Consider the following 55,012-nt stretch of genomic DNA (forward strand, 5'->3'; position numbering starts at 1 on the left):
ATGAGGGGGCAGGCGGAAGTGATTATAGCCAAACAACGCCATGGACCCACAGGAACTGTCCCTCTTGCTTTCCAATCTGATTTTACACGTTTTAGTGATCTATGAAGAAAAGCATGCATAAAGGGGGCAATAAATGGCCTTTGAAAGGTCTTTGAAGACCCTTTGAGAGCCCTTTGAAAAAATGAAAATCCTTTGAAAATGAGGTCATTTTTACAAAATATCATGCAAATGATACAAAATTTACGGGTATTTGCATGCATATTTTAGAGATTTTAGGTGTCAAATAATGGGATTGTTGGAAAAGATGAATCGCCTCAAATTGCGATTCTGATCCAATAAAAACAAGACTCATGAAAGCGACTCTAAACACCTCTTAAAGCTTCTCTGAGAACCGCCAAAAAGACCTTTGAAAAAAAATGAATTGCTGCAAAACCTAGTGGCAAATTATGCAAAACCTAGTGGCAAGCTACACAAGCTACATACATACAACTTGGCTGGGGAACTTGGATTCGAACCAAGATTGACGGAGTCAGAGTCCGCTGTTCTACCATTAAACTATTCCCCAGTAGATGAATGTCGCCACTTTTAGCAGATTTTATAGTGTAGGCAAGCGCAAAAAGGATCTTTATGGTTCTTGATTAAGAGAGAGCCGTTTACCGATAATAAAGGGCAATGGGTATGTCGTCGATTGTTTCAATTTTAATATTCATATCATAAATGTCTTTAAGAATTTCTGGTTGCATGATTTCTTTTGGTGTTCCACAATAAGCCGCTTTTCCATTTTTGAGTGCAACGATCATATCTGAATAAGATGATGCGAAATTAATATCATGCATAACGATAAGAACAGTTTTTTTGAGTTCATCGGCTGTGCGGCGTAATTGTTTCATCATGGAAAAGGAATGCTTCATATCTAAATTGTTTAATGGTTCATCTAATAGGAGATAATCAGTATCTTGACAAATGACCATTGCGATAAAAGCTCGTTGGCGTTGTCCACCGGAAAGCTCATCCAAAAAGCAGTCTTTTAGATCCTGTAAGTCAAGATATCGGAGCGCACTGTCAATGAATTGTTTATCTTCGTTATTATACCAGCCCTTTGAGTAAGGATAACGTCCGAAACTTACTAAGTCATAGACGGTTAAACGAAAGGATAAAGGATTATCTTGACGCAGGATTGAGAGTTTCTGCGCCAAACTATCGTGAGGCATTTTATCAATATCAAAGCCATCAATGTAAATTGATCCTTTATGGTGCGGTAAAAGACGTCTTATCAGCATCAAAAGAGTTGATTTCCCTGAACCATTGGGACCAATGAGAGAAATAATTCCTCCTTTGGGGAGACGAAGACATAAATCATCGATAATCAACCTCGCTCCATAAGTCTTGGAAAGATGATTGATTTCAATCATTTTAGTTTTCCCTTCATTAGTAATATTAAGAAGACAGTTCCACCACAAAATTCAATAATAAAACTCAAACGTCCTGCCATATTGAAAATTTGTTCTAAAATAAATTGTCCACCAACCAAACAAATTATAGCCAATAATATTGCAATTGGCACAATGAAAGCATGTTTTGCTTGAGGGGAAAGTTCATAGGAAAGGTTGGCAACTAACAGCCCAAAAAAGGTAACAGGTCCTACCAATGCTGTGGAAATGGAGACGAGAATAGAAACCAATATAAGAATAGCTGTAGCGCTTTTGTGATAATCAACTCCAAGGTTGATTGCGTTTTCGCGTCCTAAAGCAAGAATATCAAGAAGATGACGTGAACGCCATCCAATCAGACTTACAATGAAGATAATGATTGTGGCAAAGCTTAGCAAGGATGTATTAAATTTGTTAAAATTTGCAAACATAATGTCAGTTAAATACATCATTTGGTCCGGATTTAACTGTAATTGCATGAACATGCGTAAACTGAAAAAAAATCCTCCTAAAATAACACCAATCAAAAGAGTTAAATGAAGACTTTTTATGTTGTCTGAAAAGAGCCAGCGAAAAAGGCTTATTGAAAAAAAAATGAGAATGAGAGCTTCAAAAACGAACTGTCCTTCGTGGCTCAAAAAAGGCAAAGAAAGAGAGCCTAAAAAATACATTATGATAGTTTTTATTAAAATATAAAGTTGATCAAATCCCATAATAGAAGGTGTAAGAAGACGATTGTTAACAATTGTTTGAAATAAAACAGTAGAAACGGTAATTGCATAGGCAATAACAACAAGAGAGACAAGTTTTGTGAGACGAAATGTCCACGTATAGATGTTTATATTCCATGTCATATAAAGAATGGTTACAGTACACGCCATTACGATAAGCGTTGCGAGGATAATTGTTGTTGCCTTCTTTTTATCCAAGACGCTTTCTCCATCGTAAAAGCAATATAATAAAAATAAAGCTACCAATAATCCCCATCATGGTGCTAATGGGAATTTCAAGAGAAGAATGAATTATCCGCCCTAAGAGATCACAGATCAAAACCAATCCTGCACCACTGATTGCAACCCAAGGAGCAGTATGGCGCATATTGTCACCCCTGAAATTTGAAACAAGATTTGGAATAATTAGTCCAACAAAGGGAATTCGACCGACTGTACAGACGATAACAGCGGTGATCGATGCGACAATAAAAAGGCCAAAGAACATGACAGTACGATAATTCAGTCCAAGATTGTTGGCTAAATCTTCTCCTAGACCAGCTACTGTAAAGCGGTCAGCGGTAAAATAAGCAAGAATGCAGAGAGGAAGAGAGAACCATAAAATTTCATATTTTCCCTCAAGAATCATCGCAAAGCTGCCAAATAAATAGGCTTGAAGAGAAGGGAGCAGCATTTCATGATCAGCAATAGCATTGGTTAAGGAGCCAATAACATATCCTAGCATAATTCCTGTCAGTGGCACAATGAGGGCAGATTTTAAAGGAATTTGGCGCAATAAAAACATAAAAAGTAACGTACCAATCATGGCAAAAATTGTAGCAACAATCATTTTTCCAAGCACAGGGATGTCAGGGTGAAAAATCATAACAAAAAGAATGCCGAGAGAAGCAGATTCAACAGTTCCAGCAGTCGACGGTTCGACAAAGCGATTGCGTGCAAGGAGTTGCATAATCATACCTGAAAGGGCGAGTGCTGCCCCTACCAAAAGTACCGCAATTGTACGAGGGATGCGTGTTTGCCAAAAAATAAGCCAAGCATGTGGATCATTTGATAACAAATCAGAAGGCGTTACATCTGAATAACCAACAAAAATACTAAGAACAGACAGTAGAATAAGAACTATGATGGCTATCGAGTAATTTTTCACGTTAAATTATTTTCCAACAAAGAAAGCAAAGGCCCTTTATAAACAGCCTTTGCTCCTAAATTTTATTTTCATGACAAGCTAATTATTTTTGGCAAGTCATTTTGGTGTTTATTTGCCTTTTGTAAAGGCTTCTCTAATTTGTTGTGCCGTTTCGTTAAGTCCAGTTAGACCGCCACTTGCTCGGTACCAGCTCCAAGAATCCAGATAAATAATCTGGTCCTTTTTGCCAGCTGTTGTGCGTTTAACAAGTTCATTATTGAGCAATTGTTCTGCAGATTGTCCTTCTCGTCCGATCGCTGCATCTCGATCTATAACCAACAACCAATCAGGATTGGTTTCAAGAATAAATTCAGGGGAAATGAGTTGTCCATGTTTTTGCACAGTAAGTTTATCGGTTGCAGGGGCTATGCCAAATGATGAATGGAAAATATCAAAACGTGACTTTGGACCCAAAGCACTGATCTTTCCACCAGAGGTCATAAGAACGAGTCCTGTACCTTTTCCTTTGGTACTCTCACGAACCTTTGCTAAATTTTCATCGAGTTTCACAATTTCTTCTTTTGCTTCCTTTTCTTTCCCAAAGATTTTTCCAAGAATAGTCACATTCCTTTTAATATCGTCAAGAGAGCTTTCATTGCTTACTGTGAGATCAATCGTTGGAGCGATTTTAGATAAATCTTGATACTTGGCTTGAGTCCGCGAGGAAATAATGATTAAGCCAGGTTGAAGAGTAGCAATTTTTTCGTAATCTGGCTCAAAGAGAGTGCCAATTTTTTCATATTTTGCATCATTAAACTGCTGCAGATATGCAGGTTTCTTTCCTTCGGGAATACCCACAACTGCCTTGATACCGAGGCGATTCATGTTATCAAGCGTTGCAAGATCAAAGACAACAACCTTTTGAGGAGAGGTGGAAACGGAGGTCGTTCCTGAAACATGATCGATTGTTATCTTAGCATCAATGTTTGTCTTTGCCTGTGAAAATGTTGTAAAGCTTATTACAACAATCAAGGTGGCAACTGCCCATTTTAGATATTTTGTTATCATTATCTCATCCTTTTCTCAAAATTATAAAGGGTTTCCTTAAAAAGCTTAACTGAGGCATTTTTATGTACAAGATTATACACAAAACGATAAATTAATTTATTGCATTATGTTGTAAAATAGATTGATATATGTTACAAATTGGATATTTAACTATTTTCGCTCAATTCTAGTACTTTTGCAAACAATATTTGGAAAGTTTGACATATGATTAACGTATTTAAAAATCGCACGCGTTTGTGCGCTGTTACAACAAGCGTTTTCTTCTTTTTACAAGGTGTGGATGCTTCTATGGGGTATAGTTCTTATCCTTCAACGTCCTCATTTCCCACATCTCCATTTCAATTTGGCTCGTCACTTGTGCCTTCAGGTGGAGGCTCCCTTGGGTATGGTGGATATCCGTACGGGTATGGTGGATATCCGTCTGGGACTGGTGAAAATGTAGGTTACATGACATCTCAAACACCACATCAACCACCACTTAGAGTAGAGAATGGTGGAAGAGCACAGGCGCGTGTGTCTGTTCCAAAGCAATCTACGTTTGTTTGTCGTGCTCTTAATAAGAATAGTGCTTTTAGTGCTCCTGGCACTATACGTACTGTTGTGGGCGGGAATGGTTTTTCGGTGCCAAACGGTGGATTGCGTGTAAGTGCGCCAGCCGGTGTGGCAGGTCCCGCTATACCAAATGGTGCAGCGGCGCTAGATGGTGGGTTAAGCTCGAATGAGGCAAGTGTAGGGGTGCCAGGTACAGTTGGGGTGCCGGGTGTAGGCGGGGTGCCGGGTGTAGGCGGGGTGCCAGGTGTAGGCGGGGTGCCAGGTGTAGGCGGGGTGCCAGGTGTAGGCGGGGTGCCAGGTGGTGCGATAAGAACGCCAAGGGCAGGAAAAGCAGAAGGGAGTTTATTAGCAGCTGTTCCAGGTGTTCCAGGTGGAGCAAATTGGGGTGCTTTGGCTACAGAGCGAGATACAGCAACAACGAGTGGGCCCGGAGTAAATTTGCCAGATTCGGGAATTCCTCCGGTTCCAGGTTCTCCAGGTAACATACCTACTGGAGATTTACCAGATCTAACAGATGCATTTAGAAATAGCAGAGCTGATGCATCTTCTATTGCAGGGGTTCCAGGTTCTGTGCTGAATACTATATTAGGTGCTGATGCATCAGATAATAAGATGCCTGGTATAGCTAGAAATCTTGTACCAGGTGATGCAGCTATGGGTGGTGCAGCTATGCTTGTATCAGGTCGAGGATTGTCTGAATCTTTCAATGGTATAGATAATGAGGGAGTACTCTATGGTGATCAGCTGGTATATGGATCTATTTCCTGTAGGCAAAGTGGAGTATATACACTAACGAATAGTGCTATTATGGCGGATGATGGTGGAACTGCTGTATATGTAAGTCCGGTTATTGAGAATCGAGGACGAGGTAAAGGAAGAAAAAACCAAAAGTCACCACTATCGCCTGAAGATCGAATAGTTGTTAATTTGGAAGATGTGTTGATTGGGAACGCAGAGGGGATATTAGATCTTTCTGACGACATGAAGATGCAAAATGTTGTTAATTTAGCTCTTATGGATTCAAGTTCTATTGATCCGAATGGTCAGGATAATAATGTTGCTGTGTGGGTAAATGGTGCAGGTGGAACAAAAGCAGAAGTTAATTTAAGGAACTCAAATATTAAGGGTTTTTTTATTGGGCTTGAAGCTGAAAACACTGGATTGATCCGTATGACAGGAGGGGATATCAGTAGGGTTCATGTTGGCGCTGTTTCTAGAAATGGTGGGGATATTTTCTTGGAGAATGTAAATATTGATGCTCGAAAAATAGGTCTGTTGAGTTTTGCAAACTCTATTATAGGGATGAAGTCTGGAGCAATTACTGTAGCGGAAGGAGGAATGGCGGTAAAGGCTGCAGAAGGAGGAATGGTTCAATTAAATCGGGTTTCTATTAAGATTGCTGAGAAAAAACAATCTGGGGATAATAATGCTGATTCTAAGGAAGGAAGTGTGGCTTTATTGACGCGTGGAGGTGTTGTTTCCTTTAAAAATGGGGGGGTTGAAGGTTCCGATACTGTTGTATTGTGGGTAAGTGATGATTTTAAAAATCCTTTTCCTGGGATTTTGGATCTTGGGCAGTTCGAAGTTATTGATTATGGTGATTACAGTGATTTGATCAAGGCAACAGGAGAGCAGTTAAGTGTTGGTCGTGTTACGCGACAGACTGGTGTTAGTTATGAAGGGCAGGACAACACTCTTGATGGTGATTCTGATCTCGATAGTGATGATAGTGGTTCTGCTGATGATTTTTTTACTATTGAGACTCGTTCCTTTGATGAATTCGAAAATGGTGAATTCGACAGTATATACCCTGATGGATTGTCTGATATTGCAGATGATCGTGGTGGATTGTTTGATGTTGCAGATGATGGGGACTATAATGATATTTTTTCCACGTATGCGGAGGTTTCATCTGCTATAAAGAATTTAGAGATTGATCCAGAATCTGAAGGTGTTAATGAAGCCTTTAGAGCTTCCAATTTAATGGTTTCTGATATTCAAAACTCAATTCTTAACGTGACAGGTAATTCTTATGGTATATACTTTGATAAAGATTTGCGTTCGCGTGGAGACAAAAAAAGTGAACAAAATGCACAGCGAGATGCAAAAAAGGGGAGAAAAAGAAATAATAAAAGTAGATCGCATGCAGTTCTTTTAAAAGAATCTACTCTCAGAGTTCCCGATGGTGTTGCCATTTATGGTGAAAATTTGAGAGGTTATGTCGTTGTAAAAGATGAATCAACTGTTTCGGGTGGGTTACTATTGAAAACTGAAGCAGGGGCAGATTTGTCGGTTGTTGTTGATGATTCTATAATTATGGGTGCTGCGCGTGTTGAGAAAAATTCTCATGCGAAGCTCTTTTTGTCTGGAGGATCGGAGTGGTATGTAACAAAGAGTTTATATAATGGTTTAGAAGATTCAGATCCGCAGTGTGTGGATTCATGTGTTTCATCTGTGAAACTTTCAAAGAGTAATATTAGATTTTTTACTTCTTCAAAGAGAAGTAATACTGAAAATGAGGACACTGAAGGAGGTGTTGAGTATCGAACTCTTCGTATTGGAAATGGAGAAGGCACAGTTTACAGTGCGGATGAGAATGGGGATTCGAGGATTTATTTCAATGCGAATCTGATACCTAGTAATGCGGATAGTACTCAAGTATCTGATAGACTATTGATTCATGGTGATGTTTCCGGAAAAACTAAGGTGCATGTAAATCCTATTTCAGATGATGTATCATCAAAACCGAATGAATCCCAGGAAATACCTTACAGTGTTTCACTTATTCAGGTTTTTGGAAAGGCAGCAAAGGATTCTTTTACACTACAAGGTGATTATATTACACTAGACGGATTACCTTATCAGTATGTTCTTCGTGCTTATGGGCCAAGTATTCCTCCGCACATGCAGTATTTTGATAAGAAATTAATTGTAGGAAGTAACGAAGTTTGGGATTTTCGTTTAGAAAACCAGTATGTTGTACCTCTTGTTTCTGGGTATACTACTGCCACTAATTTTAAGATTACTGTTCCTCAAAAACCTCGTAGGAAGAGTTCTCAGGCTGAAATTCGTGGTGATGTTGGTGGAGAAAATGCTGAAGTTGAGCAGCTTCCTGTTCCCACGTCTGCTGAAAATTCTGTAGCTAGGGCTCCTGCTCGAGGTGATTCACTTGGCAGATCTGAGCTATCTGAAGATTTATTTGAAGAATCTGAAGAACAAGTGGAAGAATATGAGCTAGGAGAACACGGACTATCTGCAGAATATGATATTGAAGGATATGAGCCTGAAGGATCTGAAACAACAGTGTTTGTTCCTTTAAGCGGTACACCTTCTAACATTTCTGCTGCTTCTAATAACTCTGGGGCTAGAGGGCGTGTTTTATATTCTACACTTACGAGATCTGATACAGATGATATTTCTATAGTACCAGCTCCTTCAGGCTCTGTAGCTCCTACTTCTGTTGCTAGGTCTGAGACATCTGAGCCTATAAAGAATATTTCTTTATCCGGTGGATCCATTGTTACTTTTACTCTCTCTAAGGAGCCTGCACCTATAATTTCATCTGCATCCATCAAAAAGTCTACCGCTTCTACAGGGGATTCTTCTTCAGAGGTTGCGACTTCTATGGATACTAGAGGTTCTGGAAATTCTAATGTATCTTCTATTAAATCTGTTACGCGGGCTGATGACGTTGAAGCTGTTACACGTAGTGACAATGCTGATATTAAAATTGTTTCTTCTCAGTGTAATAATACGGCGTCAAGTGGTACGAAGAAATCATCTACTCCCTATTTATGCAATGATGGTGCAGCACATAAGATAGAAAATCTTACGCTGATGGCAAATGATAAGAACCAGCATTCTATGCATGTAAAAAACCAGAATACAATTGTTGAGTTAGCGGGGGCTACTATTAGTGGTGCGTATCCTTCTGAAAATGGCAGTAATCTTGATCTTACTAAATTAATAGCTGTGAGTGCTGTACTTGCGGATGAAGGTGCAAAGGTTGTTTTAAACAAAAATTCAAAAGTGCAATCTTCTCTGATAGGACTTGAGGCACAAAGAGGTGGAAAAGTCAAGATGGATGATGGAACAGTCAATGTTCAGTTTGTGGGCGCTTTGGCAGGTTCTGGGTCTTCTGTTGAATTAAGTAATACGAGAATTAATGTGGTGGGCGATTTAGCTGTCGCTGGTCTGGCTAGTAACGCTGGTGAAATAACCATGAAATCTGGGCAGATTATTTTAAAAAGGGGAGTGGCTGTTAGGTCAGAATCGGGCGGAAATGTTAAATTAGACAATGTTAACATTACGGTAAAAAAAGAAAACAATAAGCTGGATTCTGCAGAGAGGTTTGGGAGTGCAGCTTTCTTGTTGAGTGATAATGGTTCTGTTGATTTTACGAATGGGAATGTTGTTACTGATACCAATGCTTTGTGGGTTAGGGATACTTATGACACAGGTGAGGTCGGCGCTTCTAGGAGAAAGGGGGAATCTGATGCTCGTTCCTCTATCAATCGGGCTAATATCGAGTTTTCTACTGTTAAGGTAGAAGGTGATAAATCTTATGGTATATATTTTGATGGAGCAGGACGGAAAGGAGTAGAAAAACGGAATCAAAATAAAAACTTAGGAGAAACCGTATTACAAACGTCAATGGAACACTCTGGAGGAAAGAGTGTTGTTAAGCGAAATGCTGTATCTTTACAGGAAAAAGCACCTATAGGTATAACGGGAGAAGTTTTGTTGAAGAAAACTGATTTTGAAGTGCTAAACGGTGTGGCTATTTATGGTAATAGTTCTAGTGGTCGTGTTTCCTTAGAAAACGAAACAACTCTTACTGGTGATTTGCTATTAAAAGCTGAAAATAATTCTAATATACTGGTTTCAGCTAATAACTCTGCTATTGTTGGTGGAGCATGGGTTCATAAAGGCTCTTATGCTCAATTAGAATTGATTAATGGATCACAGTGGCTTTTGAAAAGAAGTGCACAGAAGTATAGAGAAGTTCCAGATTCAGAATGCAGGGATTCATGCGTTTCTTCTATAAGCCTTGTCAATAGTCGTATAGAGTTTATGCCTTCGGAAACTGAGACGTTGAAGTACCAAACACTTCGCATTGGAGAAGGAAAAGGTGTTGTCTACAAAGCAGAAGGCAATGCTTCAATTCACCTCAATGCACATTTAAACCCCGATGATCCAAGTGATAATCAAGTAACCGATCGCCTTGTAATTCATGGTGATGTTGAAGGAAAAACGAGAGTGTTTGTGCTAGGTGTTTCCAGCAAAGTGAGAGACGAAAAGGATAATAAGCAAAGTCCTCATAGTGTTTCTGTTATTCAGGTTTACGGAAAGGCAGCAAAGGATTCTTTCCAACTCGATGGTAATTATGTTGCGTTGAAGAATTCACCTTACAAATATACTCTTCGCGCTTATGCACCAGAAGCCACTTCAAAACAGGAGCATGTTCAGCAGAAGTTTATGAAGGATGGTGGAGAATTTTGGAATTTCCGTCTAGAAAATCAATATGTTAAGTCTTCGCCTACAGTTGGATTTGTGCTTCCTGAACAAGTTGTAAAATCTGTTGTTCCGCAAGTTCCGACTTACTTGCTCTTACCAAATAGTGTATTCCATGCCGGTTTAATGGATATTAGCAATCAAAACAAACAGTTGGAGTCATTGCGGGCTACTTCCAATGGAATGGTAGAAATTCGCGAAAACCCTGCTTTATATTTGCGCGGCTATGGTGGAAGTTACCGTTATGTCTCAGACTTATCCGCACTTGAGTATGGTTACAAAGGTGATCTTACCTATAATGGTGTAGAGGCAGGTGTTTTGTTGCAAACAATCGAAAATGCTGACAGTTCTCTGTCCTTTGGAGTTATGGGCTCTTATGGAAAGCTTTCTCTACAACCTGTGGATGTTAAACAAAGCCAAGAAAGTGCATTTGATAAATGGACTGCTACAGCATATGGCAGCATGCAGCATAGTGCGGGCTTCTATGTGGATGGTCTTCTTTCCTATGGTCTGTTCAAAGGCGATGTTCTCACCCTTGCACGAGGAAAAACAGCAACTTTAAAGGGCAATCCTTTCACTGCCTCCTTGATTGGTGGTAAAGCGTTTACAACAGGATATAAAGGTTTTGTTGTTGATCCGCAGGTTCAGGTTGTTTATCAACATATTCAGTTTGATAAGGCTCATGATGTTGACAACTTTGACATTGAATTAGGAAAACTTGATCAATGGGTAGCACGTGTTGGTGGGCGTTTGATTAAGACACCTACAGGACTTGAAGGAGTGAATGCTATTTCCTTCTATGGTAAGCTTTATCTTGCTCATGGTTTTGAAGGCAAAAAATCTGTGCATTTCAAAGATGCTTTCCAGTTAGGTGCTTTTGGTTCTTCTCTAGAAGCCGGATTGGGCTTTAATGCCAAATTATCTAAGCAGTTTGCGCTTCACGGTGATGTTATGTATCAGCATAAGCTCAATAAGGCTGGTTTTTCTGGAGCTAGTTTTTCTGGAGGAGTGCGCTATCAGTTTTAGAATAAGGTACAATACATCCTTTAGTAAAGGCAGCACAATGTGCTGCCTTTTCTTTTTCTTGCATTGATTTATCAAAAAATTGCTCTTTGTTATATAATATGAGCGAAAAAAGTTATGATCGGCTTTTTTGTTTTGTGTATGAGAACTCTTTATGACTGTATCATTTCTTTTTATCCTAAAATGCGTTTCTAAAATTTTTTTCTGATAAAATCCGATATGATAACAGGCTTTTAAGAGCTTTTTAATGATAGAAAAGCCCAATGCTTGTGCATGAAACTCTGCCTGATTTTATTTTATCCGCTATGATATTTTATGTTTCCTTAATCTCATTTTTAAATTCATCTTTTTTGATTTTATAATTTTTTTCACGTGCATCTTTTGTCAGTCTTTCAAATTTCACAAGGATAGAGAGTGAAGTTTATTAATTACACGCTATAGTTTTGTTTTTGCTTTACACGAAACACAGAATGCATTATACACCTATAAAGTGTAGTTGGTAATTATTCTCTTACAGGTGGTGATTGTTTTGTATTCAGATTCTCCACCAATTTTATTTGGATAATTCATTGCACGGGTCAACTGAGCAGTAGATGCGTCCTTTGTTTACACCTTTTTGTCTTTTGAGGTGGGTGGGGTGTTTTTACCAGTGCTTTTATTTTCAATGAGAGGGGAAGCAAAGTTTCGAGGGAACTATGATTAAAATGTTTAGAAATCATCTGTTTTTATATACGGCCGCAACGGCTATCCTTTCGTTGTTACAAAATGGAACGGTGGTTGGTGCAAGTGTAGAGAGATCTGGTCAACCTTTTTATAAAATTACCGTTACTCCTACGACTAGTGGTACTTCCTCTGATCTACCTAAAAGACTTACTGTTATTCCTTCTAATAGTGTTTTAGGATTAGGAGGATTGGGCGGTTATCGCAAATTTAGCGGCATATTGAATGGGAGTCGCGATAGTAGCAATCTTCTCAGAGGAGAGGAAGGGGATTATGGTGGTACATATAATAGCTGGGGTGGTGGGTATGGGCAAAGTCTTAGTGGTAGAAGAGATGATCCTCTTAGCGGAGAAGGTGGGGACAATGCTGGTAATAAATATGTTTACAAAAATCACTCTAATGGGAAGTTGATGCTCTATAATGGTGCTTATTATATATGTGATAACTGTACAGAGGACAAAATTGACAATAAGTCTTATAAGATAACGAATACTTCTGATAATCGTACTGCTATAACAGTAAAGGGGATGAGTGCAAAAGTTACAGGGAACAATGTAACTGTTAGAAGTGAAGTTTCAGATAAGCCTTTTACATATGGAGTCTCTGTATCAGATAATGGAAAAATTGTTTTAAAATCGCCAAATATCAAGAATGTAAATACAGCTCTTCATGTTAGTGACGGGATAATTGAGGTACATCAGGGCGTTATTGAGAAAAGTCAGAAAGCTGTCGAGGCAACGGGGAATTCATTTGTTCTTTTAGAGGATACAACAATTAAGACGAGTGGTGGGAAGGCGAGTCTTTTGAGTTATAGCCGTTCAGAAGTTTGGATGGGAGATGGGGCAATTGATTTTGCGGATAGTCATGGGGCTTCTTCGACGTTAGGTGGGGAGATAAATCTTGATGGTGTTAAGATGACTGGAAAGGGGAGTAGAGGTAAAAATTATGCGGCTTTGCATACGGATGTGGGGGGGCCTATTGATTTTAAAAATGGGGTTATTGATGTTACTGATGCCCACGGCATATTATCAGAAAATACTGTAGCTACCCCTAATTCGATTTTGTCGTTTGAAGCTTTATTGGATAATGTTGAGGTAGCTGAGGACAATTCAGGTAATGTTGATGCAACTGAGGTCAATATTGAATCTTCTTCTGTTACAGTGCAGGGTAAAGGGTCTTATGGTATATATTTTAAAGGAGAAAAACCATGGGAGGAATTCGAGCAAGAAGAGGATTCAAAGGATAAGAAAACTCCAGGAAGATTGGAAGTTGTTAATTTGCAGAGAACGATGTTTTCAGTTTTAGATGATGCGGCTATTTATAGTACCGACAAAACTTTTGGTGTTGTTGGTTTAACACAAAGTACTTTGAGTTCAGGAAATTTGTTGTTAAAAGCTGAAAAAGGTGCCTCGGTAAAAGTTTTAGCGAATGCTTCTACCCTTGAAGGAGGGACCTATGTCGATGAGGTTTCTACTGCTGAACTTTATTTGGGCGGTGATTCGACATGGATTTTAAAGCAAAGGCAACAAAGGAATTCCCACGAGTCAGATCTTTCCAACGACTTCTCTCTCTCATTAGTAAGCCTGATGGATAGTTCTATTAATTTTAAAAAACTGAAATCTGCTCCGGTTTACGATTATCAAACACTTAATATTGGACAAGGAACGGGTGAGGTTTATAAGGCACAGGGTGATGCACAGATTTACCTTAATACATATCTAAATGAGGGTGGCTCTCTTAATAATCAAAAGACTGATCGTGTTTTGATTTATGGGGATGCCTCTGGAAGAACGACAGTTCATGTTCGTAGTATGCCAGGAAGTCCAGGGGGATCTACAGGAAATGGTGGAAATGAACAAGGAATCTCAATTATTCAGGTTTCTGGAAAGGCAAGTCAAGATTCTTTTCAGTTAAACGGTGGTTATGTTGCTCTGAAAGATTCACCTTATCAATATAGGCTTTATGCTTATGGGCCGCAATCTTCTTTAGGGCCAGCAAGTTCTGCTCAAAGATTAGTGAAAGGAAATGAAGGCTTTTGGGATTTTCGTCTCGAAAATGGATATATTGATTCTGATGTTAAACCTGCTCCTGAACCAGCGCCGGCTCCTGATCCCATTCCTGGGCCAACACCTCCTCCAGTACCTCCTCTAAGACCAGACTTGGAACCGCATCCTAAACCAAGTGTTAAGGCTGTTGTTCCACAAGTTCCGACTTATCTGCTTTTGCCAAATGCTTTATTTCAAGCAGGTTTGATGAATATTGGCAATCAAAATAAGCGGTTAGAGGCTTTGAGAATTGCTTCTGGTGGACTGTTGGAAAGTGAGGAAAAACCTGCTTTTTTTGCGCACGGTTATGGGGGTAGTCATCGTTATGTTTCAAACCTTTCTGTGCTTGAATATGGTTATGGAGGTGAGGTTGATTATAATGCCATTGAAGCTGGTGTGCTGCTGCAAACAATTGAAAATGCATATGGCACTGCTTCTTTTGGGGTTATAGGATCTTATGAGAGATTTTCTCTGCAGCCCTTAGATGTTGAACAAAGTCAAAAAAGTGCATTTAATAAATGGTCAGTTACGGCATATGGCGGTATGCAACATGATGCAGGCTTCTATGTGGATGGACTCTTCTCCTATGGTTTATTCAAAGGTGATGTTCTCACGCTTGCACGGGGAAAGACAGCCACTTTAAAGGGCAAACCTCTCAGTGCTTCTTTGACTGCTGGTAAAGCATTTGTGATCGAGGATGAATGTCTTATTTTTGATCCGCAGCTTCAAGTTGTTTATCAGCATCTCCAGTTTGATAAGGCGCGTGATATTGATAATTTTGACATTGAGATGGGGAAACTTAATCAATGGGTGGCACGTATTGGTGGGCGCTTAACAAAAACCCTTACTGCAACGGATGAGGCGCGTGTTGTTTCTTTCTATGGTAAGATGCACCTTTCCCATGGTTTTGGAGGAAAGAAATTTGTGCATTTTAAAGATGCTTTCCAGTTGGGAAATTTTGGTTCTTCTCTAGAAACTGGATTAGGTTTTAATGCAAAATTATCGCCAAAGTTTGTACTTCACGGTGATGTCATTTATCAGCACAAACTGACCAAAGCGGGTTTTTCTGGAACAAGTTTTTCTGGAGGAGTGCGTTATCAGTTTTAGTTGACTCGTTTTAATAAATTATTTAAGGAGGCACAAAGCTATCTGCTTGTGCTTCCTTGTTTTTAGAATTTTTTACGAGCGTTTTTGAAGAGAGAGGTATTTAGCATATCTTAAATGCCTTCCCTACTTCAATTTTTTAACTGGATGAGATTTTTGTTCAGTGGTTTCTAAATTTTTTTATTTCATATTTACATAAAACACAAAACATATTAATTTTGCGTGCATTTTTGAACGATATGTATTAAAAGTATAAATGTCATTGGGTGCGATGCCTGCTTTTATAGAGTCTGAGAAAGAGTTTACGGTAGAATTATGGTCAAGATATTTAAAAGTCATCTCTCTTTGTGTGTTGTAACAACAGCTGTTTTTCTTTTCCTGCCCAATGCAAATGCAAGGGTACAAGCTGAGGCTGCTACTGAGGTGCGATCAAGCGCTGTTGTTAATGGTAAGATGCAAAATGGGAAAAATGAATTTACATGTAGTAAAGAGGTCTCATTTTATTGGTGCGATAATGCTGAACATAACTACATTAGAGGAAAAACTTATAACAAAACTGATGGAAAGGAAGATGAAACTGTTGCCATACAAGCATCTAAAGAAAAAACGAGGATTGAAGGGGAGGATGTAACGATTAAGGATGCTTTAAATCCAGCAGATTCGGATAACAGCTTTTGGAAGTATGGTATCGTGGCCGATAATTCGGGAACCGTTGAGATAGAAAAAGGAGCAATTGAATTTACAAAGGGTATCGCGGTTCAAACAAGAGACGAGGGGATTGTCACTTTAAAGGGAGTCTCCATTACCGAAAAGAGTCGGGCGACGCGTGTAAGTAGCTATGATAGAAATTCAGTTTTTCAGATGTCTGGAGATGGTGGATTTATCGATTTTATAGAAGGTGGAGTTAAGGCTTCCAATGCGCATGGTGTTTCATTCCAAGGAGTTGGTGGATATATTGATATTTCGAAGTCGACAGTTTTAGTGGACGGTAATGCATCTTATGGATTCTATTTTTTTGATGAGCAAGAACTCGAATATAAGTACGAAAGATATCCTTATGATAAAGAGAGGATTTATACTTTCTTTGGGGAGTATGGTAAGTTATTCGGAGGACTTCCAGAAAAGAACTTGCATAAACGAGGAAGTGTTCATTTGTACAGTAATGCTCTGTTTACAGTTCCAAATGGTACAGTTATTTATAGTAGAAAATCTGGAGGTCTTATTAAAATTCTGGGTAATTCTGAACTTTCTGGAGATTTATTGTTGAAGGCTGAAGAGGGGGCTTTTGTGAAGGTTGCAGCTGATGCTTCTAGACTTGTAGGGGGGGCGCATATTGATGAAAGTTCTCATGCTGAGTTTCGGTTAACAAAAGGGGCAAAATGGACTTTAACGCGACCGAAAAATAAAAGTTTGCACGATTCTTTTTCTTCTCGCTCTATAGGTGTTTCATCAATTTCATTGTTACATCTTATTGATAGTTCTCTTATTTTTGAACAACCAAAGTCCAGCGAAGCTGGGAATTATCAAACACTCCGCGTTGGAAAAGGATCGGGTGTCGTTTATAAGGCGCAAGGTGATGCGCATTTTTATCTCAATACATATTTGGATAAAGGGGGCGCTCTTAAAGATCAAAAAACAGATCGTCTTTTAATCTATGGGGATGTTGAAGGAAAAACAACCGTCCATGTACAAAGCATGCCAGGGAGCCCTGGAGGAGGTACAGGGGGTGGTGGAAACAATCAGGGGATCTCACTTATTCAGGTTTCTGGGAGAGCGGAGGAGGATTCTTTTCAATTAGCGGGTGATTATATTGCGTTAGATAATTCGCCTTATCAGTATAGGCTTTATGCTTATGGACCAACATCTAATTTAGGAAAAGCGGATTCTACTCAAAGATTAGTTGAAGGTCACGGTGAATTTTGGGATTTTCGTCTCGAAAATAGGTATGTTGATGCTCGTACTCAATTGAATTTTGATCGTAGTCCTAACCCTTCTCTTGAACTTCGTTTAGAGCCAGGGATTAAAGCTGTTGTTCCGCAAGTTTCAACCTATCTTCTTTTGCCAAATAGCGTATTCCATGCTGATTTAATGGATATTAGCAATCAAAACAAACAGTTAGAGGTACTACGGGCTACTTCCCGTGGAATGGTAGAAATTCATGAAAAGCCTGCTTCCTTTGTGCGTGGTTATGGTGGGCGTTATCGTTATGCTTCAGACTTATCCGAACTTGAATATGGGTACAAAGGTGATCTTACCTATAACGCTTTAGAGGCAGGTCTTTTGCTGAAAACAATCGAAAATACTGATAGTGCTTTATCTTTTGGAATTATGGGCTCTTATGGAAAGCTTTCTCTACAACCTGTGGATGTTAAGCAAAGCCAAGAAAGTGCATTTGATAAATGGACTGCTACAGCATATGGCAGCATGCAACATGATGCAGGCTTCTATGTGGATGGTCTTCTCTCCTATGGCTTGTTCAAGGGTGATGTTTTCACCCTTGCACGAGGAAAAACAGCAACCTTAAAGGGTAATCCTTTCAGCGCTTCTTTGACGGGTGGTAAAGCGTTTGCAATGGGATATGAAGGTTTTGTTGTTGATCCGCAGGTTCAGGTTGTTTATCAACATCTCCAATTTGATAAGGCTCATGATGTTGACAACTTTGACATTGAATTAGGAAAACTTGACAAATGGATGGTCCGTGTTGGTGGACGTTTGACGAAGATGTTGTCTGCCTCTGAGAAGGATCATGAGGCTTCCTTTTATGGAAAGCTGCATTTTACTCATGGTTTTGAAGAAAAACAAACTGTGCATTTCAAAGATGCTTTTCAGTTGGGAGCCTTTGGTTCTTCTCTAGAAGCTGGAGTGGGTTTCAATGCCCGATTGTCTTCAAAATTTGCTCTTCATGCTGATTTGGTTTATCAACACAAACTTACCAAGGCAGGCTTTTCTGGAGTTAGTTTTTCAGGCGGATTGCGCTATCACTTCTAGTTTGATCGTCTTTTAATCAATTCTTTAAAGAGCTATAAGTAGAGTTTATGGCTCTTTCTTTTTGTTAGTTGCTTTGGCTGGAAATTTTGAAAACAAATCTCTTCCATACCTTAAAAATACTGAAATGCTTCCTGGTTGCTTTGCTTTTTGTGATGATTTTTCCGATCTGTGTGCATTGATAAGCTGTTTTTGAAGAACTGGTTTTGGGGATGAATATGCCGTTATCTATATTTTCTGTGTCTTTTGAATGTTGCAATTTTAGACTGCAATAATTTTTATTTTAAGTAAAATACATAATGTTTTTTGTTTGTTGCATGCAATAAGAGCAATGAAGCAGAATGCATATTCTTTTGTAGCACAAAGGGGAAAAAATTTGTCGTAAAATTATGATTAAAATATTTAAAAATCACCTCTCTTTCTGTCGTTTTATGATGGTTATTCTTTGTCTTTGTAAACAATGCAGATGCTGATGGTCAGCTTGCTTGGAAGAAGTAGTTTCCATAGTGCGAAAATGCTTCATTTTATCGATGTGGTGATGATAAAGAACAGGCAATTTTCAATAAAACTTATCCATGCACTGGTGAAAGCTCTGATTCAGCCATAGAGGTATTGGAGGAGAATATAGTCATTGGAGCAGACAGGATAATCATTAACGATATTGCGAATGCAAATGGTAGGAAAAAGCTCTTGGACAACAGCTGTACAAGCATTAACGGAGGGGTGTGTTTCTTTAATCAATTCCATCTTCAATAATATGTGTTGATTGATGTCGATGTTGATGAGGGAGAAGCTTTTGAGATGTGAGAGGGGCGATTAACGTAACTCGAACGGGGGTTAGGGTAGCTGGTAACTAATCTTTTATTCTTTTAAATAATTCAGAAATGAGGACAAGTGCTGATGCGATCAGTCTTTTTAGCCAATGCAGTGTGAAAATTGAAATGAAAGCGGGAAGGATTGATTTTACAAATGGTATTGGGGTTCAAACAGCAGGAAGTGGTAAAGTTATTTTACATGGTGTTTTTTTACAGGAAGGAGAAGATGTGCGAGAAATACAGAGAATCATCACGAAAATACGACTTTGTTTCTATGGGGTTGTTGGTAGTAAGCATCGTTATACTTCGCTCTTTTTATCCTCAAATATGGTTATGGAGACGCGCTTGGTTATAATACCATAGAGGTTGGAGCTTTTCTGAAAAATATCGAAAGCGCATATCGTGTTATATTTTTTGAGGATATGGGGGTATGGACAAGTTTCTTTGCAGCCTCGAGAAATCAAGAAACGCTAAAAAAATACATTTTATAAATGGAGAGAGCAGCATATGCTAGGATACAGCATGATATGGGCCTTTATATAGATGCTCTGTTATCTTATGATCTTTAATGGGGATGTATTCACTCTTGCACGGGATACGCCAATAGCATTAACAGCATTAGGAAGTGATCCCAGAATGGTCCCTTAACTGCTACTAAAGCATTTATGAGGGGGTGTAAAAGTTTAATTTTTGTTTAACGGATAAAGTTTTTCATCAAAATCTTCAGTTTTATAAGGTACATGATATTGATGGCTTTAACTGGGGAAGAATATATTATTTTTTACCATGGTAAAATTCATTTTATTTATGATTTTGGTGATAGAGAATTTATTCATTTAGGAGATGCTTGCCAAGGACTCTGGGTTTTTTATAGAAACTGGATTTTGTGTTTGTGCACAACTGTCTCTAAAGATTATATTTCATAATGATGTGATCTATCAGCGTAAGCTTATCAAGGTTTGTTTTTCTAGACTACATTTTATGGTGGATTAAAATATCATTTTTAATCGTAGCTTTATATTTAATACATTCTTTGTGAAATTTATAAGAACAAACAGTGTCTTTGTTGTGTTGTTTTTTTGATTTTAACTTTACATATAATCCAAAACGAATTATTTAACCAAAACATAATCTGGCAATCAGGAGATGGTCGTCTTTGTTTTTTTATGAGGGGAATAGAAGAAAGTTTATAGTCAATGATAATAAAAATATTAAGATCTCATGTCTGTTTATGTGCTCTTACCACGTCCGTTTTTTTCTTTATCCATAATATAGATATTAAGGCACAAGATGCCTCTTCGTGTCATTCTCTTCAGTCGTCTTTATGTGGGGGTAGCGAAGTGCAAGGGGTTGTTGACGGGTCTTATAGAGATCTTGTTAATACGGGCTCTTTTGATGCTGTAATCATAAAAAAGTCTGAAAATATAGCTCTTAAGACAGGAAAAGAGGCGGATTTAAAGTTGGGTGAAACGTTACAATTAAAAAAAGCGGGTTCCATTGTGTCAGAGGTGCTTGCGCAGCCAAAGATGGTAACTATTTTGGATAAGGTTTCGATAACTGGAAATGGCAAAAATACTGTTAATGGTAAGAAAGGGGATAGCCTTGGTAATGGCGTGAGCCAAGCAGTTTTTGGTGTGAAGCAAGGCGGTTCTCTTGTTGTTAAGGACAGTCAAGTGGAGGTCACTCATGTTTATGGTTTCGTGGGTGAGAGTGCACCAGCAGTTTTTGCTAATGATAGGTCTTCGTTAGAGTTGCTCAATATGTCTGAGGTTGTTGTTGAAAACTCAAAGATTACTATTAAGGGGCATGGAGCTCGAGGACTCTATTTTCAGGGAGGACTGTCAGATTATGAATATTTAGAGGGAGAGGTGCTTGCTAGGTTAGGGGATTTTCAGTTTAAGAAAAGCACTCTTCAAGTTCCAAATGGTACCGCTGTTTATGTTGATGATGCGAGGAGAGTTCCTGTTATTAGGGCATCAGAGAAATCACGTATCGTTGGTGATTTGTTGTTAGAAGCTAAGAATCACTCTGCCGTCGGGATTGAAGCTGATGCTTCTTTTCTTGTCGGCGGAACACGTGTTGATAGCAGTTCTCATGCCGAATTTGAGTTATCTAATGGATCGCAATGGACTGTAACACCACGGAAAAAATATAAAGATTCACAATCTACAGATTCATCCCTTCGTTTTATAAAGCTTACTGATAGCTCCATTTTTTTCAAAAAACCAGAAGATGGTCATTATCAGACACTTCATCTCGGAAAATTAGGTGAGAGCCACTCAGATGATGTTTACGTTGCTAAGGGGAATGCACGTATTGTTGTCAATGCGTCTTTGGAGACAAGGGGCCAAAACAAGGGGATAAAAGCTGATAAAATTTTAATGTATGGTGGTGTCGATGGAACCACAAAAGTGCATGTCGTAGAAGTCTCAGGAGATTCAGAAAAAAGAAAGAATCTGAGCAAAGATGAGCAAAGAGATAGTCAGAGTGTTTCACTTATTCAGGTTTATGGAAAAGCGACGCAAGATTCTTTTAAATTAGCCAATGGTTACGTAGCACTTAGAGGAGCACCTTATCGATATCGTCTTACAGCTTATGGTCCAAGTTCCTCGTTTGGGAAAGCAAAAGAGGAAAATAGACTGGTTGGACAAGAGTCGATTGAGAATTATGGAGATTTTTGGGATTTTCGTCTTGAAGCTGAATATATACAGCGTTCTTCTCAGTTGAAAAAGAAGGTTGTTCGTCGGCGCGTTTCTCGTTCTATTGGAACCGGTTCTGAGGATTTTGTTCTTTATCCTGATCTAGGTGTGAGAGCGGTTGTTCCACAAGTTCCAACTTATCTCTTCTTGCCAAATGCTTTGTTTCAGGCTGGTTTAATGGATCTTAACAGTCAAAACAAACAGGTGGGGGTCTTACGTACTATTCTTGGAGGACTTTCGAAAAAGAGCGAGAATCCGCCTTTTTTTGTATGGGGTTATGGTGGAAGACATCGTTATGTTTCAGATCTTTCTGTGCTTGAATATGGCTTTGGAGGCAATTTTAATTATAATGCTGTAGAGGTAGGTCTTCCGCTCTCAACTGTTGAGAGTATGCATCATTCTACAAGCTTTGGAATTATGGGGACTTATGGGAAAATGTCTCTACAACCTCAGGATGTTATCCAGAGTAAAGAAAATACGTTTGATAAATGGTCTGTTACGGCATATGGTAATATACAGCAGGATACGGGCTTTTATCTCAATGGTCTTCTTTCCTATGGTGTTTTTAAGGGTGATGTTATGACCCTTGAAAGGGGGAAGACGGCAACATTGAAGGGAAATCCTTTCAATGCTTCATTCGTTGGTGGTAAGACATTTATAACAGAGTATAAAGATCTTATTTTTGATCCGCAAGTTCAGGTTATTTATCAAAATCTGCAATTTGATAAGACATCGGATATTGATGGTTTTGATATTGAAATGGGAAAACTTCATCAATGGGTGATGCGTGTTGGTGGCCGTTTAACTAAGACACTTGCTGCTTCCAAAGCAGAGCGCGTTATTTCTTTCAATGGAAAGCTTCATTTTGTCCATGGTTTTGGAGGAAAGCAATTTGTGCATTTCAAAGATAAATTTCCGTTAGGAGCTTTTGGTTCTTCGCTAGAAGTAGGAGCTGGTTTTAATGCCAAATTATCTTCAAAATTTGCACTTCATGGAGATATAAATTATCAGCATAGACTGACAAAAGCAGGGTTTTCTGGAGCAAGTTTCTCGGCTGGTCTTCGTTACTTGTTTTGACAAAGGATGAGAGATCCTTTTCTCCGAAAGGCAGCAGGAAATGCTGCCTTTTTGTTTGTTAAAATCTCTTTTGTCTTCTCTACGGGTTCTTTTGTCTTGATGAAAAAGGGTGCAATCTAAGATTTTGGGGTGTGTGATTGAAAACGCTGTGTGAGTGTGTCTCTTTTTTTAAGAGGAAAAGGGTGGCCCCAACTGCTTGTGGAGGATTGTGCTGCTATTAGCTGTGATGGTTATTGCTATTTTCTTAAACAGAGATGTTGATGATACCACATTCACCGTTTTCGCTACCAAAGGCAAGATTGTGTCCCGTTTTATCCCAATTTAGCGCTGAAATAGCGCTTTTCCCGCAATCTTTTAGAAGAATTTCTTTTCTATCGTGAAAATGTGCACATAAAATCATTCCGTCATTAAAGCCTATTGCAACAATGTCTTCGCTTGGATGACAGGAAACGGTGCTGACCAGTGCATTGGCTCGCGTGCCCAGTTCTAGTGGTGCTTTACCCATGGGGCCATCTTTCGTATGAAAGGGCCAGACAATGGCTGCTGAGGCGCCTGATGTTGCGAGCCATTTTCCTTTTGCGCTCCAAGACCAGCTTTTGACCTTGCTTGGATAGCCACTCATGCGTAAATGTTGATTATCAGTAAGACGCCAGCCATGTAAGGCGTTTTCTTGCATGCTAGAAATCACATAGCGGTTGTCTGGTGAGAAGGTGACATCAAAGTGTGCCCCTTTCCATACCAGTGTGGTTGGAGGTGCTTGCGTGGAGAGCCAATGCAGGGTAACACCATTATAATGGGCAACGGCAAGGCGTAAACCCTTTGGAGCAAACGCAAGACCTTCTACACTGCGTTCATGCGTAAGTTCTTGTAGCCCATTACCGATATTTGCCACTGTTAAACGTGAGGAGGAATAAGCAAAAATTTTTCGTGGTCCAAAAGTAACCTTGTTTATCCATTTACCTTTTTGTTGCCCTAGGACTTCTGTATGACCATCTGCTGTTGTGTGACAGGCTTTTCCGTCTTCTCCACCAGTGATAATCGCTGTGTTATCGGAGGCAAAATGACTTGAAATTATTCCTTGGTGAATTTCAATGACTTGCGGGATTGGGTTTAAAAAAACAATGAGACCCTCTACTGAAACGAAAGTTGGTTTGTTGTCAATAAAACCGCAGGAGAGACAATAATTTTGAAGATTATAATGGGTGGTGCTTGGCATTATACCTCACTTATGCGCAATTTTCAAAACCAGTTTTCAATTTTTCGGCATCAAGGGTGCGGCCGATAAAAACAAGCCGGCTTTCCCGTTTTTCATCTTCACGCCATGGACGTTGATGCTGTCCCTCAAGAATCATGTGTATGCCTTGAATAACATAGCGATCATTATCTCCTTGAAAGGCAATAATTCCTTTTAAACGTAAAATATCAGGACCTTGTTGTTGCGTAATCTGTTGAATCCATGGAAAAAACTTTTCTGGTTGAAGCGTACCTGTTTTTAAACTTACAGAAGTAATTGTAATGTCGTGAATGGCGGATGGGTGGTGATGGTGATGATCATGATTGCAATCGGGACCACAGAGATGGTTGGCATGTTGGGGATCAAGAAAATGAGGATCACTCTCTAAAGTTCGTTGTAGATCAAAGGAACCAAGATTGAGAAGTTTCTCAAGAGGAATATTCGTGCGCTCTGTTGCATAAAGCACAGCTTGGGGATTAATCGCAAGAATAAGCGATTCAGCATGTGCACGTTCTTGTGCAGTGACAAGATCAATCTTATTTAAAAGAATGATATCAGAGAAGGCAATTTGATCTTCAGCTTCACGGCTCTTTTTAAGTTGAGAGGGGAGGTGTTTTGCATCAACCACCGCTATGACACTATCAAGAGCGGTCTTTTCTTGGACAGTATCATCCATGAAAAAAGTTTGTGCAACGGGAATAGGATCAGCAAGTCCTGTTGTCTCTATAATGATTGCATCAAAGCGGTGAGAGCGTTGTATGAGGCTTTCCAGAATACGAATAAGATCGCCGCGCACGGTACAGCAAACGCAGCCATTATTCATTTCATAAATTTCTTCGTCGGACTCCACGATAAGATCATTATCAATGCCAATTTCACCAAATTCATTGACAATAACTGCATAACGTTTGCCATGGTTTTCACTGAGAATGCGATTGAGAAGAGTGGTTTTTCCTGAGCCAAGATAACCTGTGAGAACTGTAACGGGAATTTTATGGGGCATATTTTGTTTTTTTTCCATGAGGGGTGCCTTTTATCGTAATGCGTTTATTTTAAATTGATTGATATCATCAAGTAAATCACGAAGCCCACAAAGGACATGAGAGAAAATTGCTTCACCCGCTTGAGCTGTTGCTTCCCTTGCATTGCCTGCTGCTCCCTGTTGGTTAAGGTCACGCATTGTCCATCCAAAGGCATGAGGACCATAAGCACGTAAATATCGATAATGGGCAATCATATCAGCTTGCTTATTGTGAAAATTTTTTGCCTTCTCCATTTGCACTTTTTCTGGTGCTAAATAAAGCATTAAGGAGGTTTCAATAAATCCTCCATGAATATCAAGATGTTGTTGAGAGGGTGCCATTAAACCTTGCGGGAGGCCAAAACGACTCCAGCTGGTTGCGACGGCAAGCATGGCAAAACGTCGCCGTAATTCGGTAATAACAATGTTCATTAAAGGTGAATTGCCTCCATGGGCGTTGAGAAGAAGAAAACGTTTAATACCCTTATGGTAGCAGTTTTCACCAATCTTTATCCAGCGTTCGATCGCGTCAGAAAAGCTGAGCGTTTTTGAGCCTGTAACATCCATATGTTCAACGGAATAGCCAATTTTTTCAACAGGTAAGAGCGTGATATCAAATTGCTCTCTTGTTTGTAAGGTGAGGGCTTTTGCAAAAGCTTCAGCAATAATCCAGTCGGTTTCAAAGGGGAGGTGTTTTCCGTGATATTCGTGGGCGCCCAAGGGTAAAAGAGCAAGAAAAGGCGTATCGGATACCATAAACTCATTATCCAAAAGAGAAGTCAAAAAAATGTAAAGTGATCAGAAATTGAAGGTATTTTCCTTAATTTTAATCTATCTCCGGAAAAAATGCAAACAAGAGTATTTTCATGCATCAGAGTTAGAAAAGAGAAAATGAGTGCTTTGTTACAAACAGTGAAGAGACACTTGAAACAATCTTTCAGTCTTTGCTGCAATATCGCTTTATCATTGTTTAAAGATGAGGTGTGTTTTGTGAAAATTGCCGATGAGACATCTGTTTTTGAAAAGCTAAGATTTGAGGATGATGAGCTTTATATTCTATTGACTCGTTTACAATTTTGCGACAGCTCTTGCGTTAAGAAGCTTCATAAGAAGCATTTTTATTGCTTTCTTCTCCGTGTTTTTATCCACACGCTCATCCCCCTTGTGATGTGCAAGGGGATGGTTTTAATTTCTTCACCATAGATAGGATTAAAATGAGAGACTCTTAACGATCTTCAGGATTTTCATTCAACAGGCAAAAGATTAATTATGATTATCAATCAATATCTTGCCTACTATAGAAGGCAAGTTTTCCTTTGAAAGGAAGGGGGCATGGGCGGCTGTTGCTATGAAAAAGAGAGTGATGAGAGAACTTAGATTTCAAATTAAAATTTTGCGAAGAGACTTTATGACATTTTATAGATGGTTGTATTAAAATGGTACAATGTTTTTTGATCCATACGACTTTTAAGAAGATCTTTGTCATTTTAGTAAATGACAAAGAAATTGAGAGAGTACGGTGGATTATTAAAGGAAGTTTAGTGAATGTGATGGGATTGAAGAGGTCTTTGCGTGTTCACTAAAAGAGATAATGATTTGGACGATTAAGATGCTTATAAGTATGGTTTTTTGTGAGGTAACCATTAAGAGAACAAACCAATTGGTTCTTTATAAAGAAAGCCATGTTTTAATTTAAAGGTGAAGGGGATCGACCATTTTGGTAGTGTATCTTTACCAGAATAAGGATAAAGAGTGCTGGTAAAGAAAGTAAAGATAAGGGAAGCATGTTTTTCTGCCCTTTACATTTATAGTGATCTTTGTTGCTTTATCATCGGGAATATTTTTTGTTTTATATCTCAAATGACTTAAGATGTGTTTAATTTTTTCTTTTATAAAAATAAATCTTCTTATTTTTTGATGACAAAACATAAATGAACAATATTCTTTATTTTTATTCGCTATAATTCTAAAACGTATAATAATTATTTCTTTTAATTTTTAGTCATTTATTTGATAAATTATTTTTTATGTTGCAAATTTGTATATTATGCTTTTTACTATTTACATTAAATACACAATGTATTATAATTTGTTCTGTAAATACGTAAATATATCATTTGTATAGAGCGATAAATAGATAAATTTTTGTTTTTATATCTGTAAGTATTCTTTCACTTTCTTCAGTGAAGTAAAAGAGGAGCAGAGAGGGCTGTAATTAAAGTATTTAGATCTCATATCTGTTTGTACATTCTAACAGGGTTTATTCTTCGTTTTGTACAAACTGTCGAGAGTTATGCGAACAGCACGAAGCTCGCTTTCAGGAAGGAGCACCTGTTGCTGCTATAGCAGCAACAGGAAAGAATGCAGGTATTGAGGCTATAAAGATGGCTGTTATTCGTGATGCTGAGGGGAAAGACGGATTTGCTTTTGGAAAAATATTTCTCTTTAAAGTGTTTTGGGGTGGTGTCGGTTTTATAATCTTTTTGTCTTCTTTACTAACGGGGGAATCTCATTGGTGCTGTAGCGTCCATTATAGGGTTATTTTTTTTATCACATAGGGTTGTTTTTATCGCTCATCGGAATTCCTCTCTTTTTGGTGTATTTTGTTGATCATTCGTGGAGAAAAGGTCTCTTTGGAGAAGCATTTGTACTGATCTGAAGAGAGGGATGAAATATATATGAGCTGTTCTATAGATATACGAGTGGAAGATTTAAAATCATTCAGGAGTTATTTTCAAAGGGTAGAGTCTGCTATTTTTTGCAGCTTATCATGATTTTATAAGTAAAAAGGTTGAGAAGAGTTCGTTTATAGACTTGTAGAGGAAAGACAATTCAGTAATGTGTCTTGTTTTGTACGAAGGCGTGCAATCCACTGATCCTCACGAATAGCGGTATTATGGACTGTAATGAGTTCATTTTTTTTGATTTCAGCGGTCACTGTTGCTTTTTCCAAAAGTCCACAGGGAATGGCTTGGTGCGTGCGCGCTTCTACCTTGTTCATGATCCAAGCACGATAAGTGTAAAGACCAATGAAATCCAATTGATCACCTGGGTGTAAATCTTTTTTAGCAACAGCACAAACTTCTGCTACTGGAGTGCTAAGGGGTACCATATCTTTTTTCCCATAAAGCATGATCCGTGCGCAAGTGAGGGGGACTTCCATTGCCGTTAAATGATAGGGACGATGAAAGGTAAAGTAAGGTCCCTGACCAATTTTTAAATCTTCCATCCGTTCGCGTAGACGTGGGTGTGCAATTTCTGCAATGACAAAAACACCTGGAGAAACGCCTTGACCTATCGAATAATCCACAACACCATATTTCTCTAAAATACCGCCATCTTGTTTGGGAATAAGTACTTTGCTTAAATCTTGGAGTGCTGTTTGTGGTCCATGCATTCCTGGGCAGTCGGGAAGGAGTCCCGTTGCATTGGCAATGGCTGCCATTTCAACCATTGTTTTGGAACCATCAATAAATTCAACGAGCATACGCACATTCATATTGCGTTGTGATGCTTCTTCTTCATAAGTATCAGGTGTGGCATCAAAAATAAGAGGATTGTTTTTACCTTTTCCAGCTGCAACGATCTTATGTCCAAGGGCTGAAACAAATTCAATGAGCTCCATGCAAGATGTTGGTTCATCACCGGCACCAAGTGTATACACAAGGCCTCGTTTTTCTGCTTCATGTTTTAGATAAGCGCCAATTGTAACATCGGTTTCAACATTCATGGTGACAAGATGTTTGTTGTTTTCAAATGTTTTAAAACCAATTTCTGCACCAGCTTCAGGATAGCCTGTTGCATCGACGATAATATCGATTTGTTCATGACGTAAAATAAGGTCAATATCATCTGTGGCGGCAATTAAACCTTTCTCAATGGTTTGCGTTAAGGCATTGGCATTTTCAATTTCGCGTACGTGGCCATCTTCTCCGTAGGCTAACAGAGCGGCATCAAAAATACGTGATGGTGTTCGGGTGGCAACAGCCGCAATTGTTATGCCATCCATATGAGCGACAGTTGAGAGCAAATCTGTTCCCATTTCACCACAACCAATGAGTCCAATACGGATAGGCTGGTGATTTTCTGCACGCTGTTTTAAATCACGTGCTAAACCTGTTAGGCTGACATTGCTTGCCATTATTTCTTCTCATTTAAAAACTACCGTGTTAGGGGGTGTTTTTATTTAAAGCGCATTTACTTTTAAAGCAATGAATCTTTTATTATTGATGCTCTAATTAATGGGTTTTATAAAAGCAAGAGCGGTGGGGTACTTTTGTCAAATAAAACAGGAATAGCGTTATGCAGCAAAAAATAGCAGTCCAAGATGTCGTCAATTTTATTGGGAAAGAAATGGGATTCTCTTCATGGCGCCTTGTTACGCAGGATATGATTAACCAATTTGCGACTGCAACAGATGATCATCAATGGATACATGTTGATGAGGAAAGAGCAAAAAAAACCCCTTTTGGTGGTACGATTGCTCATGGCTTTTTAACGTTATCGCTTTTGTCTACGCTGGCTTATGAGGCTCTTCCAGAGTTGGAAGGGGCAACTATGGGCATTAATTATGGTTTTGATAAAGTGCGTTTTATGAGTCCTGTGAAGACAGGCGCACGGATACGCGCTCGTTTTGTTTTAAATGATGCCGAAATTCGTCCTTCTGGTCGCGTTGTTTTTCACTATGGTGTAACGGTAGAAATTGAACAGTTAAAAAGGCCTGCTCTCACCGCACAGTGGCTTATTGTGGCTATGGTTGGTGAGAAGGACGCAAACCTGTAAAGTGCTTTAATGCTTTGTTTTATCAAGTTTTTGCACAATTTTATCCGAGGACCATTGGGTGACGACATTGAGAATGATCAAAAGGATGATGACGCTTGTCATGATGGGGGTATTATAACGTTGATAGCCATAGCGGATCGCCATATCCCCTAAACCTCCTCCGCCAAGATATCCAGCAAGTGAAGTGGCTCCGATAAGAGAAATAATCATCACTGTAAAGCCTGTGATTAGGCTAGGGAGTGCTTCAGGAATGAGAACATGCCTAATAATTTGAAGACGACTTGCCCCCATAGAACGGACCGCTTCAATGAGGCCATTTTCAACGGTTTTAAAGGAGAGTTCTGCCATTCGTGCATAAAAAGGAATAGCTGAAATAGTAAGGACAAAGATGACAGCAGGCATGCCTACACCTCTTCCTACAACCATCCGTGTAAGTGGGAGGAGGTAAAATGCAAGGATGATAAACGGAATGGCACGAAGACTATCAATAATAATACTCAAAGGGCGATTGATGAGACAGGAAGCAAAAATCCCTCCACGTGTTGTGGTATAAAGAAGAAGACCAAGGGGAAGTCCTATAATGAGGGCCATAAAAGAAGCACTTATTGTCATCAAGAGTGTATCAAAAAGGGCTTTGAAGAGTTCATGAGAGAGAATATTAAACATAACCTAAAACCTCGCAATAGCGCCCTTTTTCAGTCAACCATTTAACGGCTTTTTCTAACGCTTCTTTATCTTGGCTTGGAAGACCTAAGAATAAACGACCGATGGTTTCGCCTTGAACTGTATCAATACCACCATGGAGAATACGTGCTCTTAAACCGATTGCATCTTCTAGAAGATGGAGAAAAGGTTGTTGGGCAATTTCACCGGCAATATTAATTTCAATGACAGCTTCGTGACCGATCGGTTTAAGATTTTTTGCAAATTTTTCAGGAAGTTGTGGAGTAACGAGTTTGAGCATGGCAATGGTTGTTTCTTCTTGTGGTGATGTGAAAATATCTTTCACAAGTCCTTCTTCCACAATGCGTCCTTGATTGAGGACAACAACGCGATGTGCAATGGTGCGCACAACTTCCATTTCGTGAGTAATGAGCACAATCGTAAGATTGAGGCGGTTATTAATATCAGCAAGAAGTTCTAAAATGGATTGTGTTGTTTCAGGATCAAGAGCAGAGGTTGCTTCATCTGATAATAATATTTTGGGATTATCGGCGAGAGACCGTGCAATCCCAACACGTTGTTTTTGTCCCCCTGAAAGTTCCGCTGGATAACAGTATTCTTTACCAGATAATCCTACGAGTTCAATAAGTTCAAGAGCACGTTTATGGCGTTGTTTTTTGTTTATCCCTTTCAATGTAAGGGGTAATGCAATGTTATCAAGGATATTTTTTGATGACAAAAGATTGAAATGTTGAAAAATCATACCAATACGTTGACGGTAAGAGGCCCATTGCGTCTCTGATAAATTTGAAATATTTATTCCTTCAAAAAAGATGTTTCCTGAGTCAATTTTTTCTAATCCATTGAGACAGCGAATAAGTGTTGATTTTCCTGCTCCACTGCGTCCGATAATGCCAAGGATTTCACCGGCATGGATATTGAGAGATAAATTATCAACTGCTGGAAAGCCAGCCGTGTTGCTATAACAACGGCTGACATTCTTTAAGGAGATCAGAGAGGGTTTTTCCATTCATCACTACCAAACTACTTGGCATAATTACCAAATTACTGGGCACAATTACCAAAATATTCAGCGCAATTACCAAGATGTTTGGGCAGCTGGCCCAAAGATTTCTTTGATTTTTGCACGGACAGGTTCACTGTTGTAAGCAGTAACTAATTTTTTGACCCATGGCTCATCTTTTTCAGAAGTTCGTACGACGATAATATTATTGTAAGGGTTATTTTCCGCTTTTTCCCATGCAATAGCATCTTTTTCTAAACTTAATCCAGAGACCAAAGCCCAGTTTGTGTTTACAACCGCAATGTCAAAATCATTGAGTGCTCGCCCTAACATACCGGCGTCTAATTCACGAATTTGCAAGTTTTTAGGGTTTTCAACAATATCAAGTGGTGTTGCAAGAATATCATGAGGATCTTTTAACTTAATAAGATCTAGAGAGTTGAGAAGAAGTAAAGCTCTTCCCCCATTTGATGGGTCATTAGGAATGCCAACATGGGCTCCATCATGGAGCTCTTTTAGCTCTTTTATTTTGTGAGAATAGACACCAATTGGGGCAATAAATGTATATCCAACAACGGAAAGTTTGTAACCCCGCTGTTCAATTTGATTATTAAGATAAGGCGTGTGTTGGAAAGCATTTGCATCAATATCCCCTGCATTGACGGCGTCGTTTGGCAGAGTGTAATCAGAAAAATAAACAAGTTCAATATTTAACCCTGCTTTTTTTGCTTGTTCGGCAGCAACTTTCCAAACAGTTGCCTCATGTCCTTCCATGACACCGAGTTTGATGTTGGATTTATCTGCTGCCATCGAAAAGCTTGGAGACAAAAAGAGTACAAAGAGAGAAAGGAGTAATCCAAGTGTGGTACTCCAAGACAATTTCTTTAATATCATGTGTTTTTGCCTTTCTTTTCCAAGATTTTTTTGAGGAAAGATTTAATATACTGCTACTTTAGAGGAATTTAAGACTATAAAAGCTTTATAGAATATTCAATCGTTTTTATGCAAAAAAGAATATTATTTTCCTCTACCGTAAGCATTTTTAAGAAAAGACATTATTTTCTGGAAGCTCTTCTCTAAAATTCAGGCAACAAATTCTTGTATCGTAATCCTTTGTTGGGGGAACCAAAGGCGGTTTCAAAACTTCTTTACATGAAGGTTGGCTGAATAGCTCAGCGATCAGATAACGTTTTAGCAGTAAATCCACGAGGTAAATGGAGAATATTGCACAATCAAGACAAGAGCCCGTGTGTGTAAAAGCGATAGAGGATAAAGCTAAGAGAGTTTTTCTCAAAATGGAGTGGATTTTTAAGAAGACTAAGAATTGATCTCCACTTGACTTAAACACGGCAAATTTTTGTGAAGGCGAATATTTTGCCTTTTATATTCTGGAGAGGAAAAAATAATGTTTAAAAAGAAATTTTTATTAACCACCATGCGTTTATTGCCTTTTGGTGGGGTTTTATTAGCTTTAAGTGGATCAGGGCTAGCAATGGCTGCTCCTCATGCGGCGATTGGAACAGTTGCACGTGTAGAAAAAAGTCAGATGGTTTTACGTGCAGGCCCAGCTAAAACTTATAAAGCTATCGCAACCGTTCCAATGGGAGCAAAAGTACAGATTAACGGTTGTCTCTCCAATAAAGCTTGGTGTTCTCTTCGTTATAATGGAAGAGTTGGTTGGGCGTCTGCACGTTATGTCAATGTTAATAATGTTCCTGTGATTTCTTTTCCAAATATGCATGCAAAAGCAAATTCCATGGTAAAAGCACAAAAGAAACAAGGAAAGCAGACTGTTTTGAGACCTAAAACTCTTACGCTGCCTCAGAAAATACGTAAAAATATGCAAGAAATGTATAGAACCGATATGATTATTGATTCCACAGGTGTTAAAAAAAGGGATGAACGAACAATTTTGAATCCATCCCCAAAGGCACAGGGGGTATCGGTAGAGCACGTGAACGCGTACAACCCTTTTTTTCCGGATGATGTCAATTACAAAAATTTTGAACGAAATGAAACGCGTTACCGTATTGTAACCTATCCTTCTCCATAAAGATAAAGTAAAGTTCATTGTTATTGGGGTGACAAAATACAGCAGCATGAAGCAAAAAAACGCTTTGTGCTGCGTACTTGTCGATAATTTGGCACTAAACACGTCACGATGAAGCACTTATGCTTCACCGCGCTTGGTGCCTTTTCAAAATCAACATGAATAGGCTTCAGTTTTTTTGTTTAGGCTGCTTTTTTGGGTTTTATCAAATTACGAAAAATGAGTAATTCAGCAATTTGAATTGCATTCAATGCTGCCCCCTTTCTTAAATTGTCGGCGACAACCCAGAAAACCAAACCATTTTCAACAGTGATATCTTCACGGATACGGCTAATAAAGGTGTCATCTTCACCAGTGCTTTCATAGGGCGTTGTATAACCACCATCTTCGTGTTTATCGATAACTTGGCAACCTGGTGCATCGCGTAGAAGTGCTTGTGCTTCATGGGCGCTTAGTGGTTTTTCAAATTCAACATGAACAGCTTCAGCATGACCGATAAAGACAGGAACGCGAACAGCTGTTGCTGTTAATTTTATTTTAGGGTCAAGAATTTTCTTCGTCTCAACCGTCATTTTCCATTCTTCTTTCGTATAACCATCTTCCATGAAAACATCGATATGAGGAATGACATTAAAGGCAATGCGTTTGGTAAATTTTTTTGATGAGATGGGATCTGCAACAAAAACAGCGCGTGATTGTTCGAAGAGTTCATCCATCCCTTCTTTTCCAGCTCCAGAAACCGATTGATAAGTGGATAAAACAACACGTTTAATGATTGCTGCATCGTGGAGAGGTTTTAATGCTAAAACAAGTTGAATTGTTGAACAATTAGGGTTTGCTATAATATTACGCTTGGAAAATGCATCAATTGCTTGGGCATTTACTTCAGGCACAATTAATGGGACATTGGAATCATAGCGCCAAGTCGATGAATTGTCGATGACCACACATCCGGCGGCAGCAATTTTAGGGGCATATTCTTTGGAAATAGCCCCGCCCGCAGACATAAGGCAAAGATCCGTGTCAGAAAAATCATAACTATCAAGTGCTTTTACTTTTAAAGTTTTATCACCATAAGACACATTTTGTCCTAAGGAGCGTCGTGATGCCAAAGGAACAATTTCATGAGCAGGAAAACCACGCTCTTCTAGAATTGTAAGCATTTCACGACCAACATTTCCAGTTGCGCCAACAATTGCAACTTTAAAACTCATTTGTCCATACTCCTGTCTTTCTTCATTCTTCTTCCCTAGGCGAACCCTATGAGAGGGCAAGTTGTCCAGGAATATTCAATCATATTGTTGATTTCAGAGGTTTCATTTTTGTGTACATCCATTTGAACCTACAAAGAGTACGAGTCGGTTCATTTGTTAATGTATTCTCCTCTTGGTCGTTAAGGGTTAAGAAAGCTTGAATGTTTTATGCCAAGCCATATAAACTTCTTCTTGACAGCGCTTCAATCTAATGAAGTGCTTATCTTCTGTCAATTGTTTCCCTTGCAATGTTTGCATTTTACAAAGATTGCGTCACGCATTGTATTGGTGCGTTTTTTTCATTCATTGATTTAAGTTTTCTTCCGCAGATCCAAAGGAATTAAGTATCATTGCTGCTTTTTACTTCGTGGCACTCCTTTTCATGTAATAAGTTCAGTTATAAATCAGTTATAAAGATGTTCATTTAAGAAATGCTCACTAAAATTATGAAAAATATGGTTCTTTCACGTTAAATCAGAAACCAATCGCAAGATTGCCTTTTGTTTTTCAGGGTTGAGGACTCTGAAAGTTTTTAAAAGCTGATATTCGGTTTTGCTCGTTATTCTTTCATCATGGTGGTATGTGCCATCTTGTTGTGTTGCGATATCTGCGTAAAAGAAGGAAATGGGAACCTCTAGAATATGAGCAATTTCTTGTAAGCGTCCTGCTCCCACACGGTTCAAGCCTTTTTCATATTTCTGGATTTGTTGAAATGTTATGCCTAAATGATTGCCTAATTGTTTTTGAGAAAGCCCTAGGATGTTTCTTCTGAAGCGAATTTTTTGGCCTATAGAAATATCATTAAAATGTGGATTTTTAGCTTGCACTTTGTCCCCCACCGGGTGCGAGCGCCCTCGCATTAGTATTCCGGGGTCTGGAAGAACTGAACTCGAATCAGCCTCTTGCTTTTAGTGCTTAAAGCACTTGGACATAACAAGAGCCCCCGGAATTTCCGGGATACCCGCCAAGCGGGTTCATTTTTATGTTCGAGTTTTTCAGGCTTCCAGACCCTATTGATCGCTGCGTATACGACCAAAACCACTGGTTGAATTCATAGGGTAATTTCCTGAGATCGTCAATCACAATGAAGATACGTTGGCTTTATTGGTTTGTCTCAACTTAAAGTGCAACCGCTGTAACGTAGGATTGCTGTTTTAAAGGGATTTTAGTCAATTTTTTTCATTAAAAAGGATTTACGAAAACAAAACGGTCATTGTACCTTCAGAAAGATTATGGGTAGTGGCATGGATCATAAAATGATCTCTCACCTTATCCTGTTTCCTATCAATTTGCTCTATTTTTGGTCGACATATTGATTTCATAGGAGCCTTCATTTGACTCTTATTGGTTCTATATAAATTTTAACTCTTATGAATTTCATTATTTTTTTATGTTCTCTTCAGTATTAGGAGGATCTTCCTTTGCTTTCAGAAATAAAAAATCTTTAATATTAATGGATTAGTCTGTTGTTTATGAACCGTCTTGGAGTAGGTGAAACGTTGGGCGTTGGTAGAAAGAATGATGGTATCAACATGTTACCAAATTACTTTTTTAGAACGAGCAAATATTGAGAAAACAAAGTTAAACAAGAATCCCGCTTGATGAAGAAGGGATTGAGAACAGGTTTCTACAAAAATTGAATGAAAATTGTCTATTTTTTATACGTTGCTTTTTCACGGTCCTTTAAAGGACGCGCTTCTGAGGTAAGCATAATCGGAATACCGTCACGAATAGGATAGGCAAGATTTGCTTTGAAGGAAATTAATTCTTGCGTTTCTCGGTTTAAAGAGAGTGTGCCGCCTGTGATTGGGCAGACCAGTAATTCAAGCATTTTAGGATCTGTGGTCATTTTTTTCATGTTTGAGCACTCATTAGTTTAAATGGTAATTTGACCCTATTTGTTTCATAAGAGAGCGCTCTGTTAAAGCAAGTAGAGTTTGGGCGCGGATGCCAATATCGGAAGCCTCTAATAGAGCTTGTTTTTCTGCTGGTGTAAAGGGGATAAGAGCTGAAAAAGCATTAACCAAGAGAGGCGTTGGTGCTTGTATGATACTGTCCCAATTGTATTCTATTTCATGGATGGTAAGATATTTTTCAACAATGTCGAGAAGGTTTTCTCGATTAATATTTTCTGTAATTTCAGGTTCTTCTAAATCTTTTATGTTGGATCGAATGAGAGCAGTTCGATAGGGTTTTGTATCTACCAATTCTTGTTCTAAGGTGAAGCGGCAAACACCTTGTAAGATAATGAAAAGATGCCCATTTCCCATTTCATTGTAGTTTGTAATGCGTCCTATACAGCCTATTTTGTAAAGCGGGCTGGAGAAACGATCTGTCTGTGATGAAAGTGGCTGAATGATGCCTAATAAACGATTGGATACCATAACATTTTCCACCATTTCGAGTGTCTCTGGTTCAAAAATGTTGAGTGATAAAAAACCACCTGGCAGTAAAAGTGCTCCTTCTAAAGGAAAAAGAGCAATTTGCTTCGGTAGATCATTTTCGCAGTTGTAATGGACATTGCCCGCTTTCATGAGTATCTTGTAACCTTTGTTTGTTGAAGTTTGGTATGTAAATAGCCGTAATTTATGACACTATTGAGAGACCAAAAAATTGAGAGAGAAAAAATAAACCCTTTATGCGTTTAAAATGATTATAAAATATTTGAAATCTTTCCTTAATTAAAAGATGTAAAACTCCGTGGTGAGGGTTATAGTTGCACAAGAGGGATACTGCTTTATGATCCTTTTGAGTGCGTGATATTTTGCACTTTTTCAAGTTGTAGCTTTATTTACGGTCTTTGATGTAATTCTTCTTATTTCCTGAAGAGTGGCTATCTACGATTTTCATAATACTCAAAAGATCCTCATTATAAATCTTTTAAAACAGCCTATGCAAGTTAAAAAATGAGAGTACATTCATCACTTTACTGATGACAGTGTAACAAAGATAGACTATAGGTGAAAATATGCCGGAAAGGACGTTGTCGTTTCTTTCATTCTTTTGCGGGAGAGTGCAGATTGCGAACTTTCGCATCTGCCGCCGAAGGGGAAAATAGCCCATAATCTCTCAGGCTCTAAGGACCGTAAAAGGACAAAGGCAGATCTGGAAAGTCGGGAAGGTCCGCGCCGAAGGTGTAAGCGAAAGGTCTTTTCGCGAGTCTCTCAGGTTTGTAACAGAAGGGTGCAGAGGCAGCCATATTGTGTGGCTGTTCGTGCGACTTTGGAGATATTATGGGTACATTACAAGAATTTGAAACATCTTCTTTAAAAACACTTCCTTTACAGCAATTACATGAAAAAGCAGGAGCCAAATTTGGTGCTTTTGCCGGTTGGCAAATGCCTTTGACTTACCCTCTTGGGGTTATGAAAGAGCATCTTCATACACGGGCGCATGCAGGGCTTTTTGATATTTCTCATATGAAATTAATAGCCGTTGAGGGGACACAAGCAGTGGAATTTTTATCCTATGCTTTTCCTGTTAATGCCGCGTTGTTAAAAATTGGTCACTCTCGGTATAATTATTTGCTCAATGAGCAGGCTGGGATTCTTGATGACCTCATCATTACCCGTTTGGCAGAGTGTCGTTTTATGCTGGTCGCCAATGCTGGCAATGCGCAGGCTGATCTTGCGGAGCTTGAGAAGCGTGCTGTTGGTTTTGAGTGTCAAGTCATCGCTCTTGAAAGAGTGCTGCTTGCTTTGCAAGGTCCAGAAGCAGCAGCGGTTATGGTTGATGCTGGGGTGCCTGGTAATGAACTGTTGTTTATGCAAGGATTTGAGCCACAACAAGATTGGTTTATAACGCGTTCTGGTTATACGGGAGAAGATGGTTTTGAAATTGCTCTCCCCATAGAGCAAGCGCATGCATTGGCTGAAAAATTTCTGAGTGATTCTCGTGTCGAGTGGGTTGGTCTTGCCGCACGCGATAGCCTTCGGTTAGAAGCAGGTTTGTGCTTACATGGCAATGATATTACAGCTGAAACAACACCTATTGATGCAGCATTGACATGGGCTGTTCCTAAAGCCGTTCGAGAAAAAGCACAATTTTATGGGGCAAAGGCTTTTCTTGAAGCCCTTGAGAGAGGACCTAAGCGTTGTCGTGTTGGATTAAAACCACAAACGCGTCAACCTGTTCGTGCAGGGGCTGTGCTTTTCGATCATGAGGGTCATCAGATTGGGGTGGTAACGTCAGGTGGTTTTGGTCCTTCTTTTGATGGTCCTGTAGCGATGGGTTATGTTCCTGTTGAGTCCAAAGTTGAGGGAACAGAAGTCTTTACAGAGCTGCGTGGCAAAAAGATTGCACTGTCTGTTCATTCACTTCCTTTTGTTGAACAACGTTATTTTAAAGGATAATTTTCTATGTCTAAAACTTATTTTACACAAGATCACGAATGGCTCAGTGTTGAAGGACAAGTCGTTACTGTTGGGATTACACATTATGCTCAAGAACAGTTGGGAGATTTGGTTTTTGTTGATTTGCCAAAAGAGGGAACGCTCCTTTCTAAAGGAGATGCTGCTGCTGTTGTGGAATCGGTTAAAGCGGCTTCAGATGTTTATGCGCCTCTTGATGGTGAAGTTGTCGAAAAAAATGAGGCTTTGGCAGATAATCCTGAATTAGTGAATCAAAAAGCTGAAAAAGAAGGTTGGCTCTGGAAAATGACATTGCAGGATGAATCGCAACTTGAAGGGTTGCTCGATGAGACTGCTTATAAAGCACTGATTGGATGAGTGCCATGTTAGAGCGTCATTTTTTTTCTCGCCATATTGGGCTTCGCCCCGATGAAACACAAAAAATGCTTGATGTTTTAGGGGTTGATTGTCTTGATACACTCGTTTCTCAAGCTGTCCCCCATTCTATCCATTTAGGACGTTCACTTGATCTCCCAGAGGCAGCAAGTGAAGGGCAAGCTTTGGAAGAGCTCTCCAAGATGATGGGGCGTAATCATGTACATAAAAGTTTTATTGGGCAGGGATACCATGGAACTTTTGTGCCTCCAGTTATTTTGCGAAATCTTTTTGAAAATCCAGCTTGGTATACTGCTTATACACCCTATCAAGCAGAAATTAGCCAAGGCCGTTTAGAACTTTTATTTTATTTTCAGACATTGGTGAGTGAACTCACGGGTTTACCTGTTGCGGCTGCTTCACTGCTCGATGAAGCAACGGCTTTAGCTGAAGCTCATGCGGTAGCGGTACGCTTTGCACGTGAGAAAAAAACAAAGATTTCTCTTCAGAGTCTTTTACATCCCCAGACTTTGAGTGTTGTACAAACGCGCGCTGAAACGCAAGGGATTCAGATTAATCAGGGTGGTAGAATTTGTTCTGATACAGCTGCAATTGTTTTATCTTGGCCAGATACAAAAGGCTTTTTTCACGATTATAGTGAAGTTATTAAAGAAGCAAAGGAAAAAGGAGCACTGGTGATTGTTGTTGCCGATCCTTTGGCACTGACCCTTATGGCACCACCTGCACAATGGGGGGCAGATATTGTTGTTGGCTCTATGCAACGTTATGGAGTTCCAATGGGCTTTGGTGGTCCACATGCTGGTTATCTTGCGGTCAGTGATGCGTTAACGCGCCTCATTCCAGGGCGGATTGTTGGACAATCCGTTGATACAAAAGGGCGCATTGGTTTTCGCTTAGCGTTGCAAACACGTGAACAACATATTAGACGCGATAAAGCGACGTCGAATATTTGTACAGCACAAGCTCTGTTGGCAAATATGGCAACAGCTTATGCTGTTTGGCATGGTCCACAAGGCTTACGGGAAATTGCCCAACGGGTTCATCGTTTAACATGCCGTTTTGTTGCTGGTTTAGAAGCAGCAGGGGTTCATGTTGAAGGGGAAAAGTTTTTTGATTGTGTAAGCATTTTTGTTAAGGGAAAAGCTCAAGAGATTGCGCGTCAAGCAAAAGCTGGTGGGCGTCTTGTTCGTCTTTTGGATGATGACAGAATTGCGATTAATTTTGATGAGTTGTCGACAGAAGAAGATGCTGGTGCTTTGGCAGAGCTTTTTGGTGCACAATTGGTTGATCAAGTTTTTTCACGACTTTTAGGGAAAGGGCGTGATAGCGCTTTTCTTTCACAGCCCTTTTTTCATGCAGTTCATTCAGAGACAGATATGATGCGCTTTTTGCGTCGTTTGTCAGATAAGGATTTGGCATTGGATCGGGCAATGATTCCGCTTGGTTCTTGCACAATGAAGCTTAATGCGGCCGCGGAATTGATGCCTGTTAGTTGGCCTACTATAGCCAATATCCATCCTTTCGTTTCGAGAGAGGATGCAATGGGCTATAGGGAAATGATTCATCAACTGAATGCGTGGTTGTGTGAAATTACAGGATTTGCGCAAGTTTCTTTCCAGCCAAATTCTGGTGCTCAAGGTGAATATGCAGGGCTTTTGGCAATCCGCCGATATCACCAGTCGCGAGGGGAACATCAACGCACACTTTGCCTTATTCCCGCTTCAGCACATGGTACTAATCCGGCTTCTGCTCATATGGCGGGGATGGAAGTCATTGTGGTGAAATGTTTGAGTGATGGCGATGTTGATATTGATGATCTCAAAATGAAAGCACAATTGCATAAAGATCGTTTAGCAGCTCTTATGATAACCTATCCTTCAACCCATGGTGTTTATGAGGAAAGTATTAAGGATATTTGCGCTGTTATCCATGAAAATGGCGGACAAGTTTATTTTGATGGTGCTAATTTGAATGCGCTGGTTGGGCTTGCTCGTCCGGCGGATATTGGAGCGGATGTTTGTCATATGAACCTCCACAAAACCTTTGCTATTCCCCATGGTGGTGGTGGTCCTGGTGTGGGGCCGATTGGAGTGGCTGAACATCTCAAACCCTTTTTACCAGGTCATGAGCAAGAGGGGACAATGTATGCAGTTTCGGCTGCTCCTTATGGAAGTGCCTCTATTCTTGTTATTACGTGGATGTATATTCGAATGATGGGCGCTGATGGATTGAAACATGCAACACAAACAGCAATTTTGAATGCTAATTATATTGCGGCGCGCCTTTCAAAGGCTTATTCTATTCTTTATCGAGGGAAGCATGGACGTGTTGCTCATGAATGTATTGTCGATACCCGCATCTTGAAAGATCAGTATGGGATCAGTGTTGATGATATTGCAAAACGCTTGATTGATTACGGGTTTCATGCACCGACAATGTCTTTTCCTGTTCCTGGTACTTTGATGATTGAGCCAACAGAATCAGAACCAAAAGTAGAGATTGATCGTTTTTGTGATGCTTTGCTCTTGATTGCTGAAGAAGCTAAAAAAGTTGGTGAGGGTATTTGGCCAAAAGGGGATAATCCGTTGGTTAATGCACCACATACATTGGTCGATACGCTTGATGATACTTGGGCACGGCCTTATTTGCGACAAGAAGCTGCTTTCCCTCATTCTTCTCTTGATCCAGCAAATAAATATTGGCCTCCTGTTTCCCGTATTGATAATGTTGCGGGAGATAGAATGCTCATTTGTTCTTGTCCACCCTTGGGAAATACGTATTAAATTTGTTTATCAAAGTAACGAAAAAAGCCTACACATTCTGTGTGGGCTTTTATTATTGGCTGATGTTTGTTTCTCTGAGCTTCTCTTTGTTTTATTCGTTATATCCTTAAAAAATTAGATAATATTTGCGCTCTTTGTGTTTCTCATTTCATTATTTCTAAGTATAATATTTGACTGAATAAATAGAATGTTATGTTGGCATCGGAGGTGTATATTTGTCCATCGTGAAGGTCTTCTGTAGAAGGGCGTCCAATATCATTTTTTTAAATGATGATTGCAATCACTTTTTTTAAAGCGTTCTAAATGTAAATGCGTTTATAGCGTGAACCTAGAGAAGTCAGAATTTCGTTCGGAAGGGTGCAGGCATCGGTCGATAGTTTTTCAAGTGTTTGATGTGTTCCAATCAGTTCTACCCAATCACCTCTTTGAGGTTTTTTATTAAGATCAGTAGCATCAACAATGATGGAATCCATAGAAATGCGTCCAACGATGGGGAGTTTGTTTCCGTTAAAATAAACGCTTCCTTTATTAGAAAGAATGCGGGGCAAGCCATCAGCATAGCCGATCGAAAGAGTTATAAGCGTGCTTGGTCTGGTTGTCATGAAGGTTTCTCCATAACCGACAGGGAATCCCGCCTCAACAGAGCGGCTTTGAAGGACTTGGGCTTCAAGTTTTAAAACAGGTTTAAGAGGTGTTGGGCGTTTTCCACGCGGATCACTTCCGTAAAGTGCAATGCCTGGGCGAACAAGGTCAAAATAAAAATCCTTCCCAAGAAAAATACCTCCAGAATTAGCAAAGGAAACTTTGCAAGCAGGTAATTGCGCAAGGATGGCTTTGAAAGTAGCCAATTGTCTATAATTGGATGAATGTGTGTCATCCTCTCCATTAGCGAGATGACTGAGAATATACTTTATTTCTGCTTTTTCAAAAATCGTAGGTTGTTTGATGAGCTTTTGTATTTCTTTTTTATCAAGGCCTAAACGATTCATATTGGTATCAATTTGAACAATTGCAGGAAATCTTTTATCCTTTTTTTGACAGAGTGTTTGCCAGTCTTCGAGTGCATTCCAAGAATTAAGAACAGGGATAATTCCCGCTTCAGCTATTAGCTCTTCAGTATTATGTGGAACCCCATTGAGAACAATAATCATGACGTCTGTTGGTAAAATGGTTTTTAAGTGCAGCGCTTCTTCAATTTTGGCTACAAAAAAAGTGTTGCACCCCGCCTGATGAAGTGCAGGAGCAATTTTGTTAATACCCAACCCATAGGCATTTGCTTTTACAACCGCAGAGCATTCAATGGGAAAAACACGTTGGGCTAAAGTTATATAGTTTGCAACAATAGCACTCACATTAATGGTTGCTACAGCTGTATAAGGAAGCAATGCGTTCGCTTCATCATTAACGGATTTGTTCATTTTAAAATCCTATTTCGAGTCAATGAGACAAAAAGTTCCCTTTGATTATTTCATATAGGTTTTTATGATAGAGGGAAAGGGGATGCAGACTGTTTGTTAATGTTAAAATCATGAGCAGTTCATCCTGGATTATCTGCCGTTAAAGCAATCTTTTGCTATAAAATACCTATTCTGGTGACAAGAAACTTCTTCTTTTTATGGGTGTGGATACATGAGCCTCACAAAATTGTTAGAATTAGAAGAAGAGATATTTTTGTTTTTTACGTATTTTCTCTCGTTGAGGTCTATTAAAAGATAAAGGCTGATCTATAGAATTGTATCATTCTTTCATAATGAAATTAAATTCTTTTGGGAAGATTGAGTGTAAAATGCAATTTTAACAGAATCAGTTCTATGGTAAATGAAGGGGGAATTGATTGTGTGTTCTAAAGTCAAAAAATATTATGCGTTTTTAATTGTTTTTAGTGCGCTCACCAAGTTATGCCGTTGCTTCTGGTGGAATTGTTGCGGTTCAACAGGTATGGCTCACTTATTCAGAATTTAACCACTTATCTTTCTTTCAGAAGATTGGTAAGGAGAGTGGGGCATATTCCCGCTATTTCTAGGCAAATCAGTTTTTCTTTAAAAACGGGGATGTTGAGTCTATTGATTTACAAAATAATGGAGAGGTTCATTTTTTAAGTCTTCTCTTTAGAAGATTGTTGGTTAAAAGAGTGGAGAGTGCCGTATTTCAGTCATGAAGGCTCTGAGGTGTCGTGTGATCTTAAAATGCCTTAGAAAATGGAGCATCAGTGTAATTAGATATTTCAGAAATTGAAAGCATGGTTACTGGTCGTATAACAGATTAAACAATGCTACAAAAATGATAAATGGGTGTTATTGAAGTTCCAAAAACAGAGGGTAAGTTTTATAATTCTCTGGGGTTTGTTGAAGAATATATTCAAGGGGCTAATTAGCTTTCATCTTGTTTTGTGATGGGTGCGCAGCGTTCAATCTTTAGAACCCCTATAGGTGATAACAAAATAAAAGCGCAGCAAAATACTTACACTTACGGAAATTGAGATGATCCTTATGTGGTTCAAGCTTCCTGTGATAAGAATTCTTGCATTAATACTGTGAGTGATCTTAAAGGAATACCGTCACCTCATACACCTCAAGTACCTTTGATAAATGAGAAAAATTTGAGTGTGCAAACTATTTCTGATGTATTGAAAGCAGTCAATTTGGTTGTTATTCGTTCTCGAGATGGTTATTGGGCATCCAATATTTACTTTCCTCAGCCCAGTTCGTTTGAGTGGAAATCAAATTTCGTTGATCACCACTCTAGCTACGGATTATCCCTTCATGTCAATAACAGTGTGACGAAAGTTAGTAAGGGAACACAAATAATGTATATGTTTGATGGTAAACGCTGGAAAGTTATAGAAACACACTAACAAATAGTTATTGATCAGTTTTCTAACTCTATCTTGTCTTGATAACAACGTACATAGCAGGGTGTGTTATGCGTTATATTGTTTGTCATCAAATTGTTATTTTATTTTTATGGGTTGATTTAGTTTGAGCATATTTGCATGCATATTCCATTTATTGCGTGGGTGATCCTTTTTACAAAAAATAATGAGGTAATACTTTGTGCGTGGTGTTATTTTTGATTTTGTTAGATTGTGTGTTCTATTCTTCTTTCATTTTGCAACATAGCTATAAACGGATATAATAAGGGGAATATTTTTATAGTTTTTGATTGTAAGGTTCAAAAGTTTTACTATTTCGGTTATTTTAAATACAAAAATGTTAATTGCGTGATTTATGTTTTAAGAGAAATATTGGCAGATAGGTATATGAGCGTTATATCATTCTCAAAATCTTAAGTTTAGGTTCAATAAAAAGGTGAGGAAGAGTTTATGAATAGTTTTGCTACTCATGTTCAGTCAAGCATCAACAGCGGTTCATCAAACTTTCCGATTCCTGAAAATGTGTTCGCGCTTAGCGTCCAAGAGGTTTATCATTATACCGATCGTTTATTTAAATTTCGTCTGAATCGTCCGGAAAGTTTTCGTTTTCGTTCAGGTGAATTTGTTATGATTGGTTTGCCCAATGCAGAAAAACCAGTTTATCGTGCTTATTCGATTGCAAGTCCATTTTGGGATGAGCAGCTTGAGTTTTTTTCAATCAAAGTTCCAGGTGGTCCGTTAACGGAACATCTCCAAAAAATTAAAATTGGTGATACAGTTCTCATGCGTAAAAAATCTACTGGAACATTGGTTCTTGATGCTCTGGTTCCTGGAAAACGTCTTTATCTTCTTTCAACAGGGACGGGGGTTGCTCCCTTTGCAAGTCTTATCCGCGATCCTGAAACTTATGAAAAATTTTCTCAAGTGGTTCTTATTCAAACAACCCGAGAGCGCAATGAGCTTGCTTATGCAAAAGATCTCGTTGTTTCTTTACAAGAAGATCCGCTCATTGGTGAATATGCGCAACAGCTGAAATTTTATCCCATGACTACGCGTGAACGCTCAGAACATATGGGGCGTATTACAACTGTTATGGAGAGCGGTGCTTTTTTTGAAACGACTGGTTTGCCAAAAATTTCTCCTGATGAAGATCGCGTAATGATTTGCGGCTCCATGGCCATGCTAAAAGATTGTGCAAAAATGTGTGAATCCTTTGGTCTTATTGAAGGAGCAAATAATGCTCCTGCATCTTATGTTGTGGAACGCGCTTTTGTAGGATGAGAGGAGAGCTGTGCTGCTGTCTGTGCTAATGTGCTGATTGCATCCCAATCACCTACTGCAATAAGGTGTTTGGGGGCTACCCAAGACCCCCCAACGCAGAAGACGTTAGAAAGCTGAAGCCATTGTGCAGCATTTTTTTGTGTAATGCCGCCTGTTGGGCAAAACCTGACTTTAGAGAAGGGAAAGGCTAAGGTTTGCACAAAGGGAATCCCTCCAGCGGCTTCGGCAGGGAAAAATTTAAGGTATGAATAGCCTTTATCCCATGCTTGCATTAATTCACTTGGTGTCACCACACCTGGGAGAAGAGGAATTTCACTGTTGTTTGCACAATTGATCAATTCGTTTGAGAGGCCGGGGCTTACGATAAATTTTGCTCCTGCTCGTTCAGCTTGTTCATAATGTATTCTATTGAGAATTGTTCCTGCTCCAACAATTGCTTCAGGTACTTCTTGTATAATTGCTTTTATTGCATCGCATGCCTTTGTTGTTCGCAATGTGATCTCAATTGTTTTCAATCCGCCTTTGACAAGAGCGCGTGCTAGGGGGATTGCGCTTTGGAGATCGTCAATGTGCAAGACAGGTATGACGGTTTGTTCTTGAAGCAGTGATAAAAGCTGCTCTCTTTTTTGGCACATGGTATTCTTTCTCTAGAAGATGAGCTTGTTGCTATCGTTTGATTAAGCATAATATGTTAAAGAGGAGATGAATAGATCTTGAAATTGAATGAAACGCGCGTTATCAAGACTTATGGAAAAGAATTTTAAAGTTGCTGCACTTTATTGCTTCGCTGATTTGAAGCATTATCGTCAATTACAGAAACCTTTGCTGGATTTATGTCAAGCAAATGACATCAAAGGGACTCTGCTTTTAGCACGAGAGGGGATTAATGGCACTGTTGCGGGATCTTGTGCTGCCATTAAAGCATTAGTCGATTTTATTACTGCTGAACCAGCATTTCAAATGCCGGAGATTAAATATTCATGGGCGTCGAAAATGCCTTTTCATCGTCTGAAAGTGCGGTTGAAAAAAGAGATTGTGACTATGGGCGTTGAAGGTGTTGATCCGTTAAAGGTCGTTGGCACTTATGTTGACCCTGAAGATTGGAATGCTCTTATCCAAGATGAAGAAACAATTTTGATTGATACACGCAATGACTATGAGTATGCGCTTGGGAGTTTCCAAGGGGCAGTTGATCCACAGATTAAGACGTTTCGGGAATTTCCTGAATGGGTCCTCAAGCATGAGGCTGATTTAAAAAAGAAAAAGAAAGTTGCCATGTTTTGCACAGGCGGTATTCGGTGTGAAAAATCAACAGCTTATGTCCGTGAGCTTGGGTATGATCAGGTTTATCATTTAAAAGGTGGTATTCTCAAATATTTGGAAACAATCCCAAAAGAAAAAAGTTTATGGTGGGGTGAGTGCTTTGTTTTTGATGAGCGTGTTTCTGTCGGGCATGGTCTTGAAGAATGTGGGCGCGAATTATGTCGTGCGTGCCGTTCCCCTATCAATGCTGAAAGCAAATTATCGCCTCATTATGAGGAAGGTGTCTCGTGTGATTCTTGTTATAACACGCGAGATGACGCTGATAGGCAGCGCTTTCGGGAGCGTCATAAGCAGTTTCAATTACTAAAATCACGAGCTGTTCAGTCTCATCAAGGATCATAACGATATTATCCTTTGAGGACTTAAAGCTTTCGCTTTTTTCTCTTGGTTTAGAGAAGGAGGGGATAGTGTGAGAGCAAAGTATTTTATGAGGTTTTGTAGTGTTCGGCTTTTTATTTGCCTCTAAAATCGAATCTTTTAAAATGTAAAGGATTGAAGCAACACTCAGGTCAAAAAATACAATGATGGGACATTGGTTTATCATTGTATGAATACGGAGTTCGTGTTGCTCAGCAAAGTCCTTTATAGTTTCTTCCTGCGTGATGTTGGGAAGAGTGAATTATGAATCTCAAGCAAAGAACTTCTTTTTCAACAAGGTAGTGTATGAGCAATGCAATGGCATGGGGCTTTTCGTGAAGGTCCTGCGTCTCTTAAAATTAAAGGCGATAAGGTCATTTTTCTGCTTGTGAGAACTGTTGCTTTTTTGCACCATTTTTATTTTAAAAATTAAAAAATGTTTAAAATAAAAAAAATGATTGAAATGAATAAAAATTGGTCTTATATGCAAACTTGCCCAAAGTCGCACGTGCCTGTGGGTGTCCGCTGGTTCTCAAATGGTGAGATTAACCGGTACGGTACCTGGAACTAACCGCTCCAGTCATTCTTTTGGCCAACCAGAAGAATGAGGACATCTTGAAGCAACGACGGTGCGGGCCTTTCTGGTGTCTTTCAGCTGTCCAAATGCTGAGATAACTATAGAGGCACACCTCATTGCCTTCAGTGCGGAAGTGGTTTTCTCAACTCCAATCAAAAAGGCAGATAAAGTAGGATAACGCGGTTTTCGCGCTGTTCTTTCATTGTATACAATTCTGTTTTCTTTAATCATCAGGATGGAGGAAGCGGTTGTGTGCTTTTCGTCTTTTGGTTATTGGCAGCTCTCTGCTGTCCAAGTGTAGAGTAAGGGATTACTTCCCTTGGGAGAATTGCAAATGACAACGCAACGTATTCGTGATTTTCTTGCAACGCATCGTTCTGAAGGGCCATGCTTAGTTGTTGACCTTGATGTTGTCCGTGAAAATTATTTAAATTTTGAAAAAGTTCTTCCGCAATCCCGTATATTTTATGCGATAAAGGCAAATCCTGCTCCTGAAATTTTGAGTTTGCTTGCTTCTTTAGGGTCGTCTTTTGATGCCGCTTCTGTTGCGGAAATTGAAATGGCGTTAAAGGCGGGAGCGACACCTAATCGTATTTCTTTTGGAAATACGATTAAAAAAGAGCGTGATATTGCGCGTGCATATGCATTTGGTATTTCACTTTATGCGGTTGATTGTGTTGAAGAAGTAGAAAAAATTGCACGCGCTGCTCCAGGAGCTCGCGTTTTTTGCCGTGTTCTGACTGATGGAAAAGGAGCAGAGTGGCCATTGTCCCGTAAATTTGGGTGTGTTCCTGCCATGGCAGTTGATGTTTTACGTCGGGCACATCAATTAGGCTTACAAGCCTATGGTGTTTCTTTTCATGTAGGATCTCAGCAGACAGATCTTAGCGCATGGGATCGTGCTTTATCGGATGCTGCTACAGTCTTTAGGCATTTGGAGCAAGAAGGAATTTTACTAAAATTGGTTAATATGGGAGGGGGATTTCCAACCCGTTATTTGAAAGATGTTCCTACTGAACAAGCTTATGGCACGGCTGTTTTTGATTCCTTGAAAAAATATTTTGGCAATCGCATTCCTGAAACGATTATCGAGCCAGGGCGTGCGATGGTGGGGAATGCTGGTGTTATTCGCACAGAAGTTGTCCTTATCTCCAAAAAAGCCGACAATGATAATGTCCGATGGGTTTATCTTGATGTTGGAAAATTTAATGGTCTTGCTGAGACTATGGATGAAGCTATTCGCTATCCTATTGAAACACCCCATGATGATAAGGAAATGGAACCTTGCATTTTGGCGGGGCCAACATGCGATTCGGCAGATGTTCTTTATGAAAAAACACCTTACCCCTTACCTTTATCCCTTACAGTAGGGGATGAGTTGTTGATTCATGGAACAGGTGCTTACACGGCAACTTATGCTTCTGTTGCCTTTAATGGTTTTGAGCCTTTGCGGTCTTATGTGATTTGAGTTTTTCATCTCTGATAACTCTGATAACAAAGGTATAGTGAGGTGTGTGTCAAAGATGGATATGATACAGTTTCAAACAAAAGATGGTGCACTTTTTACACTTGCGTGTGAGCAAGAATCTGATAAGCTCTACCGAGAAAATTTGCTTGATTTAGCTTTGGGAAAGGGACGTAAACGTAAGTCATCAGAAGCTTTACGTCGTGGCCGTTTAGCGGCGTGCGGGTTGTCCTTTGTTGTCAAAAATACACTTGGAGAGCTTGTGGGGAGTGTACGGCTTTGGCATGTTCGATTTAAAAAAGAGCAAAATGGCACACAACATGCTTTGCTTTTGGGGCCTTTGGCTGTTTCAGCAGAATATTCCGGTAAGGGGATAGGATCTGTTCTTATGCGGCATGCAATCAAAAAGGCAAAAAAATTAGGTTATGGGGCTATCTTACTTGTCGGTGATTGTGACTTTTATCAGCGTTTTGGTTTCTCAAACAGTTTAACAAAAAATTTAGCAATGCCTGGCCCTTATGAAAAACACCGTTTTCAAGCGTTGGAATTGATACCAGAATATCTTTCTGGATGTTACGGCACTCTGGTTTCTAGTGGAGAACGAGAAGATTTGAGTCGTTTTCAGCATCATAAAGTAGCCTAGAGGACTCTATTTGCTAACGGCGGTGACAATGGGGACCATTTTTCTTCGTGGTAAAGTCTTTTTATGCAATGCACGTTTAAGAATGGCTTGATAGCATAGCAGAGTTCTTTCATTTGTATTTTCGGAGTTTTTGAGAGTTTCAGTTGTTTACTGTCGGTTGAAGAGCTTGCGTATTTTGCACTGTTTTAGATGATTTTAGCAGAAGTCTTTGAGTTATTTTTTATCAATATTTTTACAGCCTTTTTCCAATTGATGGATGTTGAAAATCCTCCATTGAAAGCTAAGCTTTAAAATTAAGCTACCATGAAAAGACTATAAAAATTTCGATTTTATAGTCATTGGTCTGTTTTATAAATAACGGTTTATGAGGAGCGCAGCTTTTTTGTGCTGATTACCGATATTTCTATAAAGATCTAAATAAACTTGCCCTTCTAAAGTTTGTGAATCGCAAATGCTTATTGCCAAGAGGAGAAAGTTATCCTTAAACATGTTTTTGTTGAAGCATTTTCTTGTGTATAAAATGCGGGAAAATATAAGCTTTTCGTGGCCTGAATAAGTTTGTCAATGTGCCTACCAATAATGCGAAGGGTACGGGATAAATATCAGGGCTTTAACAAGATTTTGATCAATTCTCATAAGATTGAAGCTCAGTGACCTGAAGGAATATCGGTAGGGGGAGGTGTTTTTTTGAGAAAAATGGTCATGAATGTCAAGGCGATAAAGATGATGGTTATTATAAAGAAAATATCGCTCAAAGCCATAATCATTGCTTGTATGCGTGCCATCTTAAAAAGTTGGAAAAGAGCAAGAGTCTGTGAATCAAAAGTTGTAGTTTTGAAATATAGAGTAAGGTTTGAAAGCATTTCAGTTGCTTGGTTATTTCCGTATTGGACTGTTTCGGCTATTCGCGCATAATGTAGGTCTGTGCGTTTTGTTATAAGAGTGCTGATAATAGCAAGTCCTACGGCACCACCAAGATTGCGTGTGAGGTTAAATAATCCAGAAGCATTTTGCATTCGTTCTGGTGGAAGAGATCCGAGGGCAATATTATTAATAGGGACCATACATAACATAACGGAAGCCCCACGGAAAACTTGAGGCCAAAAGAGTTCCCCAAAATCCCAATTGTCTGTGATAGAGCTCGCCATCCAAGTTCCTATTGCAAAGCCAAAAAGTCCTATTGCCATCATCAAACGTGCATCAATTCGTGCTGAAAGGAATCCGGCAAGGGGGGCGGTTAATAACATGACAAATCCTGAAAGAAATAATGTTTCTCCGATCATGAGAGAATCATAATGACGGACTTGGCTTAAATAGACAGGATAAAGATAAGTGAGTCCATAAAGACCTATTCCAAGCATAAAAGAAAAAACTGATGCGGTTGAAAAATTGAAATTCGAAAAAGTTGAAAGATCAACAATTGGTTCTTTTGCGGTAAAAGCACGCCAGAAAAATAAGGCTGCAGACAAGATCATAACAATGAATAAATTGAGAATCAGATTGTCATTGAACCAATCGTGACGAGCCCCTTCTTCTAGAACATATTCTAAAGTTCCCAGAAACACTGCCATAGAAATGAGACCTAACCAGTCAAATTCGGTTATTAAAGAGGAATCGGCTTTATCAAAATCAATTAATTTCCATGCGAGAATTGAGATAATAATTCCGCAGGGTACATTAATGAGAAAGAGCCAATGCCATGATGAGATATGACAGATATAGCCTCCCACTGTTGGACCAATGGTTGGTGCTAATGTTGCTACCAGTCCGACGATAGGGGTGACAATTGGGCGTTTGGAAGGTGGAAACAGGACATAGGAAGCAACAAAAACGCTAGGAATAATACCTCCACCAATAAAACCTTGGAGAGCTCGGTACACAATCATCTCTTCAATAGATGTTGCTGTTGCACAAAGAATAGAGGTAATCGTAAACCCGATTGCTGAGATACTAAAGAAAACACGTGTTGAAAGTAATCTTCCTAAGAATCCAGAAAGGGGCAACATGATAACTTCAGCGATCAGATAGGAGGTTTGAACCCATGAAATTTCTTCAGAGCTTGCTGAAAGACCAGCCTGAATTTCAGCTAAAGAGGAGGCAACAATTTGGATATCCAAAATAGCCATAAACATGCCAAAAGACATAGCAATGAAAACCAAGATTTTTTGGATTCCTACCTTTTCTTGAGACTGTGTGGACTCTGGCATGGGAGATGTCACGTTAATATCATTTCCTGTTTGTTATAAGAGTTCTTTATCTTGCGATTTTGTTCGTGTATCAATTTCTACTGAAACACTCATTCCTGCTCGAATCCGTCCTGTTTTTAAGACTTCTTCTGGAATAGAGATCCGTACGGGAATGCGTTGGACAACTTTAGTAAAGTTACCGGTAGCATTTTGTGGTGGCAAGAGAGAAAAAACAGCCCCCGTTGCAGGGGCAATGGAAAGTACTTTCGCTGTAAATGTATCTTTTTTGAAGGCATCAACAACAATATAAGCAGTTTGTCCAGAATGAATATTTTGTAACTGTGTTTCTTTATAGTTCGCTTCAATATAAAGTGCATGGAGAGGGACTAATGCGGCAAGCCGCTGACCATTCATAACAAAATCCCCTGTTTTTGCTGTTAAATTTCCAATAACACCATCAAATGGAGCTCGGATAATAGTTGCATCAAGATCACGTTGTGCTTTTTCACGCGTGAGTTCCAAGCTTTTTGTTTGGCTTTCCGTTTCACTTCGTTGCGCTTCTAGAACTTGGATATTCGCCCGTGCGGCAGCTATTTGTGCATCGGTACGGTTAACATTGGCGATGGCTTGTTCATAAGCTGATTTGGCATCATCAACATCCGATTGAGGGGCATAACGACTCGCTTTAAGCTCTGTAGTCCGTTTTAAAGTGAGTTGTGCATTTGTTGCTATGGCTGAAGCGGCAGCTTTTTGTGCTTGCGCATCATCTAAAGCACTGCGAGCAGCTGTAATTTGTGCATCAATCCGTAGAAGAGTTTTTTGTTGCGTGTTGAGATGGGCTTCTGTCTGTTCCAAGGCTATCTGATAATCACCATTGTCGATGTAAAATAAGATATCGTCTTTCTTGACAATTTGGTTTGCTTGAATAGCAATTTTTTCAATATATCCATTTAATTTAGGGGCAATAGCCGCTATATCTCCTTGTACATAAGCATCATCTGTTGCCAGCATATAACGCCAATCTGTTATCCATTTATAGCTAAACCAAAGTGCAAAAAGCGCAAAAACGGTAAGAAGAGTATGAATTATTTTCTTTTTTTTTGTTGAAACAATTGTCTCAGAGATGGACATGGTTTTATACTTTCAATTTTATATTTCAATGTGCAAAACAGATTTGCCGCTGTAAAAAGAGAGCGGTACATCTATAAAGGTGATAAGAATGTTTCAAACAATGAGACAGTTTTTAAAACATAATGCTAACTATACAGACTTGCAAGTATTGAGATCTTATTCTTTTGCGCATTGTTTACAAATGCCTCGTACTTCTAGGGTACTTCTGTGTGCTTGGAAATCAATTGCTTGAACCATTTGTTTAAGGTCGGATACAATCGTTTGGTTTTGTATTTCGTTGACCTTACCACAATTCTCACAAATGATAAAAGTTGTAAGCTCGTGTTGGCAATTTTCAGGATGCAAACAAGCCATAAAAGCGTTTACACTTTCCAAACGATGAATACACTTTAGTTGTACAAGTTTTTCTAATGCACGATAAACTTGGAGAGGTGCACGAAATCCTTCTTCGCGTAAATGATCAAGAATCGCATAAGCACTTAAAGGTCCTTGTGCATTCTTTAAAGTATTTAGAACCAATGTTTGGTTACGCGTAAGTTTAGATGACATTGACATCTTTCTTTTGCTCTATGGGCTTTTTACTCTATGGGAAAGCATAAAGCGTGTGAGAGAGTTGTGCAATGGCGAATATAGAATATGTGCTCTCTTAAGTCATGTGGTTTTTATATATAATCTTCAAGATTAGATGTTTTTTTAGGGTATAAATTAAGCCTGTCTGATTTTTTAGATTGGT

At 39.2% G+C, this 55,012-nt stretch carries 37 protein-coding genes, 1 tRNA gene and 1 riboswitch; of the genes, 16 read left to right on the top strand and 22 right to left on the bottom strand.

Annotated elements, in window-relative coordinates:
* A partial coding sequence (locus tag AC0QT1_RS06040; protein ID WP_473201878.1) for a DnaB-like helicase C-terminal domain-containing protein occupies nt 1–105 on the top strand: 105 nt, incomplete at its 5' end.
* 386 nt (nt 106–491) lie between these two features.
* On the opposite strand, the gene AC0QT1_RS06045 is transcribed toward AC0QT1_RS06040, so the two are convergent.
* The 5 genes from AC0QT1_RS06045 to AC0QT1_RS06065 form a co-directional block, all read right to left on the bottom strand.
* A tRNA-Gln gene (locus tag AC0QT1_RS06045) sits at nt 492–565 on the bottom strand.
* A gap of 88 nt (nt 566–653) precedes the next feature.
* Nucleotides 654–1,412 carry an iron ABC transporter ATP-binding protein gene (locus AC0QT1_RS06050; protein WP_473200764.1) on the bottom strand — a complete coding sequence of 253 codons (759 nt, stop codon included), beginning with the start codon at nt 1,410–1,412 and terminating at the stop codon, nt 654–656.
* On the bottom strand, nt 1,409–2,359 hold the full coding sequence (locus AC0QT1_RS06055; protein ID WP_473201860.1) for an iron chelate uptake ABC transporter family permease subunit: 951 nt from the start codon (nt 2,357–2,359) through the stop codon (nt 1,409–1,411). Before AC0QT1_RS06055 ends, AC0QT1_RS06050 begins: the two co-directional genes overlap by 4 nt.
* Nucleotides 2,352–3,308 (bottom strand): ABC transporter permease, encoded by a 957-nt coding sequence (locus tag AC0QT1_RS06060; RefSeq protein ID WP_473201861.1) that lies wholly within the window; start codon nt 3,306–3,308, stop codon nt 2,352–2,354. Before AC0QT1_RS06060 ends, AC0QT1_RS06055 begins: the two co-directional genes overlap by 8 nt.
* Before the next feature lie 108 nt (nt 3,309–3,416).
* Nucleotides 3,417–4,355: a siderophore ABC transporter substrate-binding protein gene (locus AC0QT1_RS06065; protein ID WP_473201862.1), complete on the bottom strand. Its 939-nt coding sequence runs from the start codon at nt 4,353–4,355 to the stop codon at nt 3,417–3,419.
* A 204-nt stretch (nt 4,356–4,559) separates the two neighbouring features.
* Here AC0QT1_RS06065 and AC0QT1_RS06070 point away from each other — a divergent pair, with 204 nt between their 5' ends.
* The 3 genes from AC0QT1_RS06070 to AC0QT1_RS06080 all read left to right on the top strand — a co-directional run bounded on the left by AC0QT1_RS06070 (nt 4,560) and on the right by AC0QT1_RS06080 (nt 18,301).
* The gene (locus AC0QT1_RS06070) at nt 4,560–11,447 is read left to right on the top strand and encodes an autotransporter outer membrane beta-barrel domain-containing protein (RefSeq protein WP_473201863.1); all 6,888 of its coding nucleotides are present in this window, start codon (nt 4,560–4,562) and stop codon (nt 11,445–11,447) included.
* 692 nt (nt 11,448–12,139) lie between these two features.
* Nucleotides 12,140–15,316, top strand: coding sequence for an autotransporter family protein (locus tag AC0QT1_RS06075; RefSeq protein WP_473201864.1), 3,177 nt, complete (start codon nt 12,140–12,142; stop codon nt 15,314–15,316).
* 312 nt (nt 15,317–15,628) lie between these two features.
* The gene (locus AC0QT1_RS06080; protein ID WP_473201865.1) at nt 15,629–18,301 is read left to right on the top strand and encodes an autotransporter family protein; all 2,673 of its coding nucleotides are present in this window, start codon (nt 15,629–15,631) and stop codon (nt 18,299–18,301) included.
* 594 nt (nt 18,302–18,895) lie between these two features.
* Here AC0QT1_RS06080 and AC0QT1_RS06085 read toward each other — a convergent pair.
* Nucleotides 18,896–19,045 (bottom strand): hypothetical protein, encoded by a 150-nt coding sequence (locus AC0QT1_RS06085; RefSeq protein ID WP_473201866.1) that lies wholly within the window; start codon nt 19,043–19,045, stop codon nt 18,896–18,898.
* 137 nt (nt 19,046–19,182) lie between these two features.
* Between AC0QT1_RS06085 and AC0QT1_RS06090 the strand changes: the two genes are divergently transcribed.
* Both AC0QT1_RS06090 and AC0QT1_RS06095 read left to right on the top strand, forming a co-directional pair.
* Nucleotides 19,183–19,476: a hypothetical protein gene (locus AC0QT1_RS06090; protein ID WP_473201867.1), complete on the top strand. Its 294-nt coding sequence runs from the start codon at nt 19,183–19,185 to the stop codon at nt 19,474–19,476.
* An 833-nt stretch (nt 19,477–20,309) separates the two neighbouring features.
* Nucleotides 20,310–22,889, top strand: a complete 2,580-nt coding sequence (locus tag AC0QT1_RS06095) for an autotransporter outer membrane beta-barrel domain-containing protein (RefSeq protein ID WP_473201868.1) — start codon at nt 20,310–20,312, stop codon at nt 22,887–22,889.
* A gap of 244 nt (nt 22,890–23,133) precedes the next feature.
* Here AC0QT1_RS06095 and AC0QT1_RS06100 read toward each other — a convergent pair whose 3' ends face one another.
* From AC0QT1_RS06100 to AC0QT1_RS06115, 4 genes are all read right to left on the bottom strand, one after another.
* Nucleotides 23,134–24,105: a WD40 repeat domain-containing protein gene (locus AC0QT1_RS06100; protein ID WP_473200755.1), complete on the bottom strand. Its 972-nt coding sequence runs from the start codon at nt 24,103–24,105 to the stop codon at nt 23,134–23,136.
* A gap of 10 nt (nt 24,106–24,115) precedes the next feature.
* Nucleotides 24,116–25,144 (bottom strand): CobW family GTP-binding protein, encoded by a 1,029-nt coding sequence (locus AC0QT1_RS06105; RefSeq protein WP_473201869.1) that lies wholly within the window; start codon nt 25,142–25,144, stop codon nt 24,116–24,118.
* A 12-nt stretch (nt 25,145–25,156) separates the two neighbouring features.
* Nucleotides 25,157–25,900, bottom strand: coding sequence for a creatininase family protein (locus AC0QT1_RS06110; RefSeq protein ID WP_473201870.1), 744 nt, complete (start codon nt 25,898–25,900; stop codon nt 25,157–25,159).
* A gap of 2,050 nt (nt 25,901–27,950) precedes the next feature.
* A complete protein-coding gene (locus tag AC0QT1_RS06115; protein WP_473201871.1) occupies nt 27,951–29,285 on the bottom strand; it encodes an NAD(P)H-dependent oxidoreductase in 1,335 nt (444 codons plus the stop codon).
* A gap of 161 nt (nt 29,286–29,446) precedes the next feature.
* On the opposite strand from AC0QT1_RS06115, the gene AC0QT1_RS06120 reads away from it, so the two are divergent.
* Nucleotides 29,447–29,926 (top strand): MaoC family dehydratase, encoded by a 480-nt coding sequence (locus AC0QT1_RS06120; protein WP_473200751.1) that lies wholly within the window; start codon nt 29,447–29,449, stop codon nt 29,924–29,926.
* Between the two features lie 6 nt (nt 29,927–29,932).
* Here AC0QT1_RS06120 and AC0QT1_RS06125 read toward each other — a convergent pair whose 3' ends face one another.
* From AC0QT1_RS06125 to AC0QT1_RS06135, 3 genes are all read right to left on the bottom strand, one after another.
* Complete coding sequence (locus tag AC0QT1_RS06125) at nt 29,933–30,592, bottom strand: methionine ABC transporter permease (RefSeq protein ID WP_473201872.1); 660 nt, start codon at nt 30,590–30,592, stop codon at nt 29,933–29,935.
* Nucleotides 30,585–31,619 (bottom strand): methionine ABC transporter ATP-binding protein, encoded by a 1,035-nt coding sequence (locus tag AC0QT1_RS06130; RefSeq protein ID WP_473201873.1) that lies wholly within the window; start codon nt 31,617–31,619, stop codon nt 30,585–30,587. The genes AC0QT1_RS06125 and AC0QT1_RS06130 overlap by 8 nt, the downstream gene beginning before the upstream one ends.
* A gap of 69 nt (nt 31,620–31,688) precedes the next feature.
* Complete coding sequence (locus tag AC0QT1_RS06135) at nt 31,689–32,507, bottom strand: MetQ/NlpA family ABC transporter substrate-binding protein (RefSeq protein WP_473201874.1); 819 nt, start codon at nt 32,505–32,507, stop codon at nt 31,689–31,691.
* 511 nt (nt 32,508–33,018) lie between these two features.
* Here AC0QT1_RS06135 and AC0QT1_RS06140 point away from each other — a divergent pair.
* The gene (locus tag AC0QT1_RS06140; protein WP_473200747.1) at nt 33,019–33,666 is read left to right on the top strand and encodes an SH3 domain-containing protein; all 648 of its coding nucleotides are present in this window, start codon (nt 33,019–33,021) and stop codon (nt 33,664–33,666) included.
* A 179-nt stretch (nt 33,667–33,845) separates the two neighbouring features.
* Here the strand turns inward: AC0QT1_RS06140 and AC0QT1_RS06145 are convergent, their stop codons facing one another.
* The 4 genes from AC0QT1_RS06145 to AC0QT1_RS06160 all read right to left on the bottom strand — a co-directional run bounded on the left by AC0QT1_RS06145 (nt 33,846) and on the right by AC0QT1_RS06160 (nt 37,450).
* Nucleotides 33,846–34,877, bottom strand: a complete 1,032-nt coding sequence (locus tag AC0QT1_RS06145; protein WP_473201875.1) for an aspartate-semialdehyde dehydrogenase — start codon at nt 34,875–34,877, stop codon at nt 33,846–33,848.
* 503 nt (nt 34,878–35,380) lie between these two features.
* Complete coding sequence (locus AC0QT1_RS06150; RefSeq protein ID WP_473200745.1) at nt 35,381–35,776, bottom strand: helix-turn-helix domain-containing protein; 396 nt, start codon at nt 35,774–35,776, stop codon at nt 35,381–35,383.
* Between the two features lie 791 nt (nt 35,777–36,567).
* Nucleotides 36,568–36,774 (bottom strand): Trm112 family protein, encoded by a 207-nt coding sequence (locus AC0QT1_RS06155; RefSeq protein ID WP_473200744.1) that lies wholly within the window; start codon nt 36,772–36,774, stop codon nt 36,568–36,570.
* Nucleotides 36,775–36,787: 13 nt separating this feature from the next.
* Nucleotides 36,788–37,450, bottom strand: a complete 663-nt coding sequence (locus AC0QT1_RS06160; protein WP_473200743.1) for an LON peptidase substrate-binding domain-containing protein — start codon at nt 37,448–37,450, stop codon at nt 36,788–36,790.
* 462 nt (nt 37,451–37,912) lie between these two features.
* Nucleotides 37,913–38,012, top strand: a riboswitch (glycine riboswitch).
* 137 nt (nt 38,013–38,149) lie between these two features.
* Between AC0QT1_RS06160 and gcvT the strand changes: the two genes are divergently transcribed.
* From gcvT to gcvP, 3 genes are read left to right on the top strand one after another with little or no spacing between them, the layout of a single operon-like run.
* The gene (gene gcvT, locus AC0QT1_RS06165; RefSeq protein WP_473201876.1) at nt 38,150–39,268 is read left to right on the top strand and encodes a glycine cleavage system aminomethyltransferase GcvT; all 1,119 of its coding nucleotides are present in this window, start codon (nt 38,150–38,152) and stop codon (nt 39,266–39,268) included.
* 6 nt (nt 39,269–39,274) lie between these two features.
* Nucleotides 39,275–39,643: a glycine cleavage system protein GcvH gene (gene gcvH / locus AC0QT1_RS06170; protein ID WP_473200741.1), complete on the top strand. Its 369-nt coding sequence runs from the start codon at nt 39,275–39,277 to the stop codon at nt 39,641–39,643.
* A 5-nt stretch (nt 39,644–39,648) separates the two neighbouring features.
* Nucleotides 39,649–42,444 (top strand): aminomethyl-transferring glycine dehydrogenase, encoded by a 2,796-nt coding sequence (gene gcvP, locus AC0QT1_RS06175; protein ID WP_473201879.1) that lies wholly within the window; start codon nt 39,649–39,651, stop codon nt 42,442–42,444.
* 299 nt (nt 42,445–42,743) lie between these two features.
* Here the strand turns inward: gcvP and alr are convergent, their stop codons facing one another.
* Complete coding sequence (alr, locus tag AC0QT1_RS06180; RefSeq protein WP_473200740.1) at nt 42,744–43,862, bottom strand: alanine racemase; 1,119 nt, start codon at nt 43,860–43,862, stop codon at nt 42,744–42,746.
* Between the two features lie 1,187 nt (nt 43,863–45,049).
* Here alr and AC0QT1_RS06185 point away from each other — a divergent pair.
* Nucleotides 45,050–45,298, top strand: coding sequence for a hypothetical protein (locus AC0QT1_RS06185; protein ID WP_473200786.1), 249 nt, complete (start codon nt 45,050–45,052; stop codon nt 45,296–45,298).
* A gap of 468 nt (nt 45,299–45,766) precedes the next feature.
* The gene (locus tag AC0QT1_RS06190) at nt 45,767–46,597 is read left to right on the top strand and encodes a ferredoxin--NADP reductase (protein ID WP_473200739.1); all 831 of its coding nucleotides are present in this window, start codon (nt 45,767–45,769) and stop codon (nt 46,595–46,597) included.
* Here the strand turns inward: AC0QT1_RS06190 and eda are convergent.
* Nucleotides 46,567–47,232: a bifunctional 4-hydroxy-2-oxoglutarate aldolase/2-dehydro-3-deoxy-phosphogluconate aldolase gene (gene eda, locus AC0QT1_RS06195; RefSeq protein ID WP_473200738.1), complete on the bottom strand. Its 666-nt coding sequence runs from the start codon at nt 47,230–47,232 to the stop codon at nt 46,567–46,569. The two genes, AC0QT1_RS06190 and eda, sit on opposite strands and share 31 nt — an antisense overlap.
* 112 nt (nt 47,233–47,344) lie before the next feature.
* Here eda and trhO point away from each other — a divergent pair, with 112 nt between their 5' ends.
* From trhO to AC0QT1_RS06210, 3 genes are all read left to right on the top strand, one after another.
* Nucleotides 47,345–48,262 carry an oxygen-dependent tRNA uridine(34) hydroxylase TrhO gene (trhO, locus tag AC0QT1_RS06200; protein ID WP_473201880.1) on the top strand — a complete coding sequence of 306 codons (918 nt, stop codon included), beginning with the start codon at nt 47,345–47,347 and terminating at the stop codon, nt 48,260–48,262.
* A gap of 926 nt (nt 48,263–49,188) precedes the next feature.
* Nucleotides 49,189–50,322 (top strand): type III PLP-dependent enzyme, encoded by a 1,134-nt coding sequence (locus tag AC0QT1_RS06205; RefSeq protein ID WP_473201877.1) that lies wholly within the window; start codon nt 49,189–49,191, stop codon nt 50,320–50,322.
* A 55-nt stretch (nt 50,323–50,377) separates the two neighbouring features.
* Nucleotides 50,378–50,962, top strand: a complete 585-nt coding sequence (locus tag AC0QT1_RS06210) for a GNAT family N-acetyltransferase (RefSeq protein WP_473200736.1) — start codon at nt 50,378–50,380, stop codon at nt 50,960–50,962.
* A gap of 647 nt (nt 50,963–51,609) precedes the next feature.
* On the opposite strand, the gene AC0QT1_RS06215 is transcribed toward AC0QT1_RS06210, so the two are convergent.
* The 3 genes from AC0QT1_RS06215 to AC0QT1_RS06225 form a co-directional block, all read right to left on the bottom strand.
* Nucleotides 51,610–53,181, bottom strand: a complete 1,572-nt coding sequence (locus tag AC0QT1_RS06215; RefSeq protein WP_473200735.1) for a DHA2 family efflux MFS transporter permease subunit — start codon at nt 53,179–53,181, stop codon at nt 51,610–51,612.
* Between the two features lie 21 nt (nt 53,182–53,202).
* Nucleotides 53,203–54,279 (bottom strand): HlyD family secretion protein, encoded by a 1,077-nt coding sequence (locus AC0QT1_RS06220; RefSeq protein WP_473200734.1) that lies wholly within the window; start codon nt 54,277–54,279, stop codon nt 53,203–53,205.
* Between the two features lie 156 nt (nt 54,280–54,435).
* A complete protein-coding gene (locus AC0QT1_RS06225; RefSeq protein WP_473200733.1) occupies nt 54,436–54,828 on the bottom strand; it encodes a Fur family transcriptional regulator in 393 nt (130 codons plus the stop codon).
* Between the last annotated feature and the right edge of the window lie 184 nt (nt 54,829–55,012).

The sequence above is a fragment of the Bartonella sp. P12B genome, from assembly GCF_055796185.1.

What these genes read in the sequence shown, in the direction of transcription:
- AC0QT1_RS06050 (WP_473200764.1), bottom strand. Translation starts at nt 1,412, where the DNA reads ATGATTGAAATCAATCATCTTTCCAAGACTTATGGAGCGAGGTTGATT.
- AC0QT1_RS06065 (WP_473201862.1), bottom strand. Translation starts at nt 4,355, where the DNA reads ATGATAACAAAATATCTAAAATGGGCAGTTGCCACCTTGATTGTTGTA.
- AC0QT1_RS06070 (WP_473201863.1), top strand. Translation starts at nt 4,560, where the DNA reads ATGATTAACGTATTTAAAAATCGCACGCGTTTGTGCGCTGTTACAACA.
- AC0QT1_RS06075 (WP_473201864.1), top strand. Translation starts at nt 12,140, where the DNA reads ATGATTAAAATGTTTAGAAATCATCTGTTTTTATATACGGCCGCAACG.
- AC0QT1_RS06080 (WP_473201865.1), top strand. Translation starts at nt 15,629, where the DNA reads ATGGTCAAGATATTTAAAAGTCATCTCTCTTTGTGTGTTGTAACAACA.
- AC0QT1_RS06085 (WP_473201866.1), bottom strand. Translation starts at nt 19,045, where the DNA reads ATGGAATTGATTAAAGAAACACACCCCTCCGTTAATGCTTGTACAGCT.
- AC0QT1_RS06090 (WP_473201867.1), top strand. Translation starts at nt 19,183, where the DNA reads ATGAGGACAAGTGCTGATGCGATCAGTCTTTTTAGCCAATGCAGTGTG.
- AC0QT1_RS06095 (WP_473201868.1), top strand. Translation starts at nt 20,310, where the DNA reads ATGATAATAAAAATATTAAGATCTCATGTCTGTTTATGTGCTCTTACC.
- AC0QT1_RS06100 (WP_473200755.1), bottom strand. Translation starts at nt 24,105, where the DNA reads ATGCCAAGCACCACCCATTATAATCTTCAAAATTATTGTCTCTCCTGC.
- AC0QT1_RS06105 (WP_473201869.1), bottom strand. Translation starts at nt 25,144, where the DNA reads ATGGAAAAAAAACAAAATATGCCCCATAAAATTCCCGTTACAGTTCTC.
- AC0QT1_RS06110 (WP_473201870.1), bottom strand. Translation starts at nt 25,900, where the DNA reads ATGGTATCCGATACGCCTTTTCTTGCTCTTTTACCCTTGGGCGCCCAC.
- AC0QT1_RS06115 (WP_473201871.1), bottom strand. Translation starts at nt 29,285, where the DNA reads ATGGCAAGCAATGTCAGCCTAACAGGTTTAGCACGTGATTTAAAACAG.
- AC0QT1_RS06120 (WP_473200751.1), top strand. Translation starts at nt 29,447, where the DNA reads ATGCAGCAAAAAATAGCAGTCCAAGATGTCGTCAATTTTATTGGGAAA.
- AC0QT1_RS06125 (WP_473201872.1), bottom strand. Translation starts at nt 30,592, where the DNA reads ATGTTTAATATTCTCTCTCATGAACTCTTCAAAGCCCTTTTTGATACA.
- AC0QT1_RS06130 (WP_473201873.1), bottom strand. Translation starts at nt 31,619, where the DNA reads ATGGAAAAACCCTCTCTGATCTCCTTAAAGAATGTCAGCCGTTGTTAT.
- AC0QT1_RS06135 (WP_473201874.1), bottom strand. Translation starts at nt 32,507, where the DNA reads ATGATATTAAAGAAATTGTCTTGGAGTACCACACTTGGATTACTCCTT.
- AC0QT1_RS06140 (WP_473200747.1), top strand. Translation starts at nt 33,019, where the DNA reads ATGTTTAAAAAGAAATTTTTATTAACCACCATGCGTTTATTGCCTTTT.
- AC0QT1_RS06145 (WP_473201875.1), bottom strand. Translation starts at nt 34,877, where the DNA reads ATGAGTTTTAAAGTTGCAATTGTTGGCGCAACTGGAAATGTTGGTCGT.
- AC0QT1_RS06150 (WP_473200745.1), bottom strand. Translation starts at nt 35,776, where the DNA reads ATGCGAGGGCGCTCGCACCCGGTGGGGGACAAAGTGCAAGCTAAAAAT.
- AC0QT1_RS06155 (WP_473200744.1), bottom strand. Translation starts at nt 36,774, where the DNA reads ATGAAAAAAATGACCACAGATCCTAAAATGCTTGAATTACTGGTCTGC.
- AC0QT1_RS06160 (WP_473200743.1), bottom strand. Translation starts at nt 37,450, where the DNA reads ATGAAAGCGGGCAATGTCCATTACAACTGCGAAAATGATCTACCGAAG.
- gcvT (WP_473201876.1), top strand. Translation starts at nt 38,150, where the DNA reads ATGGGTACATTACAAGAATTTGAAACATCTTCTTTAAAAACACTTCCT.
- gcvH (WP_473200741.1), top strand. Translation starts at nt 39,275, where the DNA reads ATGTCTAAAACTTATTTTACACAAGATCACGAATGGCTCAGTGTTGAA.
- gcvP (WP_473201879.1), top strand. Translation starts at nt 39,649, where the DNA reads ATGTTAGAGCGTCATTTTTTTTCTCGCCATATTGGGCTTCGCCCCGAT.
- alr (WP_473200740.1), bottom strand. Translation starts at nt 43,862, where the DNA reads ATGAACAAATCCGTTAATGATGAAGCGAACGCATTGCTTCCTTATACA.
- AC0QT1_RS06190 (WP_473200739.1), top strand. Translation starts at nt 45,767, where the DNA reads ATGAATAGTTTTGCTACTCATGTTCAGTCAAGCATCAACAGCGGTTCA.
- eda (WP_473200738.1), bottom strand. Translation starts at nt 47,232, where the DNA reads ATGTGCCAAAAAAGAGAGCAGCTTTTATCACTGCTTCAAGAACAAACC.
- trhO (WP_473201880.1), top strand. Translation starts at nt 47,345, where the DNA reads ATGGAAAAGAATTTTAAAGTTGCTGCACTTTATTGCTTCGCTGATTTG.
- AC0QT1_RS06205 (WP_473201877.1), top strand. Translation starts at nt 49,189, where the DNA reads ATGACAACGCAACGTATTCGTGATTTTCTTGCAACGCATCGTTCTGAA.
- AC0QT1_RS06210 (WP_473200736.1), top strand. Translation starts at nt 50,378, where the DNA reads ATGGATATGATACAGTTTCAAACAAAAGATGGTGCACTTTTTACACTT.
- AC0QT1_RS06220 (WP_473200734.1), bottom strand. Translation starts at nt 54,279, where the DNA reads ATGTCCATCTCTGAGACAATTGTTTCAACAAAAAAAAAGAAAATAATT.
- AC0QT1_RS06225 (WP_473200733.1), bottom strand. Translation starts at nt 54,828, where the DNA reads ATGTCATCTAAACTTACGCGTAACCAAACATTGGTTCTAAATACTTTA.